General features: G+C 60.9%; 51 protein-coding genes and 7 pseudogenes (1 of these 58 only partly in view). 17 read left to right on the top strand and 41 right to left on the bottom strand.

Annotated elements, in window-relative coordinates:
• Positions 1-127: 127 nt before the first annotated feature.
• The 4 genes and pseudogenes from ATB98_RS27850 to ATB98_RS06405 all read left to right on the top strand — a co-directional run bounded on the left by ATB98_RS27850 (position 128) and on the right by ATB98_RS06405 (position 1,755).
• Positions 128-522 (top strand): annotated as a pseudogene (locus ATB98_RS27850) (YqaA family protein).
• 74 nt (positions 523-596) lie between these two features.
• Positions 597-923: a hypothetical protein gene (locus ATB98_RS06395; RefSeq protein WP_066870744.1), complete on the top strand. Its 327-nt coding sequence runs from the start codon at positions 597-599 to the stop codon at positions 921-923.
• 43 nt (positions 924-966) lie between these two features.
• A complete protein-coding gene (locus ATB98_RS06400) occupies positions 967-1,389 on the top strand; it encodes a DUF305 domain-containing protein (RefSeq protein WP_066870750.1) in 423 nt (140 codons plus the stop codon).
• 30 nt (positions 1,390-1,419) lie between these two features.
• Positions 1,420-1,755, top strand: coding sequence for a four-helix bundle copper-binding protein (locus ATB98_RS06405; protein WP_066870752.1), 336 nt, complete (start codon positions 1,420-1,422; stop codon positions 1,753-1,755).
• On the opposite strand, the gene ATB98_RS06410 is transcribed toward ATB98_RS06405, so the two are convergent.
• The 9 genes and pseudogenes from ATB98_RS06410 to ATB98_RS06450 all read right to left on the bottom strand — a co-directional run bounded on the left by ATB98_RS06410 (position 1,752) and on the right by ATB98_RS06450 (position 8,796).
• Positions 1,752-2,225: a hypothetical protein gene (locus ATB98_RS06410; protein WP_234781873.1), complete on the bottom strand. Its 474-nt coding sequence runs from the start codon at positions 2,223-2,225 to the stop codon at positions 1,752-1,754. The genes ATB98_RS06405 and ATB98_RS06410 overlap by 4 nt on opposite strands.
• On the bottom strand, positions 2,212-2,391 hold the full coding sequence (locus ATB98_RS06415) for a hypothetical protein (protein WP_066870754.1): 180 nt from the start codon (positions 2,389-2,391) through the stop codon (positions 2,212-2,214). The genes ATB98_RS06410 and ATB98_RS06415 overlap by 14 nt, the downstream gene beginning before the upstream one ends.
• Before the next feature lie 651 nt (positions 2,392-3,042).
• Positions 3,043-3,483 (bottom strand): DUF6691 family protein, encoded by a 441-nt coding sequence (locus ATB98_RS06420; RefSeq protein ID WP_066870757.1) that lies wholly within the window; start codon positions 3,481-3,483, stop codon positions 3,043-3,045.
• The gene (locus ATB98_RS06425; RefSeq protein WP_066870760.1) at positions 3,480-3,911 is read right to left on the bottom strand and encodes a YeeE/YedE family protein; all 432 of its coding nucleotides are present in this window, start codon (positions 3,909-3,911) and stop codon (positions 3,480-3,482) included. The genes ATB98_RS06420 and ATB98_RS06425 overlap by 4 nt, the downstream gene beginning before the upstream one ends.
• Positions 3,912-3,963: 52 nt before the next feature.
• Positions 3,964-4,287 (bottom strand): c-type cytochrome, encoded by a 324-nt coding sequence (locus ATB98_RS30435; RefSeq protein ID WP_066870768.1) that lies wholly within the window; start codon positions 4,285-4,287, stop codon positions 3,964-3,966.
• A gap of 72 nt (positions 4,288-4,359) precedes the next feature.
• Entirely contained in the window at positions 4,360-4,650 is a 291-nt protein-coding gene (locus ATB98_RS06435) for a hypothetical protein (RefSeq protein ID WP_066870772.1), read from the bottom strand.
• A 113-nt stretch (positions 4,651-4,763) separates the two neighbouring features.
• Positions 4,764-5,345 (bottom strand): NAD(P)H-dependent oxidoreductase, encoded by a 582-nt coding sequence (locus ATB98_RS06440; protein ID WP_066870952.1) that lies wholly within the window; start codon positions 5,343-5,345, stop codon positions 4,764-4,766.
• Between the two features lie 58 nt (positions 5,346-5,403).
• Positions 5,404-6,440: pseudogene (locus ATB98_RS06445) on the bottom strand (alpha/beta fold hydrolase).
• Positions 6,441-6,552: 112 nt separating this feature from the next.
• Positions 6,553-8,796 (bottom strand): heavy metal translocating P-type ATPase, encoded by a 2,244-nt coding sequence (locus tag ATB98_RS06450; protein WP_066870953.1) that lies wholly within the window; start codon positions 8,794-8,796, stop codon positions 6,553-6,555.
• Between the two features lie 331 nt (positions 8,797-9,127).
• Between ATB98_RS06450 and ATB98_RS06455 the strand changes: the two genes are divergently transcribed.
• Positions 9,128-10,378: an MgtC/SapB family protein gene (locus tag ATB98_RS06455; RefSeq protein ID WP_066870775.1), complete on the top strand. Its 1,251-nt coding sequence runs from the start codon at positions 9,128-9,130 to the stop codon at positions 10,376-10,378.
• A gap of 332 nt (positions 10,379-10,710) precedes the next feature.
• The gene (locus tag ATB98_RS06460) at positions 10,711-12,243 is read left to right on the top strand and encodes a bifunctional aminoglycoside phosphotransferase/ATP-binding protein (protein ID WP_066870778.1); all 1,533 of its coding nucleotides are present in this window, start codon (positions 10,711-10,713) and stop codon (positions 12,241-12,243) included.
• Between the two features lie 2 nt (positions 12,244-12,245).
• Here the strand turns inward: ATB98_RS06460 and ATB98_RS06465 are convergent, their stop codons facing one another.
• From ATB98_RS06465 to ATB98_RS06475, 3 genes and pseudogenes are all read right to left on the bottom strand, one after another.
• A complete protein-coding gene (locus tag ATB98_RS06465; RefSeq protein ID WP_066870782.1) occupies positions 12,246-14,921 on the bottom strand; it encodes a cation-translocating P-type ATPase in 2,676 nt (891 codons plus the stop codon).
• A 71-nt stretch (positions 14,922-14,992) separates the two neighbouring features.
• Complete coding sequence (locus tag ATB98_RS06470; RefSeq protein ID WP_066870785.1) at positions 14,993-15,379, bottom strand: hypothetical protein; 387 nt, start codon at positions 15,377-15,379, stop codon at positions 14,993-14,995.
• A 110-nt stretch (positions 15,380-15,489) separates the two neighbouring features.
• Positions 15,490-16,169 (bottom strand): annotated as a pseudogene (locus ATB98_RS06475) (BON domain-containing protein).
• A 141-nt stretch (positions 16,170-16,310) separates the two neighbouring features.
• On the opposite strand from ATB98_RS06475, the gene ATB98_RS06480 reads away from it, so the two are divergent.
• Positions 16,311-16,766 carry a pyridoxamine 5'-phosphate oxidase family protein gene (locus ATB98_RS06480; RefSeq protein WP_066870787.1) on the top strand — a complete coding sequence of 152 codons (456 nt, stop codon included), beginning with the start codon at positions 16,311-16,313 and terminating at the stop codon, positions 16,764-16,766.
• Positions 16,767-16,826: 60 nt separating this feature from the next.
• Here the strand turns inward: ATB98_RS06480 and ATB98_RS06485 are convergent, their stop codons facing one another.
• From ATB98_RS06485 to ATB98_RS06505, 5 genes are all read right to left on the bottom strand, one after another.
• Positions 16,827-17,660, bottom strand: a complete 834-nt coding sequence (locus ATB98_RS06485; protein ID WP_066870789.1) for a universal stress protein — start codon at positions 17,658-17,660, stop codon at positions 16,827-16,829.
• Between the two features lie 203 nt (positions 17,661-17,863).
• Positions 17,864-18,688 (bottom strand): universal stress protein, encoded by an 825-nt coding sequence (locus ATB98_RS06490; RefSeq protein WP_066870796.1) that lies wholly within the window; start codon positions 18,686-18,688, stop codon positions 17,864-17,866.
• Positions 18,689-18,779: 91 nt separating this feature from the next.
• Positions 18,780-21,464, bottom strand: a complete 2,685-nt coding sequence (locus ATB98_RS06495) for a bifunctional acetate--CoA ligase family protein/GNAT family N-acetyltransferase (protein WP_066870954.1) — start codon at positions 21,462-21,464, stop codon at positions 18,780-18,782.
• A 133-nt stretch (positions 21,465-21,597) separates the two neighbouring features.
• Complete coding sequence (locus ATB98_RS06500; RefSeq protein ID WP_066870798.1) at positions 21,598-23,166, bottom strand: PAS domain S-box protein; 1,569 nt, start codon at positions 23,164-23,166, stop codon at positions 21,598-21,600.
• Between the two features lie 35 nt (positions 23,167-23,201).
• Positions 23,202-23,951: a Crp/Fnr family transcriptional regulator gene (locus tag ATB98_RS06505; protein ID WP_066870800.1), complete on the bottom strand. Its 750-nt coding sequence runs from the start codon at positions 23,949-23,951 to the stop codon at positions 23,202-23,204.
• A 144-nt stretch (positions 23,952-24,095) separates the two neighbouring features.
• On the opposite strand from ATB98_RS06505, the gene ATB98_RS06510 reads away from it, so the two are divergent.
• On the top strand, positions 24,096-24,842 hold the full coding sequence (locus ATB98_RS06510) for a response regulator (RefSeq protein WP_066870803.1): 747 nt from the start codon (positions 24,096-24,098) through the stop codon (positions 24,840-24,842).
• Between the two features lie 55 nt (positions 24,843-24,897).
• Here ATB98_RS06510 and ATB98_RS06515 read toward each other — a convergent pair whose 3' ends face one another.
• On the bottom strand, positions 24,898-25,344 hold the full coding sequence (locus tag ATB98_RS06515; RefSeq protein WP_066870809.1) for a hypothetical protein: 447 nt from the start codon (positions 25,342-25,344) through the stop codon (positions 24,898-24,900).
• 234 nt (positions 25,345-25,578) lie between these two features.
• Between ATB98_RS06515 and ATB98_RS06520 the strand changes: the two genes are divergently transcribed.
• A complete protein-coding gene (locus ATB98_RS06520; protein ID WP_066870811.1) occupies positions 25,579-26,607 on the top strand; it encodes a Rossmann-fold NAD(P)-binding domain-containing protein in 1,029 nt (342 codons plus the stop codon).
• A gap of 119 nt (positions 26,608-26,726) precedes the next feature.
• Here ATB98_RS06520 and ATB98_RS29650 read toward each other — a convergent pair whose 3' ends face one another.
• Positions 26,727-27,467, bottom strand: coding sequence for a DUF6064 family protein (locus tag ATB98_RS29650; protein WP_066870814.1), 741 nt, complete (start codon positions 27,465-27,467; stop codon positions 26,727-26,729).
• A gap of 333 nt (positions 27,468-27,800) precedes the next feature.
• Here ATB98_RS29650 and ATB98_RS06530 point away from each other — a divergent pair, with 333 nt between their 5' ends.
• Both ATB98_RS06530 and ATB98_RS06535 read left to right on the top strand, forming a co-directional pair.
• Complete coding sequence (locus tag ATB98_RS06530) at positions 27,801-29,396, top strand: MBL fold metallo-hydrolase RNA specificity domain-containing protein (protein ID WP_066870956.1); 1,596 nt, start codon at positions 27,801-27,803, stop codon at positions 29,394-29,396.
• 193 nt (positions 29,397-29,589) lie between these two features.
• Positions 29,590-30,915, top strand: coding sequence for a trypsin-like peptidase domain-containing protein (locus ATB98_RS06535; RefSeq protein WP_066870818.1), 1,326 nt, complete (start codon positions 29,590-29,592; stop codon positions 30,913-30,915).
• A gap of 268 nt (positions 30,916-31,183) precedes the next feature.
• Here ATB98_RS06535 and ATB98_RS06540 read toward each other — a convergent pair whose 3' ends face one another.
• From ATB98_RS06540 to ATB98_RS06570, 7 genes are all read right to left on the bottom strand, one after another.
• Entirely contained in the window at positions 31,184-32,383 is a 1,200-nt protein-coding gene (locus tag ATB98_RS06540) for an efflux RND transporter periplasmic adaptor subunit (RefSeq protein ID WP_066870823.1), read from the bottom strand.
• Between the two features lie 2 nt (positions 32,384-32,385).
• A complete protein-coding gene (locus tag ATB98_RS06545; RefSeq protein ID WP_066870963.1) occupies positions 32,386-34,749 on the bottom strand; it encodes an ABC transporter permease in 2,364 nt (787 codons plus the stop codon).
• A gap of 5 nt (positions 34,750-34,754) precedes the next feature.
• Positions 34,755-35,474: an ABC transporter ATP-binding protein gene (locus tag ATB98_RS06550; RefSeq protein WP_066870960.1), complete on the bottom strand. Its 720-nt coding sequence runs from the start codon at positions 35,472-35,474 to the stop codon at positions 34,755-34,757.
• A gap of 262 nt (positions 35,475-35,736) precedes the next feature.
• On the bottom strand, positions 35,737-36,264 hold the full coding sequence (locus ATB98_RS06555) for an Hsp20/alpha crystallin family protein (RefSeq protein ID WP_066870826.1): 528 nt from the start codon (positions 36,262-36,264) through the stop codon (positions 35,737-35,739).
• A gap of 428 nt (positions 36,265-36,692) precedes the next feature.
• On the bottom strand, positions 36,693-37,076 hold the full coding sequence (locus ATB98_RS06560; protein ID WP_234781875.1) for an SRPBCC family protein: 384 nt from the start codon (positions 37,074-37,076) through the stop codon (positions 36,693-36,695).
• A 112-nt stretch (positions 37,077-37,188) separates the two neighbouring features.
• Positions 37,189-37,398 carry a DUF2933 domain-containing protein gene (locus ATB98_RS06565; protein ID WP_066870829.1) on the bottom strand — a complete coding sequence of 70 codons (210 nt, stop codon included), beginning with the start codon at positions 37,396-37,398 and terminating at the stop codon, positions 37,189-37,191.
• Positions 37,395-39,596, bottom strand: coding sequence for a copper-transporting P-type ATPase (locus ATB98_RS06570; RefSeq protein ID WP_066870832.1), 2,202 nt, complete (start codon positions 39,594-39,596; stop codon positions 37,395-37,397). The genes ATB98_RS06565 and ATB98_RS06570 overlap by 4 nt, the downstream gene beginning before the upstream one ends.
• A gap of 101 nt (positions 39,597-39,697) precedes the next feature.
• Between ATB98_RS06570 and ATB98_RS06575 the strand changes: the two genes are divergently transcribed.
• The 5 genes from ATB98_RS06575 (at position 39,698) to ATB98_RS06595 (ending at position 46,091) form a co-directional block, all read left to right on the top strand.
• Positions 39,698-40,354, top strand: a complete 657-nt coding sequence (locus ATB98_RS06575; protein WP_066870835.1) for a CBS domain-containing protein — start codon at positions 39,698-39,700, stop codon at positions 40,352-40,354.
• Positions 40,355-40,536: 182 nt separating this feature from the next.
• Positions 40,537-41,733, top strand: coding sequence for an acetate/propionate family kinase (locus tag ATB98_RS06580; protein ID WP_066870838.1), 1,197 nt, complete (start codon positions 40,537-40,539; stop codon positions 41,731-41,733).
• A complete protein-coding gene (locus ATB98_RS06585; RefSeq protein ID WP_066870846.1) occupies positions 41,730-44,102 on the top strand; it encodes a phosphoketolase family protein in 2,373 nt (790 codons plus the stop codon). The genes ATB98_RS06580 and ATB98_RS06585 overlap by 4 nt, the downstream gene beginning before the upstream one ends.
• 183 nt (positions 44,103-44,285) lie before the next feature.
• Positions 44,286-44,897, top strand: a complete 612-nt coding sequence (locus tag ATB98_RS29910; RefSeq protein ID WP_234781881.1) for a Spy/CpxP family protein refolding chaperone — start codon at positions 44,286-44,288, stop codon at positions 44,895-44,897.
• Positions 44,898-45,020: 123 nt separating this feature from the next.
• Positions 45,021-46,091, top strand: coding sequence for an extracellular catalytic domain type 1 short-chain-length polyhydroxyalkanoate depolymerase (locus tag ATB98_RS06595; RefSeq protein WP_066870849.1), 1,071 nt, complete (start codon positions 45,021-45,023; stop codon positions 46,089-46,091).
• A gap of 151 nt (positions 46,092-46,242) precedes the next feature.
• Here ATB98_RS06595 and ATB98_RS29915 read toward each other — a convergent pair.
• From ATB98_RS29915 to ligD, 8 genes and pseudogenes are all read right to left on the bottom strand, one after another.
• Positions 46,243-46,356 (bottom strand): annotated as a pseudogene (locus ATB98_RS29915) (thermonuclease family protein); the annotation flags it as partial.
• A gap of 50 nt (positions 46,357-46,406) precedes the next feature.
• A pseudogene (locus ATB98_RS06600) lies at positions 46,407-47,028 on the bottom strand (SOS response-associated peptidase).
• A gap of 168 nt (positions 47,029-47,196) precedes the next feature.
• Positions 47,197-47,586: a hypothetical protein gene (locus ATB98_RS06605; RefSeq protein WP_066870852.1), complete on the bottom strand. Its 390-nt coding sequence runs from the start codon at positions 47,584-47,586 to the stop codon at positions 47,197-47,199.
• Entirely contained in the window at positions 47,579-47,749 is a 171-nt protein-coding gene (locus ATB98_RS29445; RefSeq protein WP_167354062.1) for a hypothetical protein, read from the bottom strand. Before ATB98_RS29445 ends, ATB98_RS06605 begins: the two co-directional genes overlap by 8 nt.
• Positions 47,749-47,979: a hypothetical protein gene (locus ATB98_RS06610; protein WP_066870855.1), complete on the bottom strand. Its 231-nt coding sequence runs from the start codon at positions 47,977-47,979 to the stop codon at positions 47,749-47,751. Before ATB98_RS06610 ends, ATB98_RS29445 begins: the two co-directional genes overlap by 1 nt.
• A 185-nt stretch (positions 47,980-48,164) precedes the next feature.
• Positions 48,165-48,980, bottom strand: coding sequence for a non-homologous end joining protein Ku (gene ku, locus ATB98_RS06615; protein ID WP_066870858.1), 816 nt, complete (start codon positions 48,978-48,980; stop codon positions 48,165-48,167).
• Positions 48,981-48,992: 12 nt separating this feature from the next.
• A complete protein-coding gene (ku, locus tag ATB98_RS06620) occupies positions 48,993-49,913 on the bottom strand; it encodes a non-homologous end joining protein Ku (protein ID WP_066870861.1) in 921 nt (306 codons plus the stop codon).
• Positions 49,914-50,017: 104 nt separating this feature from the next.
• The gene (gene ligD, locus ATB98_RS06625; RefSeq protein WP_066870864.1) at positions 50,018-51,847 is read right to left on the bottom strand and encodes a DNA ligase D; all 1,830 of its coding nucleotides are present in this window, start codon (positions 51,845-51,847) and stop codon (positions 50,018-50,020) included.
• 173 nt (positions 51,848-52,020) lie between these two features.
• Here ligD and ATB98_RS27870 point away from each other — a divergent pair, with 173 nt between their 5' ends.
• Positions 52,021-52,203, top strand: coding sequence for a hypothetical protein (locus ATB98_RS27870; RefSeq protein WP_234781877.1), 183 nt, complete (start codon positions 52,021-52,023; stop codon positions 52,201-52,203).
• Positions 52,204-52,274: 71 nt separating this feature from the next.
• Here ATB98_RS27870 and ATB98_RS06630 read toward each other — a convergent pair whose 3' ends face one another.
• From ATB98_RS06630 to aztB, 7 genes and pseudogenes are all read right to left on the bottom strand, one after another.
• A complete protein-coding gene (locus ATB98_RS06630; protein WP_066870870.1) occupies positions 52,275-52,457 on the bottom strand; it encodes a hypothetical protein in 183 nt (60 codons plus the stop codon).
• Between the two features lie 322 nt (positions 52,458-52,779).
• Positions 52,780-53,666, bottom strand: a pseudogene (locus ATB98_RS06635) (NAD(P)/FAD-dependent oxidoreductase).
• Between the two features lie 3 nt (positions 53,667-53,669).
• Positions 53,670-54,113, bottom strand: coding sequence for an RrF2 family transcriptional regulator (locus ATB98_RS06640; protein WP_066870872.1), 444 nt, complete (start codon positions 54,111-54,113; stop codon positions 53,670-53,672).
• A 144-nt stretch (positions 54,114-54,257) separates the two neighbouring features.
• Complete coding sequence (locus ATB98_RS06645; protein WP_066870875.1) at positions 54,258-54,545, bottom strand: hypothetical protein; 288 nt, start codon at positions 54,543-54,545, stop codon at positions 54,258-54,260.
• Positions 54,542-55,612 carry a CobW family GTP-binding protein gene (locus tag ATB98_RS06650; protein WP_066870878.1) on the bottom strand — a complete coding sequence of 357 codons (1,071 nt, stop codon included), beginning with the start codon at positions 55,610-55,612 and terminating at the stop codon, positions 54,542-54,544. Before ATB98_RS06650 ends, ATB98_RS06645 begins: the two co-directional genes overlap by 4 nt.
• Before the next feature lie 132 nt (positions 55,613-55,744).
• Entirely contained in the window at positions 55,745-56,752 is a 1,008-nt protein-coding gene (aztC, locus tag ATB98_RS06655; protein WP_066870965.1) for a zinc ABC transporter substrate-binding protein AztC, read from the bottom strand.
• A gap of 30 nt (positions 56,753-56,782) precedes the next feature.
• Positions 56,783-56,901: pseudogene (gene aztB / locus ATB98_RS06660) on the bottom strand (zinc ABC transporter permease AztB) (its annotated part continues 734 nt past the right edge of the window); the annotation flags it as partial.

Genomic DNA, 56,901 nt, shown 5'->3' on the forward strand with positions numbered 1-56,901 from the left:
ACCCATGACTGCCTCCAAAAGACAGTCTTGAATCTGATTTGCTCAGCCTTGGGAATCCCCAAGAGTCCACACGACCTAGGGGTTACAATCGTGGTAAGGTCAATCGAAGAAATGGACAAGATTAACCTTGCTGCCGTTTCAGTCGGAACCGGTGCTCGTGGGTCTTCTTCTGTCCGGAGAGTTCTCCACCGCTGAACTTGTCGCTGTCGCGAGCGTCGGAATTATTCTCGGCGCTGTTTGCAATTGGGTTCTCGGACTTTTCATCGACCGCTTCCACGACCGGGCTTGGTTCCCGGTCAAAGCTTCCTCCCTTGAAAGGGCCAGCGTATGGTATCGACGCTATGGCCGCTGGTCGCTGCTTCTTTCCTGGATGCCGCTGTTCGGCGACGCCATGACCGTGCTTGCCGGTGTGCTGCGGGAACCGCTGTGGTCCTTTCTCATTCTGGTGACGGTCGCAAAGACGGGACGCTATCTTGTGCTGGCGGCCGCAAACTCGGAACGAAAGCGGCGATTGGATTCTGATCCTGTTTTCGCACAGCCTCTACGGGAACTTTCGTCGACAAGGCGGGTTTGGCCGGTAAAGGGAATCCGGTCCGATGCCCCTCCTGACAACAATAATCCGCTTCATCCGGATCGTCGTCCTATGCTTCGCCATCGTGAACCTCCATGGTTTTGCGGCGGCGGCCAATTTCCAGGCCGACCACCAGTGCCCATCAGTAGCCGCGTCGGATCACGAAGGCTCCCAGAAGGCGGTCCACCCAGGATCCCGTTGTCCAAAGCTTCACTGCTGCCCGATCCTGCAGGTGCCGCCATCGGAAACCATGCACGAAGTTTCGCGGACCTCGCCGCCGTTTCTTGCCATAGAGCAGCCGTTCCTGCTGGTGCGGGCGCTTTATCCTCCGCCCAAACCCCAGTTCTCCTGAGCAGGCACAATAAAATTCAATCGTGACATGACAGGAGAATGAAATGTACAGGATTCTCAGGACCGCGGCTGCGGCTGCGGGCGTAGCGACCGTCAGTCTTACTGCTGCGACGGCGGCTTTCGCCCAGATGACGATGCCGGAGGCGTGCAAATCCGATTCTTCTGCCAGCGGCATGATGCAGATGCCGGGTGGCGGCATGGGCCAAATGGCCGAACACCAGAAAGCAATGATGGAAGGAATGCGGGAGACGGAACCCGCCATGATGCAGGGCATGATGGCGAAGGATCCGGACGTAGCCTTCGTCTGCGGCATGATCGCCCACCACACTGCCGCGATCAACATGTCCGAGGTCGAGTTGACGTATGGCGACGACCAGGAGGCGAAGTTGATGGCCGAGAAGATTATCGCAGCCCAGAAGAAGGAAATCGAAGAGATGACCGACTGGGTCAAGGAACACGCCAAGTGAGCCTTCTGGTTCCTCGAAAGGAGGTTTGCCATGCATCATCATCAATCGCCGGAAATGAAAGCCTGCATTGCCGAGTGCCTGGCCTGCTTTCAGGAATGTCTCTCTACGGCGATGCAGCACTGCCTGGAGACCGGTGGCGAACATACCGATCCCAAGCACTTCAGGTTGATTTCGGCTTGCGCGGAGATCTGCCGGACGGCGGCCCATTTCATGTTGATCGGCTCGGAACATCACAAGCATGTCTGCCGTGAATGTGCCGAAATCTGCACCGAGTGCGCGGCGGACTGCGAGCGGATCGGCGATATGCAGAGCTGCGTCGATACCTGCCGCCGTTGCGCCGAGAGCTGCCGCAAGATGGCGGCCTAGTTCGGATCGACAGCCGAACCGTACCCCGCGTTGCGCCCCGAGCTGAGCTGCACCTCAGACCGGGGGGCGCACCGCCAGGAACATCCGGCAGTGCGCTGCCGGATGCCTTTCGCGGCCGCCCCCGCGACGTAGCATATCAAATCCATCTGTAGCAGCAGCACGACCGCGGTCAGCAGGGTCAGCAGCAATTTCGCGAGCACCCAGTAGTGTCGGAACAGATCCCAAGTGGTGCCGAGCGCCTGCACGAGGCCCGTAAGGAGCGACGCGAAAACCAACGGGACTATGACGAGCCGTGCGAAGGCGTCCATCGCGACATACGGGCTTTGCGCCGTCTCAGCTCCCGTGCTGACCAGCCCGAATAGGCCGAGTGCCAGGAAGCACGCAACCGCACCAAGTGAACTCACCGATGAGATGACATGAAGAACGAGGGTGAATTTGCGAGGGCAACAGGTATTGTCATGGGCGGTCATTCGCGGGCGGCGTTTCGCTTGCGGGAGACATGTGGCGGCCCGGCCCGTGGGGACCGCCGATGTCAAACGCGATGACAATCGCCGCCAGCAATACGAACACAGCGGCAACGACCCCCGAGACTTTCACCCAGCGCGGCATGCCAGGATAGTCGTTTTCGTCGGCCATCTCGCTTTCTCCGTTATTTAAGCTGCCGTCCCGTCTAACACCCGAAATGGACATCGTGTCTGATAACGGTCAGAGTGCATGGTTCGGGAACGGCAGCAACCCAAATGAGCCGATCCTGACAGTCAGCCGCATTTGGCCAGAAAAATGGATCGAGAGAGAATCGATAGCCGTGTTGTCAGAACCAGAAGGTCGCTGCACCGCGCCCGATTTCGCTCATCCTTGAGAAGGGCTATGACGCGGTCAGATCCGCCCGAATCCTGGTCCCGACTGGGTCACGACTTCAGGGTCATCGTTCATGTGGCCATCTGGGAAACGCACGACGCCATGACCATACCCGTGAGCGCGCTGTTCCGACGGGGAGACGACGGGGCCGTTTTCGCGGTGAAGGACGGTCGTGCCCGGACCGCGGTCGTGCGCACCGGGCAGCGGAACAGCAAGCTGGTGGAGGTCTTATCCGGGCTTTCGCCCGGGGGACCGGGTCGTGCTGCATCCGAGCGACCGTGTGGCCGAAGGCACGACAGTGGCAGAGCGGCAAACGCGCTTGACGCCGCAGTACCCTTGACCAGACCACCGCGCCATGGGGACCGTCGGGCGGTCCGCGGCTAAGTCCTTGTCTCGAGATCGCTCGGTCCAGGCGTGAGGAGGTACAGTTCAATTTGCCGAGTAGCCCGGAAGGCGCTGGCGGCGAGACAAGCGGAATAGCGACATGCCGACCAGCATGGCCGCAACGAACAGAACGGCCTCCCACCGCCCCGTCGACAATGCACCAATGGCGGGGCCGGGACAGAACCCCACCAGCCCCCAGCCGAGTCCGAACAAGCCCGAGCCAGTCACCAGTTTCCAATCGATCGATCTGTTCGCCGGCACATAGAAGCGGCTGTCGAGCAAAGGCGCCGAGCGGCGATCGCGGATGATGTAAGCCACGGCAGAAGGGATCAGCGCACCACCCATAACAAAGGCCAGCGACGGGTCCCAGCTACCCGCGACATCGAGGAAGGCCAGCACACGCCCGGGATTGATCATGTCGGAGATTAGCAGACCCGCCCCGAAGATGAGCCCGCAAACGATCGATGCTAATAGCCGGGCCGTCATGGCTGGACTCCAAGGAGATGGCGCGTGACGAAGACCGTCGCGGCCGCAACCGTCATGAAGATTGCTGTGGCGGCCAGCGAACGCGACGAAAGCCGTGCAAGGCCGCAAATGCCGTGGCCACTCGTGCAGCCCGATCCGAGTCGGGTGCCATAGCCGACGATGAGTCCGGCAGCAATCAGAAGTGCTGGCGAAGACGTGATAACGATCTCGGATTGTCGGATGAGGGCCGCCGCCAGCCAAGCGCCTGCGATGATGCCGGCGAGGAAACCCAGTCCCAACTTGCTGTCGCCGTCATCAGCCAAGCCTGCTGCTGCGGCCGCGAGACCGGAAATCCCGGCTATCCTTCCGTTCAGTAGAAGGTAGAGGCCTGCCGACAGGCCGATCAGAAGACCGCCGGTCAGCGGCCAGAGATAACCTAGTTCAGTCATTGCGTTCACACTGCGTTCTCGGTTCGGGCGTCGGTCTCCGCGCACGGATCGTCTAAGGTTGTTTCGACTTTATGTACGCGACGAGATCAGCGATCTCGGTACGTGTGAGGGACAGATTGGGCATCCGGGAGTGGTGAGGTGCAGCCAGGAAGGCCGAAAGGCTCGCCTCGTCAAATCGCTCCGATTCAGCAATCTGAGCGAACGTCGGGACAGTATCAGAGCCGTGCAGTTGTCCAGGTGCAACGACGTGACACTCGCTGCACCAGCGCTGGGCGATGCCGCGGCCGCGGAGTCGATCGGCCGCGGCGCTCTCGCCGATGACCATCAAAGCGAGAGCAATGGTGACAGCGCATTGGAGACCGCATGTTCGCTTCATTGCAGCCGGATCCTATTGGGTTCACCAGCAACCCGCGCTCGTGTCACCGGCTAGGGTTGCAATCGATACGTCTCAAGCCGCGTCGGGGCGATGAGCTTTCCAAGCAGACACATCAGTGGAGGTTACTGCCACGCGACCATCGGACGTGAGCTCCTTGCCATCGAATTTGTGGGACGCGATGTCGCTGAAGACTGAGACATATTCCTGCAGGCGGCACTCGTTGCAAAGCGGCGGATCGGCGATGTCGAGCAGAGCCTCCTTCGTAACGAGAACGATTTCGTCGCCCCCGACGTCTCTTTCCATAATCAGAAGCGTCTCGTTACCCGATGCCTTCATCATTCCACTGACCAACTTCAAGGGCATTTTCATCCTCCCGGCAATTCGAGCCACCAAAGAGTGTTCACTCAAGCATTATGCTTCGCGCGCATGGAAACGCCTTGATCGAGCTCAAAGTCGCAATCCGTTGGAGGTTAAAATCAGCGGGCCCGTCTGCCGTAATCGCGCATCTCATCGATCCAGCGACGGCGCTTCTTCTCGTCGGCAAACGAGAGGCCGTAGAAGCTCTCGCGGATAGGCTTGATTCCGGCGAAGCCCAACATGCTGCGCTCGAAGCTGCGCACGCCGTATGCGCCGAAATACCATCGGTAGAGAAGCACCGGCATTCCCATGGTGACGATTATGCGGGCGGAGCGCCCGGCAAGCAGCCGCTTCGGAAAGCCGCCCTTCTTGTATTCCATCGCAAAGCCTGGCCTGAAGATGTGCTCGAGAAAGCCCTTGAGCAGGGCCGGCATCGTTCCATGCCAAAGAGGGAACAGAAAGACCCAGTGCTCTGCCCAGCGCATGTCCTCCCGCGACTGCTCCAGCCCCGGTGGTAATGCCCCAGTCTCGAAATCCTCCTGGGTTCGCAACAGCGGGTACTCGAGCTTCGCCACCTCTATGCGGCGCACCTGGTGTCCCGCTGCCGTGGCGGCATCGGCATAAGCGTCGGCCATGGCGTGCAGGAGGTGCTGCCCGGCTGGGTCCGGATGGCCCTGGACAATTGTGATGCGCCTGGTCATATGCTGCGCTCCGTAAAATCTTAAGGCATGCCATTGCATGCCTTGTTAGCTGTTTCCCTCATGACCGCGTCGACGACGGTGCCGGCGAATTTGGCCAAACAACGGCCCGCCACGGGATCCGGAAGGTTGCTTTGTGCCTGTCTGAGCAAGGAAATCGCCGACCGCCTTCTTAACGTCCTCCCCATGGCCAACGAGCAGATGCCCGCCGGTGTCGTAGACGACCAACTTCGCGCCCGGAATGCTTTCGGCTGCGAACTTGGCTGCGGGGAGCGTGTTGAACAGATCATCCTCGGCCGAGACGACCAGGGTGGGAGCGGCGATCTTCTCGAGCGGCAGCCGGTGGAGATCGGGCGCACTGTCGATGTTTATGCCGGGGAAGCGCCGCGAAAGCGGTTCGACGCTGCGGATAATGGCCATCACGTGATTTCGGTCCTTTTCCGGGGCCGCTTCAACAACTTCAGGGGGCACCCCGAGGAAGCGGATGAGAATCGACGGAGCAATCTTTTCGGTCGCCCACCAGGCGAAGTCGGCGCCCGTATTGACCAGCCAGAAGACGAACGCGCTGCCACGACTCCCCTCAACCATCACAGGGCTCTCGGGTGCGTAGGTTCCAGGAACAATCAGAATGAGCGCAGTGACCTTATCCGGATGGCGAAGCGCCAGCTCGATTGCCGAGCGCGCGCCAGCCGAGACACCGACGACGACGGCCGCTTCGATCTGAAGCTCGGAGAGCAGCGCCACATGGGCATCGGCCTGGGCGGCGGGTGACGTATCGGCCGGAATCGGTGTCTCCAGATACCCGAAGCGCGACGGAGCGATGACGCGAAAGCCGTTTCCGACGAGATCGGCAACGTTGGTCAGACCCTGATCCCATCCGCCACCTGCACCATGGATGGACAGGAGCGGAATGCCGTCGCCTCTCTCGGCATACTCAATGGGACCCGCGGCCGTATTGGCAATTCGCGCGCCACTGGCGACCGCGGAACGCGCTCGGTCGATGCCATTGCTGTAGGACAGGAAAACCAGCCCGCCTGCGACTACGACAGCGATAGAGACCGCTGATAACACCCACCCGATCCGACCCATGGCCGCCATCCTTGGAGTTCAAACCTTGCGGATCCTAGTCGGGATGAGCCCGGAGGACTTTGATGTCCCTCAAACGGAGCGATGAGATGCACAGCGATCGGCCGATTTCGATCCGCTCTTTCTACTGCTCGTCCTCGAGCAAGCGATAGATTTCCAGCTCCTGGGCAAAGTGCAGGCGGGTGATCGCTTCGAGCCCGTGGAGCAGCCGCTGGATCTCGTAGCGCTGCGCCGGGCTCGGCCCGTGCGCGCCGAGGGCCTTTCGAAGGGAAGTCAGGCTGTGGACCTGACGCTGAATCTCCATGTGAGCTCTACTCATGCCGGCAAAGGCATCCGGCGTGGCCGCCCGACTGCGCAGTCTCGGATAGAGTTCCTCATCGTCCTGCCGCTCGTGCGGTAGAAGACGTCGACGGAGCAGGGCGTCCAGGTGCGCAAGCTGATTGCGGACTTCCTCTTCCGGGAGGTGCTGGATGCGCGCGCTTGTATGGCGTATCTCGTCCACAACGTCCATCAGTGCACGATGCTCCGCTTCGAGCTTCAGGAGCTCCGCGTGCGGCAAATGTGTTGGTTTCCGCCAGCCGCGGTTAGGGTTTCCAAGAGCGCGCAGCGCGTTCAAGATGGCAACGACGTCGATCGCTTCTTGCAGCAGTGCACCCTGAACCGGTGTCAGGTGGCCGAAGGCAGCGGCAAACATGCCAGCCATGGACAGGCCCATGCCCACATAGACGCTCTGGAGGGCTATGCTGCGCGACCGGTGTGCGATGCGGATGGCGCTGACGAGCCGATCGAGCCGGTCCATCAGGATCACCACGTCCGCCGCTTCCGAGGAGGCGGCAGCCCCGCGCGCGCCCATGGCGACGCCAACGTCGGCGGCTGCGAGCGCCGGTGCGTCGTTGACGCCATCGCCGACCATCATGACCGGTCCTGCCGATCTTTCCGCTTCGACAATCCTGGTTTTATCTTCCGGCTTCAATTCGGCGGCAACATTGTCCAACCCCAGGAAGGACTGGAGGCTCTCCGCGAGCTCGGTGCGATCGCCGGTCGCAAGCACGATCCGCTCGACGCCGGCCTCCCGCAATTGGCTGAGCACGTGGCCGACCTCCGGCCTGACCTCGTCGGCCAGGAGAAACGCGCCCGCCAGAACTCCGTCCATGGCAGCGAGCACCGAGACGACGCCATCCCTCCGGATCCACTCCCGTATGTCTCGCGAGAAGGCGGTCTCATCGATCCTTTCGCTGATGAAGTCCCAGCCGCCCACCGCTATTTCGTGGCCATCGATGTTGCCGCTCACGCCGGAACCCGCCGCTTCACGGAGCTCGGATGGTGCAGCAAGTTCCAAGCCCCGCTCTCTTGCGGCTGCGACTAGCGCACGGGCGATCACGTGATGTGAGCCCTGGTCGAGCGATGCCGCGAGACGTAGCACTTCGAGAGGGTCGAGATCGGTGCGGGACTTGACCTCGATCAGACGTGCCCGGCCGTCGGTAATCGTCCCGGTCTTGTCAAGGATCACCGTCTTCATGCGCGCCAGCATCTCGAGTGCGCCGCCGCCCTTCACGAGCACGCCTTTGCCGGCGCAGCGGGAGACGCCGGCGATGATTGCAACCGGGACCGCGAGAATGAGCGGGCAGGGGGTCGCAATGACCAGCACGGCGAGCGCGCGGACCGGCTCCCCGCTTGTGGCCCAGGCGCCGCCGGCGAGGAGCAGCGTGACTGCAAGAAACACCAGCGCATAACGGTCGGCAAGCCGAACGATAGGCGCCTTAGCAGCTTTTGTTGCCGCCACCAGCCTGACGATTGCCGCATAGGTGCTGTCGCTCGCCGCGCTTGAGGCGACCATTTCGAAGGCGTCCCCGGCGTTCGTCGTTCCGCTCGTCACGGGCTCGCCGGAGCGGCGCCGGACGGGCAGAGCTTCCCCCGTGAGGGCCGACTCGTCCAGCACCGCGATGCCATCCATCACGATTCCGTCGACGGGCACCACCTCGCCACGGCGTATCAGGATGCGGTCGCCGGGGTTCAGCTCTTCGATGGAAACCTCCTGCAACTGCCCATCCGCGTAGCGAGCGGCGGTGCGTGGTACGCGATTGAGCAGCGCTGTCAGTTCCCGGCGTGCGCGCCTTTGAGCGAAGTCCTCGAGCGCCTCGCCACCAGTGTACATCAGTGCGACGATGCTGCCGGTCAGGTATTCGCCGAGGAAAAGGGCGCCAGCCATAGCGAGCGCCGCGATAAGATCCAGCCCGAATTCCTTCCTTCCGAGACTGATCGCGATCTCAATAAGAAGGCTCGCAAGGATTATCGCGGTGCCGGCAGCCCAGGACGCGGCGCTGAGGTCGGGCTGGCCCGCGAGCCAGGCGACTGTGCCAGCGAGCAAGGCGAGAGCGATGAGGGCAAGGAGAAGGCGTTTGCCCAGGTCCCCTCCTTGCCAAAATCCATCGAAAACTCGGTTCTTGGTCAAGGTGTCCTCCGACAGATCTCGCGAAGATATTAGATAACAGGATCGTTGCCTTGATTCCGCGCAAATGCCTTGCGGGAACGCCGCCAGCGGCCGAGGTGAAGAGTGCATGACACGAGGAAACGGCGCCTTTCTGTGCCTATCGCACATTTGCAACAGGGGGCGGCGTTGCTTTGCTGGGGCCAGGCGTGTCACGATTTAAGCTTTGATCAGTCGCGGACCTCGTGCACGGGGAGGACGACGAAAGCGAATGGAATCTCTTATTCTCCGTCTTGGGCTGGCCCTTGCCATAGGCCTGCTCGTGGGGCTTGAGCGTGGGTGGCGGGAAAGGGAAGCGCCGGCAGGCAGCCGTACGGCAGGCATCCGCACCTACGGTATTTCCGGTCTGCTTGGAGGGACATTGGCGGCACTGTCCGATGCACAGCGGAGTGACCTTATCTTTGCCGCCGGCTTTATGAGCTTCGCGCTGAGTTTCACCTGGTTCAAGCTGCGCGAGGCGCGGCACGATGAGGATTTCAGCGTCACCGGCGTCATTGCCGGATTGGCGGTTTTTGCGCTCGGCGGATTGGCGGTGACTGGCGATTACAGGGTGGCGGCGGCGGGCGCGGCTGCACTCGCTGGCGTGCTCGCCAGCCGCGAGCTAATGCACAATCTTCTCAAGAAGCTGTCATGGATCGAGCTGCGTTCGGCTCTCGTGCTGGCGGCGATGACCGCCATCGGGCTGCCTCTTCTTCCAAACCATGCCATTGATCCGTGGGGCGGTTTCAATCCACGTGAAATCTGGCTCTTCACGGTCCTGAGCGCCACCATTTCGTTTGTCGGCTACGTCGCGGTTCGTTTGCTTGGCTCGTCACGAGGACTGTTGGTGGGCGGCCTCGTCGGCGCCGTCGTTTCATCGACTGCCGTGACAGCCAGTTTTGGCCAGAAGGCGCGCTCTGGCGAGGAGCCAGGCCTGCTGGCGGGAGCGGCAAGCATCGCCGCCGTCGTCTCGCTACTGCGAGTGCTGACGGTAATTCTTTTCGTCTCCCCGCCGGTCTTCCCCGAAGTTGTCCTGCCAATCATCGCGGCAGCGTTGGTATTTGCCGCCGTCGGTGCCGCTTTGATGACTAAAACTACACCTCCCGCCGCCGTAACGATCACTGCACGGAATCCGTTTGAACTCTTATCGCTTCTTGTTTTTGCGGGTCTGTTTGCCTTGACTGCCACGACTGGAGCAGCCTTGATGACCGTCCTGGGCAACAGCGGCCTGATTGGCATCTCGGCCTTGTCAGGATTATTCGACGTCGACGTTGCGGTACTGACGGCGCTGCGCGCTGGAGGCGGAGCCGCACCGCTGCAGATCGTCGGGGCCGCAGTGCTGGTCGCGGTACTCGCAAACGCAGGCGGGCGGGTGTTGGTGGCGATGGCGTCTGGAACAATACGCTATTGGGCATCGCTCTCCGTTGTGTCGCTTCTTGCCGCAGGGACCGGAGTCGCGGTCTACTTCCTCATTGTCCGTTAACGAGTGCCCAGTCCTCACCGCCGCCGTCGCCGTGAGCGAGATCGGAAGGTCCGGGGTCTCACTCATTTTCGGTGTCTCCAGCTTCTATACAGTCGCTGCGGCCGCAGGGTATTCGCCACGTCGCACAACACCGCCGCAGCTCATTGGCGAGGGTCAATATCGGTCTGGTGGGGTTGTGCTTACCGCCATCGCTTCATGGTTCCTTGACACTGATCAATGAGGCGTATGCTTGTAGTGTTGATCATGATTTCGTGCCGTGGCGCGCCACGAGAGTTCGCGCTCGGTGAACTGCGGATCGACGAGATAGTCCCAGCCGGACAGAAAGGCATTTTATGATTGCCCAGGATCAGGCGGAGGTCGTCGCCTTTTTGAGCGCGCCCCACGCGCGTGGCGCGGATAAGGTCGAGATCATCGAGACCCACATCTCCTGCATCTTCCTTTCCGGCGAACGCGCTTACAAGATGAAGCGAGCGGTGAAGCTGCCGTATGTGGATTTCTCGACGGCGGAACTGAGGCTTGCCGCTTGTGAAAAGGAGGTGGCGCTGAACAGCGCCACTGCACCGGGCCTGTACGTCGGCGTACGACGGATCATGCGCGGCCGCGATGGCCGCCTTGTTTATGATCAGGGCGAGGAGCTTGTCGATGCGGTCATCGAAATGATCCGGTTCGACCAGGAGGCGTTGTTCGATCGCATGGCCGTTGGAGGCAAGCTCGATGCCGAACTGATGGCGCGGACAGCACACATGATCGCCCGCTTTCACGAGGGCGCCCAGCTCGTTCATCAGGGACCCGGCTCCGCCAACATCGCGGCCGTGCTGCGTGTCAATGTGGCCGGTTTTGCCACGAGCACGCTCTTCGACTCCGTCAAGCTTGCCGACTTCGAACACGCTTTCGAGCGCAATCTGGCGGCTTATGCACCGCTGCTCGATGCACGTGAAGTCGCCGGCAAGGTCAGGCGATGCCACGGTGACCTGCATCTGCGCAATATCTGCCTGTTGCAAGGCGAACCGCGGCTGTTCGACTGCATTGAGTTCAACGACCAGATTGCGACTATCGATACGCTCTACGATCTCGCGTTTCTGCTCATGGATCTTTGGCATCGCGGCTTTCCGCAATTTGCCAACCTGGTCATGAACCGGTATCTCGACGAATCGGACGACGAGGATGGTTTTGTTTTGCTGCCTTACTTCATGGCGATCCGGGCTGCCGTGAGGGCGCACGTCACAGCTACACAGATCGAAGAGAGTGGCGAGCGGTCGGACGCGCTCGCGGCCGAGGCTCGATCCTATTTCGACCTGGCTCTATACCTCCTTCAAGCGAGGCCACCCCGATTGATCGTGATTGGCGGATTGAGTGGTTCCGGCAAATCGACCGTGTCAGAAATTCTGGCTGCGCAGTTCGGTTCGCCTCCGGGCGCGAGAATCATTGAAAGCGATCGGGTCCGCAAGGCGATGTACGGCGTTGCAGCGGATACGCGACTTCCGGCGGACGCCTATCGTTCGGAAATTTCTGAGAAGGTCTACGACGAGATGGCCTGCCGCTCATTTTCCATACTGCGTGCGGGAGGGTCCGTGGTCGTGGAAGCCGTCTTCGACAAGGTCGCCAACCGTCAGCGCATCGAGGCGGCCGCGCGCGAGGCGCATGTGCCATATGCGGCCTTCTGGCTGGACGCGAGCCCGTCGGTCCTTCGCGGCCGTGTTGCCGAAAGGACGGTAGGGCCCTCAGATGCGGATCTCAATGTCCTTTCGCGGCAACTGACTTACGATCTCGGGGGCATCGATTGGCAGCGAATGGATGCCGATCGTCCAGCGAATGACATCGCCGCGGACATCCTGAAGCATAGCCGTGATTCACGACGGTGCTGAACTCACAGTGCGCGAAGGTCGATCGGCTTGCTGCGGACCCGCCATTTGTCGATTTCCACGACCAGGAGGGCAGAAGACGCTGTAACGAGCAGGAGCGCCCACTCGGAAAATGATATCGGGGAAACTTGTAGCGTCTCCCTCAGGATCGGAATGTACATGGCAGCGATATGAAGGCCCTGAGCCGCAGCGATGGAGAGTAGCAGCAGCGGGTTGGCGAGAAAGCCGAGCTGGAAGAGGGATTTGCGCTCGGAGCGGCTCGCCAAGGTCTGGAAGTTCTCGAAAAGCACGAACAACAGCAGCAGCAGATTGCGGGCTTCGCTCTCGCCATAGCCCTGTTCGAGCAGAACGTAGAACATCGCGAAGCCTCCGGCTCCCATGACGAGCGTGGACTGCCATATGCGCCGGATCATAAGCCGGTCGAAGATCGGTTCGGACGGTCTGCGTGGCGCGCGGCTAAGTTCGTCGCCTTCCGGACTTTCGCCGGCAAGGGCAATGTCCTGAATGCCATTGGTCACGAGGTTGAGCCAAAGCAACTGCACGGGAAGAAGAGGCATTGGCAAGCCGAGGGGGACTGCCAGTAGAAAGAGCAGCAATTCCGCGGCCCCTGTCGACATCAGCATGAAAATGACCTTGCGGATATTCGCATAGGCGACCCGGCCCTCCCGAATTCCGCTGACGATCGAAGCGAAGTTGTCATCGGTGATGACGATGTCGGCGCTTTCCTTGGCCACCTCCGTCCCCTTGCGCCCCATCGCCACGCCGATATGCGCGTGCTTCAGCGCCGGCGCATCGTTGACGCCGTCGCCTGTGACGGCGACGAAGTGGCCGTTGCGCGCTAGCGAGAGGACAAGTGCCAGTTTCTGCGAAGGAGCCACACGCGCGTAGACGCGGCCATTGCGAGTCAGTCTGTCGAGACTTTCCTGTCCATCTTCCTCAGCCCTGCGCACATCTTCGCCGGTGACTACCTGATCTTCGGTGAAGATCAGCCCGGCCGCGGAGCCGATGGCCGCTGCGGTCTTAGGATCGTCGCCAGTGACCATCGCCACGTCCAGGCCTGCAGAGTGGCAATCGCGAATTGCTTGCGGTACCTCAGGCCGTACCGGATCCTGCATTCCTGCAAGCCCTAGAAAGACGAGGTCGACCAGGAGATGCCGCCCAAAGCCGCCATCTGTTTCGATTGCCGTCTCGCCCTCCGCAAAGGCAAGGACTCGTAGCCCACACGCGGCCATCTCTTCCTTCTGATGGAGGAGGATATCCCGATCGATCGGCTCGCCGCGACCGGCCACGTCCATGCGGTCGGCCATGTCGATCAGGGTTTCCGCGGCGCCCTTGACGAAGATGCGAACGCTGTCGCCGTGGCGGTGAAACGAGGCCGCGTATTTGAGGTCCGGCTCGTAGGGGATTCGGGCGACAAGCGGATAGTCGTTCTCGATAGCCTCCCGCGGCAAGCCCGCCTTGTGGGCGGCCGCGAGCAATGCAATGTCGACCGTATCGCCGACGGCGGTCCAGCCATGCGCTTCCTTGACCAGGGATCCTTCGTTGGGCAGCGACGCGGCCTTGAACAAGGCAAGGGCACGTTCCCGTGCCTCCGCGGGAGGAGTTCCATCGCCCCGCATGGTGCAGGCGTCGAGATCAACACCCGTATCGCAAACGATTTCGGTGCCGTCCGGCAGGCGGATATCCGTCACAGTCAACTCGTTGAGCGTCAATGTGCCGGTCTTGTCGGTGGCGATCATCGTGCAGGAGCCAAGCGCTTCCACGGCCGGCATCCGCCGCACAATGACGTGCGCTTTCGCCATACGGCGCATGCTGATTGCCAGCGCGACCGAGATCGCTATCGGCAGGCCTTCAGGGATCGCGCTCACCGCGAGGCCGACGGACATCATGAACAATTCGTTGAGCGTCATCGCGCGGGCGACGCCGACGAGAATGAGGAGAGCCACGGCAGCCGCAACAACCAAGGCAATGAGTTGTGAGAAGCGTTCAAGTCTGATGAGCAATGGAGGCTTGGTGAGGGAAGCCTTGCCGATTTCGGCGGCGATTTTGCCGATTTCGGTCGCGCCTCCCGTCGCTGCGACTACGCCCCGTCCGCGGCCGCGTGTGACAAGTGTCCCGGCGAAAGCCATCGTGTGGGCCTCCTCCCGCGGACCTGCCGCGGCGGACAGGCCAGCCTTGTGAACTGGTGCAGATTCTCCCGTCAGCAGGGATTCGTCGCAGAGAAGATCGTTCGCGCATGTCAGCCGGACGTCAGCGGGCACGCGTCCTCCCGCCTCTAGCGTGACCAGATCGCCTGGCACCAATCGCCTTGCGTCGATCTCCTGCAAGCGCCCGTCGCGGATGACGTTCGCCTTCGGTTGTTCGAGCTTGCGCAACGCGAGTGCCGCCTTGCCGGCGGAGTGCTCCTGCACAGAGCCGACGATACCGTTTACGACGAGGACAATGCCGATGAAAAGAGCGTCCCTCACGTCGCCAAGCGCGAACGATACAAGCGTCGCGGCCAACAGGATGTAGATGAGCGGACTGCGGAACTGGCGCAAGAAGGTTGCAAGCAACGAGGGCGTTCGCGGTTCAGGAAGGGAATTCGGTCCGATTTGCGTCAGCCGCGCGTCTGCCTCTTCTTGCTTCAGTCCCGTTGGCGAGTCATCGTTTCTCTCGCGAGAAGCGGCTTCATTTAGCATTGCTGATATCACCAATTGCGCCTCTGTTGCGTGAGCCGTCAGCTCGCAGCACCTCGCGGACCGAGCAACGGCTACATGGCTGTTTGCGCCGCCAGGTCCTCGACCACCAGCTTTTCCCCTTGGCGGACGCGTTTCGCCGCCTTGGCCGCAACACTCGAGCCGAGTTCGGCCATACGGGCCACTTCCTCAGAATAGTCGAGGACTGCATTTTGCCAGAAGTTGCAGCACAAATCGAAGGCGTCGGTCACGTGTCCGGGCGACGAGATATTCTCTAGCAAGCGAAGGTTCTGTTCGCAGCGGTTCTTTCCGAATCTCAATATCTCGATCTGGTAGCGAAGAGCTGCCTTGAGCGCCTCGGCTTGAAGACGTCCGAGCGAGAATAGGGCGCTCGGACCATCAATGCGCGTCGAGTTGGGCCAGAAAAACTGCGTCATCGGATTCATACTGGTTTCCAGCATAGATCAAACTCCTTGAGGCGAGGCTTAAGTTCAGGCCAGTCGGCACAAGACTTGTTCGCGCCGACGCGGGCTAGTCGAGCATGTGGCAAAGACACTCTCGGGCGCTGCCCTCAGAGAGCAAGGCGGTGGCCTTGAGCGTCCTGGATCGTCAAGAGGTCCTCAACAGCAGTCACGCCTCGAGCCGACCAGGCCGCTCGCTCGGCCACGGCTCTCTCGCGCCGGCTTTGAACCTTCCCACGCAAGGTGACATGACTGCCGGATACTTCTACGTCGATGTTTTCGGCTTCTATCTCAGCATTGCGTTTCAGCGCCTCTCTGATGCCATGCCTGATGTCGAGCACATCCATCATGGGACGAATCCTCAGTCGGTTGTCGACACCCGTGATGCCCGTCAAGCGACGCACCAAGCTCTCTGCCGCATTACGCTGAAAATAGAAATCGACCGTTCCCTCCAGGGTCACGTAACCGTTTTCAACCTTGACCTGGATGTCCTTGAGCTCGGCAATTGCGGCTCCCCAGGTGAGAATTTTTACCACGCGGCTGGCGATTTCGTCATCGGCGGTCTTCTTGTTCTCCGGTAGCCGCACTTCGATTTCTCGGCGATTGCGCGCACGCCCTTCACCCGTTGCGCAACCCGTTCCGCAGTGTGTTTTTCCGCAAAGCTGTGAACATGGCCCGTTAAAGTGACAACGCCATCCTCGACCGTTACTCCGATGTTCGCGGCGTCTATGCTGGGTTCATATTCGAGCTCAGCCAGGATGTCCTGGCGCAGGCGAATGTCGCTCACGATCGTCTCCTTCCTCAAAACCGGCAAACACTGACTCAAGTATTGGCCATTCCCGGCTATCGGTCTTTGAGGGACATCAAAGCGCAACCGCCCTCTGGAGATTTAACTTAAACTTGGAGGTCAACCTCTTAAGGAGGGAAGATTATGCTCATCAAGGAATTGTCCCGTCGCGAATGCAGCAGCGTCATTCAGGCCGGTCATTTGGCTCGTCTTGCCTGCTGTAACGAAGGCCGGCCGTATGTCGTGCCCATCACCTATGCTTTTACGGGCAACTGCATCTACTGCTTTTCGATGCCCGGTCAGAAGATCGACTGGCTGCGCGCCAACCCGAATGTGTGCCTTCAAGTCGATGAGTTTTCAAGCGAGCGCCAGTGGAAAAGCGTGCTTGTATTCGGCCGCTATCAGGAACTGTCGCCGGAAGGGCAATGGCGGAGAGAATGCATGCATGCCTGGTCGCTTCTCGAAGCGCGGCCAAACTGGTGGGAGCCGGGCGGGCTGAAGCCCGCACCACAAGGGGTCGCCGCCTCTTCGCCGCATGTCTTCTTCTGTGTCGATATCGAAGGCATGACCGGCCGCGCCGCATACGAGGGTGAGGCATGAGGACAAATGACAAAGGCGCCGTTCGATGCGGCGCCTTTCTTCGACGTGATAGGGAAATGTTCAGTGCACCATCAACACCGGAACAACAGGTGCTTCAATCATCGCCTTGGTAACACCGCCGAATATTCTTTCGCGAAGACGAGTATGTCCGTACGCCCCCATCACGATCAGATCGGCGGAGGTATCGATGGCATGCTGGATTAGAACCTCCTCGACGCGGCGACCGGCGCTCGGAAGCCGATCGATGGTCACCATGATGCCGTGGCGAGCGAGGTAGGTGGCAACATCAGCACCCGGTTCTTCACCGTTTTTGGTCGAAGCTGCGTCCGGATCAATCAGCACGACATTCACTTCCTCGGCGCTCTCCATCAATTCCAAGGCTTCGCGGGCCGCTCGCGCCGATTCCATTGTCGAATTCCATGCGAGAAGAATCTTCTTGGGCCGCAAGGTGACGGATTGGCGATTGGTTGCGAGCAGAACCGGTCGCGCCGAATAGAAGAGCGCGCCGTCAATGGCTCGCGCGCGCAACGGAGAATCGGTCCTCAGGCCCGTGCCGATCAACGTGATGTCGGCATAGCGTGCGCGGCTGCCGACATCGTTGTCGGCCCATGCGATCTCGCAGTAGATGCCATTTGCATCGAATGAGATCTCCAGGCCCTTCAGCGTCGCCCTGGCCCTCTCCACAGCCTCGTCCAGTTGCTGTATATCCTCGGCCCGTTCGTCCAGCCAGGCGACCGACATGGCCGCATATTCTCCAAGCGGAGGCGGAGCGGCGAGCTTGACCAGGAGAACCGAAAGATGGGCATTTGCGGCCGCGCAGAGATCTGCTGCCGCTGTCAGATCATTTTCGTGCTCGTTGGCATCGGTCACCAAAAGAATTGTCTTGTAGGTCATTGCTTTCTCCTCCGATATCGATTGGCTGCTTCTTAAGCAATGTATCTCCCCGCAGCGTGGCCACATTGATCGCTGTCAAGAAGCTTCCACGGTGCGAGTCTTACGTTCCTTGGGGCTGAATTGGCCGAGCGCGGCGCGATCGCATACCCGAACTGAGCGCCGAAAAAGCGGCGCCCCATGTTTTCCGTCTGGCCTGAGTGATGTCAGCGGACCATCAACACTGGCACGATCGGGGCCTCGATCATGGCCTTCGTGACACCGCCGAAAATCATCTCGCGAAGACGTGTATGTCCGTATGCGCCGATTACGATCAGGTCGGCGGTAGTATCAATTGCATGCTCGTTGAGGACATCGTCGACCGGGCGTCCGGCGCTGGGAAGCCGATCGACAGTCACCTTAACGCCGTGGCGGGCAAGATAAGCCGCGACATCTGCGCCAGGTTCATGGCCGTTCCAGCGAGAGGCCACAGGGTCGACCAACACCACGTTTACGCCTTCGGCATTTTTCATCATGTCGAGCGCTTCGCGAGCCGCCCTTGTGGATTCGAGGCTTGAATTCCACGCCAGGAGAACCCTTTTCGGAAGCAAGGTTACCGATTGGCGACGGGGCGCAAGCAGGACCGGGCGCGCCGAATAGAAAAGGGCGCCTTCGATGGCGCGCGCCCGAAACGAGGGGTCCATGCTGGTCCCGATCAATGCAACGTCAGCGTAGCGCGCCCTCTCCCCGACCAGGTCGTCGACCCGTGCAGGCTCGGTGTATTCGCCGGCGACGTCGAACGATAATCCCACGTCCTTGAGCGTCGTTCGCACCGCCTCGACGGCCTTTTCGAGCTGTTCGAACTCCGCCGCCTGTATGTCGAGCCATGCGGCCGAGGGGCCCGCATAGTTCCCGAACCGGGGTGGAGCCGCGACCTTCACCAGCAAGACCGAGAGATGGGCATTGGCGGCGTCGCAGAGATCTGCCGCCGCTGTGAGGTCCGCTTCATATTGGCTTGCATCGAGTACGAGAAGAACTGTCTTGTAGGTCATGGCTCCGGTCTCCCCAAGCGGGTTGCATTCTGAAAAGCCAATCTACGCCAGATGGGAGCCGCGACATTGATCTTCGTCAAGAAGCCCCCGCCTAAGGCTGCAGCGGCAGTGCCGCAATCCTCAGGGTTGAATCTGTCGGATGCGGCGAAATCCCAAATCCAAACTCGCGGCACATTCTGAGCATTTTCGAATTGCCACTCAGAACGAGGCCTTCGATGCGCTGCAGACCATCGGCCGCAGCATAGTCCCTGAGATGGGTGAGGAGAGCCCAGCCAAGACCATGTCCCTGCAGGTCGGTTCTGACCAGCAAGCCAAATTCCGCGACCTCGTGATCGGGATCCGCGTAGAGCCTTGCGATGCCGGCAAGCGCGCCGCTTTCATTGTCGAGAGCGACGAAGGCCATCTCGCGTTCATAGTCGACCTGCGTGAGCCTCACCAGCATCTGGTCCCGGAAGTGCTTGCGCGATGACAGGAACCGAAATCGGATGTCCGTCGAGGACGTCTTTGCCAAAAAATCAGGGTAGAGTGCCGCGTCTGCCGGTCTGATCGGCCGCAGATGGTAAAGCCGGCCGGCGAGCGCGATTTGCTTCTCCCAATCGCTCGGATAGGGGCGGATCGCGAGATCGCGATTAGGGCCGGGGAGGTCGACGGCATGTAGGTCGATTTCGATGCGCGCGTCGAGCGCGATGACGCCCTCGGCGCTGGCGACCAGCGGATTGATATCCATCGAGAGCACGCAGGGGAAATCGACGATCATCTGGGAGAGAGCCGCGAGCGCTTTGCGGACCGCCTCTCTATCTGCGGCCGGCTGGTTGCGGAAGCCAGCGAGGAGCTTTCCGACCCGCGTCTGGTCAATCAGGTCGCCTGCGAGCACGGCGTCAAGCGGGGGAAGCGCCACCGCTGTGTCTGCGACCACTTCCACGGAAACACCGCCCGAGCCGAATAGAACGACCGGTCCGAAGATCGGATCTCGGGTGAGGCCCAGAAGCAGTTCCCACGCATGTTTTCGTTCGATCATCGGTTGCACGGCAAAACCGTCGACAGCTGCAGTCGGGTCATGCGCCTTCAGCCGCGCGACTATCGCCTCGGCAGCTTCACGAGCGGCGACGGGGGTCAGGATGTCGAGAACGACACCGCCCACATCGGATTTGTGCGTAACCGACTTCGAGATCAATTTGACCACTACCTTCGCCGCGCCTGCAAGAAGCGATCCGGCCACCGCTTCCGCCTCCTTCGGCGACGTTGCAATCACCGTTTGAGGGACGGGGATGCCGTAGGCTGCGATCACCGCCTTTGCTTCCGGTTCGTTCAGCATCCGGCGGCCTTCGGCCGCCACTTTCCGGAAAATAGATTGCACCAAGCCCCGCTCACGAGGCACTTGGCCGCTTTCGCTCGGTGGTACACGGACCAGCGTCCGCTGAGCCTTCGACCATCTGGCGAGATAGGAAGCCGCCAGGGCCACATCAAAGGGCGTATCGTAGCTCGCCAGCCCCGCCTGCTGCAACACATCGCGACCATCTCGAGCGGTTCGACCGCCCAACCAGCATGTCAGGACGGGCTTGCCAGAGATCGTCCCCGACCGCGCAAGGGAGGCGACCGCATGGGCGGCATCAAGGGGTGAGGCGAGGCCAGTCGGGCAATTCATGACGATCAGGATGTCCACGCCCGCGTCCTGAGCGACGATCTCGACCGTCGTCCTGTAGCGATCGGGCGGAGCGTCTCCGACGATATCGACGGGATTGGCGCGCGACCAATTGGTTGGCAAAATCCGATCGAGTGCGCGATCGGTTTCGGGAGAAAACTCCGCGAGCTCGCACCCGAAGTCGATCAGTCGGTCCACTGCGAGCACTCCGGCGCCGCCGCCATTGGTGACGATTGCGACACGGCTGCGCTCAAGAGGCGGAAAACGCGCGATGGTCTCGGTCGCGTCAAACAGTTCGCTGAGGCCGTCAATTCTCAAGATACCGGCACGACGAAGAGCGGCGTCGACCACCCGATCGGCCCCTGAAAGCGCGCCAGTATGCGTGGCGGCCGCCTTGGCTCCCTCAACATGCCGACCCGCCTTGATTGCGATGATCGGCTTTACCCGCGCCGCTGCTCGCGCTGCCGAGAGGAATTTCCGGGGATTGGGAATCGTCTCGAGATACATGACGATCGCCCGCGTTTCGGAATCTCCGGCAAGCAGGTCGAGAAAATCGCCAGCGTCGGCGTCGGCCATGTCACCGAGAGAGATAATCTTCGAGAAGCCCACATTGTTCTCTGCCGCCCAGTCGATCAACGAAGTCGCGATCGCGCCGGATTGCGAAAGCAGTGCTATCCCGCCTGGCTGAGGTTGCAAATGCGCGAAACTCGCATTCAGCTTCGCGGAAGGAACGATGAGGCCTACTGTGTTTGGCCCGATGATGCGAAAGAGAAAGGGTTTCGCGGCATCGAGCATCGCCTGTCTCAATCCTTGACCAGCGTTGAGACCCGCCGTGATGACCACCGCGGCGCGCGTTCCCTTAGTGCCCAGTTCATGGATCAGAGCCGGTACAGTCTGTGGTGGAGTGACAATGATGGCTAGATCTGGAACACCCGGAACGTCTGCGACTCGGCGATAGCAGTAAAGGCCCGCCACCTGGTCATGTTTCGGATTTACCGGCCAGATTTCACCCTCAAATCCAGCCGCGAGCACGTTTTCGATGATCACCCGGCCAAGCGATCCCGCGCGATTTGAGGCACCGACGATAACAACCGACTTCGGATCGATAGCGTGATGAAGGTTGCGAATGCTCATGATCTCGAGCTCCAATCTTCGTTGATCGAAGATTTCGACGCATTCCGGCCGCGCGTTGATCGCGCTCAAACAAAAAGTCCCGTTCGGGCAAGGAGCTATTCCGTGCAGCTATCTCGCCATGACATCTGGCACATCAATCCAGCAGGTCTCGGAGCCGCAACGCCAAGTCTCTGGCGGTGTAGGGTTTTTGCAGCCAGCTTCCTGCCGCCCGGCCGGCCGCACCCGGCTCGGCGTAGCCCGACGTGAACAGCATCTTTACGTCGGGTCTGAGTGCGCGAACATGCTCGGCCAATTCGCCGCCATCCATTCCGCCCGGCATTATCATGTCCGTGAAGACGAGGGAGATTTCTGGACGTTCTGAAAGCAGTTGAAGGGCCTGCGTGCCGGCCTCTGCTTCGATGACGGAATATCCAGCGTCGCGCAGTCGCGAGACCACGACGCGGCGCACCCGTGCGTCGTCCTCCACGACGAGAATCGTTTCATGACCTCTTGGCATAGGCTCAAGGGCCGCTTCTTCTCCTACGCCCGCCTCGGCAAGTTGGCTTTCTCCTTGCGCCGAAGGCAGGAAGAGACGCACGCTCGTTCCCCGATCGGGTTCACTATAAAGCTGAATATGTCCGCCGGATTGCTTGACAAAGCCGTAGACCATGCTGAGACCGAGGCCGGTCCCCGCACCGGTGCCCTTCGTTGTGTAAAACGGCTCAAAGGCATGACGCTTGACCTCTTCGGTCATCCCTACGCCCGTATCCGTGACGGCGACCAGAACGTAGTATCCCATTCGGACTTCGGGGTACATCAGGGCGTAATCGCGGTCGAGAACCGTCGTCGAAATCTCGATTGTCAGGTGGCCACCGTTCGGCATTGCGTCGCGTGCGTTCAGCCCCAAGTTCAGGAGAGTGTTCTGAAGCTGCGAGATGTCGATCAAGGCGAGGTTCGCGCTGCCGTTTACGACGGTGGACAGTTCTATGGTCTCGCCCAGGGTTCTGGTGAGCAGCTTCGAAAAATTCGAGACGAGTTCGCCAACATCCACCAGCTTCGGATTGAGCGGCTGCCGCCGACCGAATGCGAGCAATTGTGCCGTAAGCTTTGCCCCGTCGTCGGCAGCGGCCTGGGCTTCTCGCAAGAGAGCCCTCAGCTTCTTGTCCTCGAGCCGAGCTTCGATCATTTCCAGATTGCCGGCAATCACCGTCAGCAGATTGTTGAAATCATGCGCCAACCCGCCGGTGAGTTGCCCGACCGCTTCCATCTTCTGCGCTTGCCTGAGTTCTTCCTCAACACGCTGGCGGCTGGTCAAATCCCGAATGAAGCCGGTGAATATCCGCCGACCATCCGACGTCGCTTCTCCGACCGAAAGCTCCATAGGAAATGTTGTGCCGTCCTTTCGTTGGCCCGTAACGACCCGTCCAATTCCGATAATGCGCCGTTCGCCGGTGCGCAGATAGTTGTCCAGATACCGGTCATGCGCCTCTCGGTGGGGAGAGGGCATCAAGATCTTGACGTTGGATCCAACGACCTCGCTTTCAGCATATCCGAACAGGCGTTCTGCGGCTGCGCTGAAAGAGGAGATCACGCCTCTTTCATCGATCACCACCATTGCTTCGGGAACCGTATCGAGAATCGAGCGAAGATGTGCCTCGCGCGCCGCCAGATCGGCCTTAGCGCGTCTAAGATTGGTGATGTCGCTGTCGGTCTGATCGACCATATAGCGGTTCCTCTCTCCATTCGGCTCGGCGGGCTTCAAGCACTGGCGGCTGCATAACGCGCGGGCGCTATACGCGAGGGCACCCATTGCCCGCTTTCGTCGCCGTCCGCGAGTGATCGAAGGGTCTCCATCTTCAATACCGTGATCGAGCGCCGTTCCGGTGCCGCGATGACGCCGCTTGTTGCAAACTTCGTTATAGTGCGGGATACCGTTTCGATTGTCATGCCGAGATAATCGGCGATGTCGAGTCGCGTCATGGGAAGGTCGACGACCGAAGTCCGCTGGGAATTCTCAGTCCGCCTCATCATCAGGAAGAAGTTTGCAAGCTTTTCCTCGGCGCTCCGGCGGGAAAGAAGGACGGCCTGATCCTGCGCGGCAGTCATTTCGTCACGCAATCTTGCGAAGAGTTGCTGCTGCAAGTTTGAATGCCGCGCCACTTCGTCTTCGAAACGGCGGCGAGGGAAGCGGCGAAGCTGCACTAGGGAGATCGCCTCGACCGTGTAGAGATAACGCTCCTTAAGCGACACCCCGAGCAGATCTCCGGGGCGCAAGAAGCCTACGATAATTCGCCGACCGTCGCCGAGCAGCCGCAACGCGCGCAGCATTCCATCCGCGACCTCGAAGACATCAGCGGCCTCATCGCCCTCCCAGAAGATGGCCCGACCGGGCTCAAACCTTTCGATTGGCTGCCGATGAAATAGGGAAGATAGGTCCGTTACTGGCACTGTCAGGCCGCATATCGCTGCAGTGCGATGATCCTGCATTGCGACGACTTGAACGCTCATGACCTCTCTCCTCATCCTTTCGTGATGGGAAGAGTCTGAAGGTCAAGCCGTAATCTCATGACGACACGCGTGCAAAAATCGGTGCGATAATGTAACAAAGTGTAACGGCGCATGGAGGGAAACGGCGCGGTTCGGAGTTGATGAATGGCGAACGCACGGACCTTGCCCGAGCACATTCTCGTGGTCGATGACGACGCGAGAATCCGGCAGATGCTCGCGCGGTACTTCGAAGAGGAAGGATACCGCGTCAGCCTGGCCGGCGACGGTTTCGAGATGCGCGAGTGCCTCGACAAAGAGACAATCGACATCATTCTGCTCGACCTTGTGCTGCCTGGCGAGGATGGATTGGCACTTGCGCGCGGCATACGCGCGCGCTCGGACGTGCCTTTGATAATGTTGACTGGTCGCAATGACGTTGTCGACCGGGTGGTCGGGCTGGAGGTGGGTGCCGACGACTACATTGCCAAACCCTTCCACCTGCGGGAGGTATTGGCACGCATCCGGGGCGTCCTTCGTCGCCGCCAGCCGCAGCAATCGCAGAGCGTTCGCGAAACGCCGTCAGCGGAAGTGTACTGTTTCGAAGGACTGCGCCTTGACATTGATCGACGCCAATTGGTCGCCGCCGACGACGGGAGGGAAGTCCCTCTGACGACCGGTGAGTTCGACATGCTATGCGTACTTGTGAAGCATGCGGGCCGCGTGCTGCAACGCGAATTGTTGATGGATTTAACGAGAGGTCGAAACTTTGAGGCTTTCGATCGTACCATCGACGCGCAGATTGCTCGCCTAAGGCGCAAAATTGAGCGTGATGCTACCCGCCCCGCTCTCATCAAGTCGGTTAGGGGCGTTGGATACGTCTTTAGCGCGAGGGTGACTCGCCATCGCTCCTAGCTCCCCCGGTTCGCAGTGGCACACGGACGAGCTCGGGTCTCAGCCTAAGTCAGGACTATTGAACAGGTATGAGGATGCCGCGGCCCTCTCGGCGCGAGGTGGCGATGGAACTTGGCCAGTCTGTTGGGTCGAGTGCAGCAACGCGAATGAACCCGCAATTGTATTTGCGGGCGACCACTGTGAAATACGCGAGAAGCGCGTTGGCCACGCCACGCGTGTCCGCCGCGCTTGTAATGATAAAGACCGGCACGTCGAGCATTCTCCCGTATGTTTCGTTCTGCACTGGGCGCATGATGCAGATCCCGGCGATATAACCAAGCGGGTTCTCTGCGGTCACTATTCCTTCTGGTGAGCACACTCGGGTGACGGTGGCTGCGCAGAATTCGCGCCATCCCTGCAAGTCGAAGTGACAGCCGGCTGCGTCGACCAGCCGGTACGCTTTGTCGAATTGATGCCGTTTGATCGGACCCACGGCGTAGGTAACAGCCATGTTGCTCTCCATCAGAAATGCATCTCAGCGAAAAACCGTCGCCCCATTAGAGGACAGGCTCCGCCGCCGGCCACGCGTAACTGTCGCAAACCTGCGATCGTCGCATTGAGAGGCATTTTCCGGGAGCCGAGGTGGGCCGTCATTGATGCTCATCAAAGCCGGCGCGTCGTATTTGTCGTTCAATTCCTAACGCACTGCTGCGCAAAGGTCGCAGTTCCTGCGCAACTCAAAGTGACGGGGCATGCCATGTCCACCAGTCTCCGGGGCCGCAGCGTCCTGACGCTCGACGAATTCACTTCAAGGGAGATCGGGTTCCTGTTGCAACTCGCCGCCGAGTTGAAGGCCGACAAGCGAAGTGGCATTGAAATCCCACGGCTCAATGGCAAGAATATCGCGCTTGTCAGCGAGGACGATTCTATCGGGACTCTCCTCGGATCAGAAATTGCAGCCTATGATCAAGGCGCGCGCGTCGTCAGTCTCACGCTCCCCGCGAGCCATCCGGGGCGTTGCGGATCGATCAAGGACACGGCCCGCGTGCTCGGCAGGATCTATGACGCTATCGAATATTGCGGCCACGCTCGGACCCTGAAGGAGCTGGCGGCACATGCCCACGTGCCTGTCTGCAATGGCTTTACCGATGAATCCCTGCCAATACAGGCATTGGCAGATTTGCTGACGATGCAGGAAGTGGCGGACAAGGCGCTGCCGGAAGTCACGACCGCATTCCTGGGCGACGGCCGCTGTGCTATTGCCGGGTCACTGGCCATCGGAGCGGCCAAGCTCGGCATGGACTTCCGCATTGTCTCGCCGCCAATCTTCTGGCCCGCTTCGTCCTTCATCGACGAACTGGCGTCGGAAGCGCACAAGAACGGCGGCAAGTTCACGGTCCTGGAACACGTCGGCGCCGGAGTGTTGGGCGCCGATTTCGTCTACACGGCTTCGTGGCTGGGAGAGCAGGAGGCGGGTTGGGCCGAGCGCATCAGGCTGCTGGCGCCTTTCGGCGTCAAGGCCAATGTCATGGATGCGACCGACAATCCAAATTGCAAGTTCATGCATTGCTTGCCTGCCTTCCACGATAGCAGCTCGAAGGCCGGCGCCCGTGTTGCGAAGCAGTTCGGCCTCGACTGCATGGAAGTCTCGGATGCGATCTTTGAATCGAAAGCGTCCGTGGTGTTCGACCAAGCGGAAAACCGGATGCATACGGTCAAGGCCATTTTTGTCGCGACCATTGGGGGCCCGAGACCAGTGGGCGAGATAGAGGCCGACGACGACTAGCCGAGACGATCCCTTAGTTTGCGGCTAAGGGCCCGTTGAGGGCCTCTAACCAGTGTTGCGGATCCATAGGCTTGAAGCCAACGAGCGGCTTGACGAGAGGCAGGCACTTCTCACAGATATCAGCGTAGGTTGCTACGGGCGCAAGTTCGGTTTGACCACTGGCGCGCGATACCCTCGTGGAACCAGTTTACCGCCCCGAAGGCGAGGACCACGAGGAATGCGGCCACCAGGCCGTAGTCCTGCGGCACGCCGAGCAGAAGCGCAGCGCTGCCGCCGATGATTGCCCAAAGCGCAGGGATCAAGAGGAGCCATCGCGCGACGCGCCAAGATCCCAGCAGCAGGATTCCGATCGTGAAGATCGTGGTCGGGCAGGGTGCGACGCCGAACACAGGCACCGCTGGGTAGATGTGGCCGAATAGCCACCCGAGAGCCTGATAGAGCAGGATCGCGTAAGCGGCGAGTGCAAGTCCGGCGACCGTGCGAACATCATTCGAGGGCGCCAATCGGAAAATGGGCGAGACAAGTGGAGCGGCAGCGAGGAGCAGCGCTTGGAGGACGAACACCGCGCCGAAGAGCCGAGCAGCGGGATTGATGCTGGTGAAGAATGACCAATGGTAGCCCACGCCGTTGACAAGCCACATAAGCGCCAGGATCGCCATAATCAGCACGGTGGAGGTCCGGGACCGCCAGAATAGGAGACCGAGCGCTGTAAGGCCGAGAACGTAAGCGACCGCGGGCAGCGGTGAGATCGCGGCATTATAGGCGGCGAAGACCTGGAAGAACTGCTCCTCAGTGAACGGCATGGCATGCCCTCCGATGCGGAAACACCTCAGCATCGCCCACATTGCGGTCACCAACATTGAGCCAGGTCATGTGAATGGAGAAGTTTTCCTGAAGCAAGTCGCGTCCACTCCTCAGCGCAGATCGGGGCGACTTTCCGCAAAACGCAGATCGGCGGCAAGAAGCTAAAGGCCTGCACGACGTGGCGGCCTACTCGGTGCATGGCGAAATCGAACGTCAAAGGCCCGACGAAGCGACCAAGAGATTGTCCGACCGAGCCGAAAGGCGGTTGACCAACATTAGAAGTTGGGAGGTTCTAGCCGCGTCGACGTATCTTTGATCCGCATCAAGTCGCCCGCCTGCGCAAATGTGCATGCTTAGCCATGCCATCTTTTCAAATCAGGTCTGTGACCATGGCGATTGAACCGACCATCCGCTTTCATGGGGCAGCCGGGACCGTTACGGGTTCCTGCCAACTCGTCGAATTCGGTGCGACGAAGATCCTGGTCGACTGCGGCCTGTTTCAAGGGTCAAAGACGGAGAAGGAACTGAACTACCGTCCCTTTCCCTTCAACCCTAAGGCGATCGACGCCGTCATCCTGACGCATGCGCATATCGACCATTCCGGCCTGCTGCCGAAGCTTGTCAGGCTTGGCTACGACGGCCCGATCTTCGCGACGCCCGCGACCACCGACCTATGCTCCGTCATGCTGGCGGACTCCGCCCACATTCAGGAGAGCGAAGTCGATCAGCTTAATCGCCGCAATTTGCGCCGCGGCCGGGATCCTGTGACGCCGATTTACATCGCGCGCGACGCCGCTGCCGCGATCACACTATTTCGGCAGGTGCGTCTTGGCTCTTGGGAGAAGGCTGGCGAGGGAGTTCGCTTCCGTTTCTGGAATGCCGGCCACCTGCTCGGATCTGCCTCGGTCGAGATGGAGATCGGTACCGGGCCGTCGCCGTTGCGCCTGCTGTTTTCCGGCGACATCGGGCCGCGGCACAAGCTCCTGCAGTTTGATGCGAAAGCACCTAGCGGCTGGGACTATGTCATCTGCGAGAGCACCTATGGCAATGTCGAGCGCGAGGAAGCGGACGATGCCGCTCGACGTCACATCCTGCGTTCCGAGGTGTTGACTGCAGTGCATCCGAATGGCGCTCTTCTCATCCCCTCTTTCGCCGTGGAACGGACGCAGGAACTGCTAACCGATCTCGTCTATCTAATGGAGACGGGTGCCGTCCCGAAATGCCCAATCATCATTGACTCTCCGCTCGCGACCCGTGCGAGCGAGATATTCCACAGACACGCCCGCGAGCTTGAGAACGGGGATGCTCTAATTCGGGGATTAGAGTCGAAGAACGTTCGCTTTACCGAAACGGCGGAGCAATCCAAGGCGGTCGACCTCATCAGGGGCTTCCATATTATCATCGCTGCGAGCGGAATGTGCGAGGCCGGGCGCATTCGGCATCGCTTGAAAAATTGGCTCTGGAGAGATGAGGCGACCGTCCTGTTGGTCGGGTACCAGGCGAACGGCACCCTGGGGCGCCTCCTTGAAGACGGTGCCTCGGTCGTGCGCATTCAGGGGGAAGATATCAGCGTCCGAGCTCGGATCAGGAAGCTCGACATCTATAGTGGCCATGCCGACGGCGCAGAGCTTGCCGACTGGGTAGGGGCGCGGCAGCCGATCAGCGCTGGTGTCTTTCTCGTCCACGGAGAAGACGAGGCACTTCAAGGCCTCAGGGAACGTCTGTCCACCTCCCTACCAGAAGATCGCCTGATCCGGCCTAGATTGGACAGCGCATTCCGTCTTGGCTGGCAGGGCGCAGTTGAGATTTCCGGAGCGGTCGCCCCGCCTCGCATCGATCCCGTACGGGCAGGAAGGACGGATTGGCACAACGATTTCCAGAAGCTCGTCCTCGATCTTCAGGACGAATTGGCCAAAGCCGCGGACGATAAGGCACGCGGTGTCGTGATCCGACGGTTGCGCCGTGCCCTGCAGGAAGAAGCATGAGACGCCGAGCCGGACTATAAGCCGAGAGCAGGGGAGCACGGGTTTGGCATCATGCCGGCCTGACGAGTGCTCCACGATCCTGATCCGCGTCGATCGACTGACAGGCAGTCATGAATGCCGCGAATTGATGCGCGTCAATGCATCGGCGGGCAAAACCGGCTGAAGTTCCGCCATCAACCCATGGAGCGCGACGATGCTCAAGATCTCGAGCCTGCTGGTTCTAGCTGCTCTTTTCGATGCCTTCGGAGGGACCGCCGAAGCGACTGGCATCGGCGCGGATGTGTCCGAGATATTAGAGCGGGTGCGACCGGCGGTCGTCAGCATCCGAACCGTCAGCAGTGGGATCTTCAGAAGCGAGCTGCTCGAAGATCCGAATGTACGGAAGGTCCTCGGTCTTCCCGATGAGGTATTCATCGTTCAAACTGGGGCGATCGCGACAGGGTCCGGCGTGATTATCGATCCGGGCGGCTACATCGTTACCAGCCGCCACCTGGTTGCCGATGCCGATGATGTGTCCGTGACGCTCGCGGATGGACGGATTTTCCAGGCCGATAGGGTAGGGGAGGATGCGCCGACCGACCTCGCCGTGGTTAAGATCGATGCCTCAAAACTCGCTGCGCTCAAGTGGGGAAATTCATCCGAACTAAAGGTCGGTGATTTTGTGGTCGCGGTAGGCAGTCCTTTCGGGCTGACGCAGACGGCGACCTTCGGCATCGTGAGCGGCTTGGGCCGCTCGGGGCTGGGTGCCGATGAATACCAGGATTACATCCAGACCGACGCGGCCATCAATCCGGGGAATTCCGGCGGAGCGCTCGTCAATGTCTCTGGCGAGTTGATCGGCATCGCCCGCGGGGTCGCCGCTCCAGATCAAGCGAGCACCGGCATCGGCTTTGCAATTCCGTCGAATATCGTGGCGCAGATCGTCCGCGAGCTGATCGCCTACGGAGAATACAAGCGTGGCTGGCTCGGCCTTTCGGTAACGGCCGCCCCGGATGCGCAAGACGGGAGTGCCACTCAGCCGCAAGGGCTTATCGTGACCGAGCTCGCCTGCAATTCGCCGGCGGAGCGGCAAGGCGTACGCCTTGGAGATGTGATCATGGCCCTGGACGACCGGGCATTGCCGACGGAGTCAGCCTTCAGGAATGCGATCAGCCTGCTTCCAGCGAACGCCCGCATCACACTCGATATCCGTCGGGGAGAAGCGTCGCAGAAGCTGAGCGTGACGCTCTCTGATCCGGCCGCTGATCGCGACGCCTCTGACCAAGGCTCAGTCGTCGTTGAGTTTCCATACGCGAGCGGCTCAACGGCTTGTGCGCCGTCGGGACCGGTCCTCGTCGATGTTGCGCCCGGCAGCACCGCCTATTCGGTCGGGCTGAGGACCGGCGACTACCTGACGGCCATCAACGGCAAACCGCCCGTGTCAGCCGATCAAATCGGAAGCGTCCTGGAGGGCACGGAAGGCGGTGCTTCCATCGACATCCTGCGCGCAGGAACCGCATACCGCGTCGATGTTCAATAGCGGCAAGCAGGCCGTTCACATCCGGCAAGTTGCCTTTGCCCGGAGCTAGGGGAATGCCAGGAATGATCGCTGATAGTTGGAACAATTGCCGGCGAATTCCGGCATACACATGACGTTTGTCTGCTGCTCGTCTGGATCTGGTTCACGGATCACCGATCAATAGAGCGTCCGCACCTCGGGAAGGTGATGGCCTCTACGCCGCGCGGCGATCGAGACTGGGACCACGCAGCTGAGACAGCCATTGAAAGCGACGCTGCAGCACCAGCGGCTAGCGCTCGGTGATAGCGACCCCATCCTTAATCCGATCGCTCGGGTAAAGAATGACGCGATCTCCAGGTAAAAGACCTTCTCGGATTTCGACTGCGAGGCTGTTCCTCTGACCGACGCCGACGGGGCGCAGTTGCGCGCGTCCCTCTGCGGCGACGAAGACGGCCCAATCTTCGCGTTGCCGGAACAAGGCGCCAAGCGGCAGCCTGAGGACTTCGCCTTCGAACAGGATGACCCGCACGTCGACGCGATAACCGTGCCCGAGCGAACGCCATCGTTCCGGTGGATCGGCAAAATCCAGGACGACATCGACCCGCTGCTCCTCGATGCCGAGGGCCGATATCTTGGTTTGACCGAAAGGCTCGATGCGTTGCACGACAGCCTTGAGATCTTCTCCGCCCCAGCCGGTGACAAGCGCTTGCTGGCGTGGCTTGATCCGGACCGCATCCTCCGAGAGGAGATTGGCCACGATTTCCAGATCCGTAGGATCACCGATGTCGAGCAATGGCGTTCCTGCCTCAACGACGCCTTCGCTGCGGCGCATGACATGCAGGACGACGCCGCTGACCGGCGCCGTCACGGCGACGCATTCGCACGCACCGCTGCGACTCCTGATCTCCTGGCGCGACAAGAGCCGCGACCGGGCTTGATGAAGCTCGTGCTCGCGCACTTTCAGACCAGCTTCGGCCGTAGCGAGATTAGCTTGTGCGACGCTATAGGCACGCTCCGCATCTTCCAGGGAGCGCTGCGAGATCGTCCTGCGCTCGATCAGCATGCGGGCGCGCGCGCGCTCTCCCTCGGCAAAGGTCAGGTCGGCCTTGGCCTTGTTGAGTTCGGCGGCGGCGAGATTATGCGCGGCCCGAGCTGCCTCGACCGCCGCCTGCAGCTCCGCCTCCGTGCGCGCGTCGAGAAACGCGGGCGCAGCGGGCTCGATCTGCGCGAGCAAGGTTTCGCCGGCCTTGATGACGTCGCCGGGCTCGGCGGTGATGCGTTGCAACTGACCACGCAACGGCGCGTGAAGTGTGTAGACGTCGCGCACCCGCGTCTCGCCCTCCTCGTCGATCGTCACGCGCAACGTTCCGGTCTCAGCAACGGCGAGGTCGACCTGAAAAGGCTGCGGGCGCAGCGCATAGGCGACGCCGACCACGAGCAGGATCAGTAAGCTGCCCCAGATGGCCAATCTGCGCTTCGCGACGCTCACGGCTACTCCCTTGTCTTCAGCACGGCGATCAGATCCAGGCGATCGAGCCGCCGGCGCACGACTGCAGCGCAAATCAGCGTGGCCGTCAGCGCGATCAGGCCTGCCTCGCCGTAGGTCGCATCCCGCAGCACCAGCGGCACGCGGTAGAGTTCCGTCTCGAAGGCACTCGTCATGTACCACGCGAGGCCGTAGCCGATCGCCGCGCCAAGCGGAATCGCAATCCAGGTGAGAATGCCGACTTCTCCGAGGAGAATGTAGGAGATCTCCCAGCGGCTGAAGCCGAGGACACGCAGTGTCGCGAGTTCGCGGGCCCGTTCAGAAAGCGCAATGCGGATCGAGTTATAAGTGACGCCGACGGAGAGCGTCACCGAGAAGGCGACGAAGAAACCGATGAAAATGAAGATCGTCTCGCCCATGGTCTTGTAGAAGGTGTCGATTGCAGCCTGGCGGAAAAGAACGGAGGCGATGTTCGGGATGTCCTTCAGTCTCTTCAGTAGGTTCTCGCGGCTTCGGGCATCGACACGGATGTGCAGGCCGCTCACGACGCGGCCATCGTCGGCGATGCGATTGAGCGCGGCCATGTCCATGTAGGCCGGCGTGCCGAGATAGGTTTCGAAAATCTGCGTCACCGGCAGGCTTACTCGGGCCTGGCGGTCTTCCAGGAGTTCGACGGCGACGGTGTCGCCGGCCCTGACGTTCAGAAGTTCGGCGAGCTTGCGCGAGATCATGACCCCGCCCGGAGGAACCTCAACGCGGCCGCGCTCGACGTCGAAGACGGGACTGAGGACGGCGCCGGCCGGAACGCCGATGATTCCCTGACGCTCGACGATATGCCCGTGGCTGATGCGCGCCGATGCATGGCGATAAGGTTCCGCCGACAGGACGCCAGGCAGATTCTCGAAGTCTGTCACTGTGTCGACGGGCTGCAGGTCGTTGAAGGCAATAGTAGCGTCCTGGTGCTGCCCACGCTCGAAAGCCGTTTCGGCGAGGGAGTCGATAGCGTCTACCCATTGCAGTGCCATGATCAAGACAGCCATAGACATTGCAAGTCCCAGGCTGGCGAGGAAAGCCCTGACTGGCCACCTGATGATGCGCCGTAAGATCATGCGCGACGGTTCGTCGAGCGCGCCGGCAAGAGCCGTTCGTGAAGCCCAGCTACGGCGATAGATCGGCGGGGAAGGTGGGAGCATTGCTTCCGCAGGCGGAAGGCTGACAGCGCGATGCACGGCGGCGAGGCTGCCGGCAAGCGCCGCACCGAGGCTGATCGCACCGGCGATGACGAAGCCGGCAGGCCCTGGACGATAGAGCAGAAACGGAAAGCGATAGAACTTGGTGTAGAGTTCCGTATTCCAGTGGCCGAGCCAGGCACCGAGCAACGATCCGATCAGGACGCCAATCGTGCCGATGACGAGCACCATCTTGGCGTAATGCCAGCCGATTGCCAGATTGCCGTAGCCAAAAGCCTTCAGGAGCCCGATCTCGCGGCGCTCCGTCTCGATCAGCCGTGCCATCACCATGTTGGTCAGGAACGCCGCGACTGCCAGGAAGATCGTCGGCATGATCCGGGACATATTCTTCTGCTGGGCGATTTCGCTTTCCAGAAACCAGTTCGAGGTCTGGTCGGCGCGATCATAGGCACCGATGCCGCCGAATGGAGCCAGGATGCCGTCGAGCCGCTGAATGACGTCCTTTTCGTCTGTGCCGGGCAGGAGGCTGAGGCTCACGCTGTTGAATGAGGCTTTAAGGTCGAATGCGGCGGCCAGCGCATCATGGCCCATCCACAGGATCCCGAAACGCTCGTCGTCCGGCATCAAGCCGCCGGGAGCGATCGCATAGACGAATTCAGGGCTAAGGGCGGTACCGACGACGTGCAACGTGCGTTTGCGCCCCCTCAAGACTGCTTCGAACGTGTCGCCGGGCTTCAAGCGGTGGGCTTCCGCGAAGGGCTCGCTTACGACCACCTCGTTCGGGCGCGTCGGGTCAATCAGGCGACCTCTCCGGATTACCAGCGCGTTCAGTAGCTCAGGGCCCCGCTCGGGCAGCGACAGCAATTGGGCAACGACCGGCTCGGCAAAGCCCGGCATGTCGAGAATAGCGCCTTCGACGATGCGCGTTTCGGCGAGGCGCACACCTGGGATTTCCGCGATGTCGCGGCCAAGATGTTCGGGCACACGCTTTGCCTGAGCAAACACATCAGCAAAGCGCGTCCTCTCGTAGTAGGCGGCGGTCGTTTCCTCGAGCGCCTCGATTGTCGTCAGCGCCATGATGAGCAGGGCGGTGCCGGAGGCGATCACCAGCGCGATGGCAAGAACCTGGGCCTTCAGCCTCCAGAGTTCACGAAGCAGCTTTCGATCGAGACTGCTCATCATGCTCACCAGGCGAGTTCGCCGGGGGCGCGCTGGACGGCGTTCTGCCGCATTTCGACGATGCGCCCATCGGCAAAGTAGAGCACGCGATTGGCGATCTCGGCAATAACGGCGTTGTGGGTGATGAGCGCCGTGGTTGTGCCAAGCTCGCGATTGATCTTGAGGATTGCCTCGAGCACCAGGATTCCCGTCTTGCTGTCGAGTGCGCCCGTTGGCTCGTCGCAGAGAAGCAGATCGGGGCGCTTGGCGATGGCGCGGGCGATGGCGACGCGCTGCTGTTCGCCACCGGAAAGTTGCGCCGGGAAATGATCGAGCCTGTCGCCGAGGCCGACGATCGAAAGTGCTTCAACCGGTGACATCGGATTTCTAGCGATCTCCGTCACCAGGGAGACGTTTTCGCGCGCGGTCAAGCTGGGGATCAGATTGTAGAATTGGAAAACGAAGCCAACATGATCTCGGCGGTAGAGGTTGAGGGCGCGTTCACTATCCATCCTGAGGGGCTGGCCGCGAAACATGACGGTGCCCCGCGTGGGTGTATCGAGTCCGCCCAATATATTGAGCAATGTCGATTTGCCGCTGCCGGATGGCCCCAGAAGAACCACCAGTTCGCTCTCACGAAACTCCACGTCCACCCCGCGCAGGGCGTGAACTTCTACCGCACCCATCCGATAAATCTTGGTGAGCTCGTGTGCCTCAAGGGCAATGGCCGATGCCTCGTTCTCCACGACAAGCTCCTCGGAATGCCGACCCGCCGTTGTGCCGTTGTGTTGCTGTTCCTCGCTCAATCCAGTGGATTCCGAAATGCACCGCGAGATCTCAGGAGCGTGAACTTTAACAGATCCTTTGCCATTCGGGGGTGACGTGGGCGCGCTGCGGCCGAGCTGCCTGGGAAACAGCCTCCGGTGCGCATCTCTAGTCAATCGCTGTGAGAAGCCTCCCGCCCGCAAAACGAGTCAAAACTATTGCGAACGGGGAAGGCGGGGATGGTCAAGCGGACTTGATCTGGATCTTGCGCTCGTTCTGCTGCGCTTCCTGGGTCTTCGGCAGGGTTACCGACAGAACGCCCTTCGAGAAATTTGCAACAATCTTTTCTGCATCGACTCCATCTGGCATCCGGAACGTCCGCTGGAACGAGCCATAGCGGCGCTCAGAGTGGACATATTCCTTCTTCTTCTCCTCTTTCTCCTCCTGTTTCTCGCCTCGGATGGTCAGGATCCCGTTGGAGATGGTGACCTCTATGTCCTTTTCTTCCATCCCCGGCAGTTCACAGGTGATCTCGTAGCTATTTTCTGTCTCCGCCAGATCAACGGCCGGCGCCACGTCCAGGTCTGACAGCCGCGGCACCCGACGCATGAGAGCGGAAGCCAACGGGCGATGCCACAGGTTTGGAGCGAAGTCGTCGAACAGCCGGTCGATTTCGGATCTGAGGCTCTCGAAGGGGGGCCACGACTCCGCACGACGCTCGACGCCTTTTTCTTCCGACTTGATGGGCAGTTTGGTTGCAGGTTCAGCCATGGCTGGTTTCCTCCTTCAAAGCGGTGGCTCCAGGCTCGTCTCACCGCTGGTTGCTCGATGGGCGCGGCCGCAAGCCAGTCTGGCCGACTTCTCCCGGCGCTTCTCCGCCGGTCGCCACCCCAGATGAGATCATTAAACCGCTGTGCTGCGGCAGCCTCATTGATCGGCGTCAAAGACCGGGGTGATCTGTAGAAGCCGGAAGCACCGAGGTTTCCGGCCTTCCTCATTCTTTCCCAGTCAGCACAACACTCGAAAGCCGCCTCGGCCCTATCTGGATGGGTGATTTGCCGGGCCCATGTTGACGTCATTCCTTAAAACCTGATCGTGGGGCATCGCCAAATCCGTGTCGACGATCTGCTGAATGTCGGTAGTCCAACCAGAGGAGAGCCGCGACATCAGGCATGTTGTGGCTCATACGCGCTGTCGATCTATGAGCGCACGCTGCCTGCAAAAGCGTCCGCTGCGTCCTTGGCCATCCGGTTTACGCTCCAGCGTGCGTATATCGAGCCAAGCAGCGGGCCGAGAAACTTTGCCGCAAACGTCGCCGGATAATCATAGTCGATGAACACCCGGAGCCGCGAGGCTTTGCCCAGAGTGCTGATCTCGAATCCCATCCGGTAGGCACCGATGACGCGGAGGTTCGGGCGGCCCCGCGTCTCCCATACCTTGCGACGGGGTGGCTGCCGCTCGATTATCACTTCTTCGATCGAAAGCACGAGACCAAGTATGGTGCCCCGCATCTTGATAACGGAGCCGACAGCATGGCCTTTGCCGTCGTCGAACTCGTACGAGATGCTCCCGCCGAGCATCATTATCGAAGGCTTCTGCATGTGCGAGCCGAGACTCGCCGGGTCATCGAGATGGTCAAAAGGACTTCCGCGGGCGTCCCGACATCGACAATGGCCTGTGCCGCGTATCCGTAAGTCATGTGAGACCGCCCGTCTTCGCCCCGTGTTCCCCAGCGCCATGGCGATGTCCGCCGTGGCCATGGAAGAGGTGCATCAGCGGGCAGGCAAGCAGCAGCAGGTAGGGTGCGAGGCCCAATGCGTGTTGCCAGTGCTCGCGAAGAACGAAGAATGCGGCGATCACAGCGAGCGAGGCGGCGAACAGTATCCATCTGCGGTCTAAGGTCATATCCGAGCACTCCTCAATCTGAGCGAATTGCCGATCACGCTGACCGACGAGAGCGCCATGGCGGCGGCTGCGATGATCGGCGACAGCAGAAGGCCGAGGGCGGGGTAGAGCACGCCAGCCGCAACCGGGACGCCAGCGGCGTTGTAGATGAAGGCGAAGAACAGGTTCTGCCGGATGTTCCGCATCGTCGCGTGGCTGAGCTGCCGCGCCCGTACAATGCCTTGCAGGTCCCCCTTGAGCAGCGTCACACCCGCGCTCTCGATGGCCACATCCGTCCCAGTTCCCATCGCAATGCCGACGTCGGCGGCGGCGAGCGCCGGGGCATCGTTGACACCGTCGCCCGCCATGGCGACGATCCTGCCTTCGTTACGCAGACGGGCGACGATCTCGCTTTTATGCTCTGGCAGGATTTCCGCCTCGACCTCAGTGATGCCAAGCTTGCGAGCGACGGCATTGGCTGTGGTCTTGTTATCCCCGGTGAGCATCACAACGCGCACGCCGTCCTTAAGCAGTGCCTCGACGGCGGCGGGTGTCGTCCCCTTGATCGGGTCGGAGATCGCAAACAATCCGCTTAAACGACCATCAATGGCGGCGAAGATGACGGTCGCTCCTTCGCCGCGCAGCTCCTCCGCCTTTTGCGAAAGGGCAGAGACGTCCACCCCTTCCTCGGACATGATCCGGTGGCTGCCGATAATCAGCCTGCGGCCTTCCACATTACCCGTCACCCCCTTGCCAACCGGGCTGTCGAAGTCTTCCGCCTTTCCGAGTGCCATCCCGCGCTCGTTGGCGGCCTCGACGGTTGCCGCCGCAAGTGGATGCTCGCTCGACCGCTCCAGCGTGGCTGCTAGTCGCAGCAGCTCATCCTCGGATATCCCGCTTACGGCCACGACTGATGTAACCTTCGGTCTGCCCTCGGTCAGGGTGCCCGTCTTGTCGACGACGAGCGTGTCGACCTTTTCGAAGCGTTCGAGCGCCTCGGCGTTCTTGATCAACACACCGACACTTGCACCCTTGCCGACGCCGACCATGATCGACATCGGCGTGGCGAGGCCGAGCGCACAGGGGCAGGCGATGATCAGCACCGCCACTGCGGCGACCAGCCCATGGGTGAAGCGGGGTTCCGGCCCGACAGCCATCCAGGTGGCGAAGGCGATAATAGCGATCAGAATGACAGCAGGAACGAACCAGCCAGAGACTTCGTCGGCCAGGCGTTGGATGGGAGCGCGAGACCGTTGGGCCTCGGCGACCATGCGGACGATCTGCGACAGCATGGTGTCGCGGCCGACCTTGCCCGCTTCCATGACGAAGCCGCCCGTCTTGTTCATCGTGCCACCGATCAGCTTCGCGCCAACCTCCTTGGTGACCGGCATCGACTCTCCGGTGATCATCGATTCATCGACCGAACTGCGGCCCTCCAGGAGTGCCCCGTCAACGGGGACCTTCTCACCGGGACGGACGCGCAGCCGGTCACCGACCACGACGGCTTCGAGCGGCACGTCCTCGTCGCTGCCATCGCCGCGGATGCGGCGGGCGGTTTTTGGCGCAAGGTCGAGCAGTGCGCGGATCGCGCCGCCCGTTTGCTCACGCGCCTGCAGCTCCAGAACCTGTCCGAGCAGGACGAGAACGGTGATGACGGCGGCCGCCTCGAAGTAGATCGCAACCGAACCTTCCTCGGCACGGAACGTCGCCGGAAACAGACCGGGGAAGACGGTGGCGACCACGCTGTAAACCCAGGCCACGCCCGTGCCCATGGCGATCAGGGTGAACATGTTCAGGTGTCGGGTGACGAGGGACCGCCAAGCCCGCTCGAAGAAGGGAGCACCTCCCCAAAGCACGACAGGCGTTGCAAAGACGAGTTGCAGCCAGTTCGAAGTCTGGGGGCTGACCATCATATGCAGATCGAAAAGGTGGCCTCCCATTTCCAGGATCAGGACGGGAATGGTGAGCGTCAGTCCGATCCAGAACCGCCGCCGCATTTCGACAAGTTCCGGACTGGGACCCGTTTCGGCGGTGACTACTTCGGGTTCGAGGGCCATACCGCAGATTGGGCAGTTGCCGGGACCGATCTGACGCACCTGGGGATGCATCGGGCAGGTGTAGATCACGCCTTCCGTCAGCGCGACACGCGAACCCTCCGCTTGAGCGGTCGGGACGTGCTCATTTGTCCGACTGTGACGATGGCTCGGATCAATACCCATCCCGGCATGGTATTCATTTCAGCAGTCAATTGTTTGACCAACATCAATCTCCTGCTCCACGGTTCCGCGTATGCTGCGGGCTCTAATCGGAGGGCAGTAGGATGCTGGCCAGAGATGCTATGAACAGAAAGGTGCTGTCGATCAGCCCCGATCACAGCGTAAGTCACGCAGCGCGCACGATGCTCGAGGCCGGAATAAGCGGCCTGCCTGTATGCGACGACCAGGGTAGGCTCATTGGCATATTGTCGGAGGGCGACTTGTTGCGGCGTGCGGAGCTGGGGCTGGTTGCGTGGGACGGCACTGGGCGCGCCGGAGCGAAGCCGGAAGCGTTCATCAAGGGGCATAGCTGGCGTGTGGGCGACGTGATGACGCAGCCTGTTGTCACGGTTGATGAAGATGTGCCCCTCGGCCGCGTCGCTGAACTCATGGCTGCCAAAAGGATCAAGCGAATTCCGGTCATGCGAGGGGAAGAGATGGTGGGCATCATCACGCGCCGCGATGTCCTTCGCACCATTGCCGCCTCTGGGCCTGATGTTATCGCTGTCGGTAATGAGGCGGTGCGGCGGGCGGTCCTGTCGCGGCTTTGTTCCGACCTCGGCCTCGACAGGGGGGCGATAGACGTGACGATCGAGAACGGAAACGTCAGTTTGTGGGGAGTGGTCGAAAGCGAGGTATTGCGGGAAGCGGCCCGCGTCGCTGCCGAAACGATCAGCGGTGCCGGCGGCGTGCGGAACAGGCTGCGAATTGTTGCGAACTGAGCGCCCTTCCATGCGATGCCGGGTCCCGAATTAGATTATGTCCGAGGGCACTTCTGTCGAGTCTGCACGATATCGCTGAAGCGGACCGTTGCACTCCGCCCGTACATTGTCGGGGATCATATTCGATCGCCGCCCGTTGTGCTTCCGGATGTCTCCATCGTCTGGACGAAGGACGGAAGGAAATGCAGAACGGTCGTCTCATTCTGATTTTGAACGGCGGCTCCTCCAGCCTGAAGTTTGCCGTTTGCGAAAGTGCGGGTTGTGGATCTTGGATCTTGCGCGGCCGGTTCGAGCGCATAGGCACGTCAGGCACGCTCTTCGTCGTGACGGAAGGCCGGACGGAGACTTGCCACGACGCCGGATCGATCAATCATGGTACCGCTACAAGCTTCCTGCTTGGCTGGCTGGAGAAACGTCTTGGGCTCCTATCGATTGCGGCGGTGGGCCACCGCGTTGTGCATGGCGGGATGAAATATCAGGCACCTGACGAGATCGATGATGCCATGATCGCCGAACTTCGTCGGCTGCGGCCTTTTGCACCCGAACATCTACCGACGGAACTCGACATCATCTCCGCATGTACCGAGCGCCTTGAGGGCGTTCTCCAGGTCGCCTGTTTCGATACCGCCTTCCACCGGGACATGCCGGCCGTCGCGCGAATGCTTCCAATTCCAAGACGGTTCAATGCGGAAGGGGTAGTGCGATACGGCTTCCACGGCATCTCCTACACACACATTCTGGAAAGTGTACGCCGTGACGCCCCGGAACGGGCGACAACGGGCCGCTTGATTTTCGCCCATCTCGGAAACGGGGCGAGCCTCGCCGCGGTCAAGGACGGCAAAAGCATCGATACGACGATGGGGTTCACGCCGGCGGCGGGCATTCCGATGAGCACGCGGTCCGGCGATCTTGACCCCGGCATCTTTCTCTACCTCGTCAGGAACTCAGGCGTCGACGCGGATAGTTTCGACCGAATGATGAATCATCGGGCGGGACTTCTTGGCGTCTCGGAAACCAGTGGCGACCTGCGCGATCTTCTCGACCGCGAGGAAAGCGATGGCAGGGCAGCCGAGGCAGTGGGCCTCTTTTGCTACAGCGTCAAGAAGCAGATTGGCGCCTATGCGGCTGCGTTGGGAGGACTCGATGTCCTGGTTTTCACCGGAGGTATCGGACAGCATTCCCCAGTGATCCGCCAACGGATCTGCGACGGCCTTGGGTTTCTAGGCATCGAGCTCGACCCGACACGCAATGCCTCCGCCAAGCCCGTCATTTCTGCTGCCGGCGCAGACGTCGAGGTTCGCGTGATCGCCGCCGACGAGGAAGCCGTCATTGCAGCAGCAGTCAAAGATATCCTCACCAGAAAGGAGCCTTCCCGATGACCGCCCCCCTGTCGAACGACCTTCTGGAGCGGATGGATGCCTATTGGCGAGCCGCCAACTACCTTTCCGTCGGCCAAATCTATCTTCGTGACAATCCGCTCCTGAAGCAGAAGCTGACGCTGGCACATGTAAAGCCGCGCTTGCTCGGCCACTGGGGCACCACGCCAGGCTTGAATTTTCTCTATGTCCACCTGAACCGGCTGATCCAGGCACATGACCTGAACATGATCTATGTCACAGGGCCGGGTCACGGCGGCCCCAGTCTTGTTGCGAATACCTATCTTGAAGGAACCTATTCCGAGATTTATCCCGAGGTCGGCCAGGATGAAGCGGGCCTCATGAAACTCTTTACGCAGTTCTCCTATCCGGGGGGCGTCCCGAGCCACGTGGCGGCAGAAGTGCCGGGATCGATCAATGAAGGCGGCGAGCTTGGCTACTGCCTGATGCATGCCTATGGCGCCGTCTTCGACAATCCTGACCTGATCGCCGCCTGCGTCGTCGGCGATGGAGAGGCAGAGACGGGAGCGCTCGCGACGAGCTGGCATTCCAACAAGTTCCTCAACCCGGCTCGAGACGGCGCGGTTCTGCCGATCCTGCATCTCAACGGCTACAAGATCGCCAATCCCACCGTTCTTGCCCGCATCAGCCATGAAGAGCTGGAGGCTCTGTTCCGCGGCTATGGCTACGGGCCGCTGTTCGTCGAGGGATCCGATCCGCGGCAAATGCACCAGCTTATGGCGGCAGCGCTCGACGAGGCCCATGGGCGGATCGTCGAAATCCAGCGCCAGGCGCGCAACGCGGGATTCTCCGGTCGCCCTGCCTGGCCGATGATCGTCTTCCGCTCGCCGAAGGGCTGGACGGGGCCGCGGGAAGTCGACGGCAAGCAGACCGAGGGCTCCTGGCGCTCGCATCAGGTGCCGCTTGCGAAAATTGCGGAAGTGCCGGAACACCTCGGGCTTCTCGAAGACTGGCTCAAGAGCTATCGCCCCTGGGAACTGTTTGACGAGAGCGGCCGACTGCGCGCCGATTTGAGGAGCCTCGCGCCGCAGGGCGAGCGTCGAATGGGAGCAAATCCCCATGCCAACGGCGGTGTTCTTCTAAGAGATCTCAACTTGCCGGATTTCCGCCACTACGCGGTGGAGGTCAATAATCCGGGTTCCCAGACAGCGGAATCAACCCGCGTCGCGGGTCTTTATCTTCGTGACGTCATAAAGCTCAATGTGGAAGAGCGGAATTTCCGGATCTTCGGGCCGGACGAAACGGAGTCAAACCGCCTGTCGCCGGTTTTCGAGGTAACAAGTCGCGCCTTCACCGGCGAGATTTTGGAGACCGATACTCAGCTATCTCCTAACGGCAGGGTGATGGAAGTGCTGAGCGAACATCTCTGCCAGGGTTGGCTGGAAGGCTATCTGCTGACAGGCCGGCACGGCTTTTTCTCATGCTACGAAGCCTTTATCCACATCGTCGACTCAATGTTCAATCAGCACGCAAAATGGTTGAAGGTGTGCCAAGACATTCCCTGGCGGAGGCCGATCGCGTCTCTCACCTACCTGCTGACCTCCCATGTCTGGCGTCAGGACCATAACGGCTTTTCGCATCAGGATCCCGGTTTCATCGACCATGTTGCGAACAAGAAAGCCGACATCATCCGCGTCTACCTTCCGCCGGATGCGAACTCGCTTCTATCGGTCGTCGACCATTGCCTGAGGAGCCGCGACTACATCAACGTGATCGTCGCCGGCAAACAACCTCAGTTGCAGTGGATGGACATGGGCTCGGCCGTGGCGCACTGCCGAACCGGTCTCGGCATCTGGGAATGGGCGTCCAATGACGATGGCGATCCGGATGCGGTCGTCGCCTGCGCCGGCGACGTGCCGACAATGGAGTCGCTCGCCGCCGTCATGGTCCTGCGGGAGGCGTTTCCGGCGCTCAGGCTGCGGGTCGTCAACGTCGTCGACATCATGGCGCTGCAGGCCCCCAGCCAGCATCCGCACGGCGTAGCCGATGATCTTTTCGACCGGATGTTCACGACCGACAGGCCGGTGATCTTCGCCTATCACGGCTATCCCGCTCTTATTCACCGGCTGACCTACCGCCGCGCCAACCATGCCAACTTCCATGTCCATGGCTACCAGGAGGAAGGGACGACGACGACGCCATTCGACATGACCGTTCTCAACGGACTTGACCGTTTCCATCTCGCCAGGGCGGTGGTCGATCGGGTCCCCTCGCTAGCCGCGTCGCGCGAGGAGTTCGCGCGTTTCGTCGAAGACAAGCTCGCTGAACACGACGCCTACATCCGCGAGAATGGAGAGGACTTGCCGGAGATCCGGAACTGGCGATGGCTTATTCGGGAGGTTGATGCATAGGGCGACGTCTGCCTTAGCCAGCAGCTTCCAGCTGCCAACCCGAGCGCCACGATGCCGAGCGGCATGATGTGCGGTGACATGATGGGCGGCATGATCCGCATGATGACCGGCGGACAAAATCCCATGGGCATGATGGCCGGTCAGGCACCTGTGGGGCAGACCGGCATGAGCGCGATGGCGCAGATGACGGCCCCTGAACACATCGAGGGGCGTATCGCCTTCCTGAAAACGGAGCTCAAGATAACCTCTGAGCAGGAGGCCTTGTGGAGCGCCTTCGCTGAGGTGCTGCGATCGAACGCTCGCGGCGCACAGGATGGGATGATGCAGATGCCTGGCGGAATGGAAGGGGCGAGCCGAGCCGTTGAAAGCCCATTGCAGCTTATTGAACAGCGGCACCTTAGCCAACAGGCTCGAAAGCATACGCAAGTTGAAAGGCGCCCTCGCTCCTCTCTATCAGTCGCTCAACAAAGCGCAGAACCAGATGGCCGACAGGCTGCTTGTGCCTCCAATGATGGGATTTATGTAAGATTTTGCGCAAGCGGCTGCTCTCGGGCAGTCTGCGAGCGTTGCGGGCGCTATCGGCGAGCGGCAGCTTCGGGTCGAACTTTGCCATTCCTCATCGTCGCGAATGGGTCCACTACGCCGAAAGCGCGAGCAAACCCCAGTGGCCGAGTGTCGCCTACCTCCACAAACCGTTGGGCGCGCGGTGCGCAATGGAGGCGTTCTCGTTCTGTGCTTCGAAAAAATCGCATAATGGGGCAGAGGACTGCAATGAGGTCCCGCGCGATCCTTTGATCGAGCACGCGGATGAAGTGATCATCACGGATATTTCATTGTGCGGTGCAGCAACAAATCTGGTCCAGCCACGTTGTTACCCGGTCGCGCCACCCCGCCGCTGACGCAAGGAGATATCCACTCATGAGAACCCTATCCGATACACTTGCAAGGATCACCCGGCTGAGGACAGGCAAAGCCGAGCATCTGCACGCCCGCAACAGGCTTTCCACGCTGACGAATTTCGGTCCGAACCCAGGTGCATTGAAGGCCAAATATTATCTGCCGAAGAACCTGGCGAAGAGACCGGCCCTTGTCGTGGTCCTGCACGGATGCACGCAGATGCCGACCGACTATGATGCCTGCTCGGGCTGGTCGAAACTGGCCGACAAACACGGTTTCGCACTGCTCTACCCGCAACAGGTACGCGACAATAACGGCAATCTCTGCTTCAACTGGTTCTTGCCCGACGATATCAGGCGCGAAGAGGGCGAGGCTCTTTCCATTCGGCAAATGATCCAGACAATGTGCTCGAGGCACAAGGTCTCCAGTGAAAGGATATACGTCACGGGACTGTCCGCCGGCGGCGCAATGGCGAATGTCTTGCTTTCGACCTATCCCGAGGTCTTTGCCGGCGGGGCGATCATCGCCGGCCTCCCATACGCAACCGCGCGGACGGTTTCGGAGGCGTTCGAACGCATGCGGGGGCAGGGCGTCCCGAAACCGCGAGAACTGCGCGCCAAAGTGCGGGCGGCATCCGGCCATTCGGGACCATGGCCGACAATCTCCGTCTGGCACGGAACAAGGGACAGCACGGTTGCCGAAGTGAACGCGCGCGCAATCGTCGAACAGTGGCGCGGAGTGCATGACTTGGGCGCGGCGCCGACGGTCACCGAAACGATCGACGGGCAGATGCGTAAGGTCTGGAAGGACAATGACGGACGGGAGCTCGTCAGCTTCTACAGCATCGAAGGCATGGGGCACGGGCTGCCGCTCGACGTGGCGAGTGGCTATGGAAAGAGCGGTCCCTACATGCTCGACGTTGGTATATCGTCGACCGCCCATATTGCCCATTCATGGGGACTGACGCGAAAACGGGACAAAGCGAAGCCGCCTTCCGCATCCTCTTCAAATGCGGATCGTTCATGCTCGGCTCAGAACAAAGTCCGGAACGTCATCGAGAATGCACTTCGATCGGCCGGACTGATGCGCTGAGGGGGCTTCGCTCGAGGCGACAGGAACGGCCTTAATCCCCGTATTTAAGCCTGACGACGGGACGCTTCCAAGAAGGACGATCATCGCTATCCGTTCAAATCGGACAAAGACAACTACCCGTCGAGGTGTCGCCATCCTCACACTTCTATCAGCTCTCTGGCGGGTCGACACCGTGGAGGTGGATTCGCTTTCCCTGGATTTCCAGGGTGTCGCCGTCGATGACGGACGCGCGCCCGGTTATCGGATCGGCGGCAGCGACAGGCATGCATAATGAAGCGCCGAGCGCGAAAGCGACGGCTAGCAACGGGAAAAGCTTCATAGAACAGGTTCGGTCGGATCAAGAATGTCGGCGGTGTCGTTCCTTGGCGAGCCGACCTTGCGGTCGATTGGCCACATGGTCATCAACTCGGCTGGGAACGGCCGCATCAGATTGTGCGGGTCCGGCTCGGGCGACAGCCAGCGCTCATAGTCCTCCCGGTGCAGGATGCCCGGCATACGGTCATGGATCGTCGCCATCATCTCGTTCGGCGGGCAGGTGATGACGCAGAAGGTGCAAATATCTTCGCCGGTCTCCGGATTGCGCCAGCTCTCCCAGATGCCGGCGAGCGCGAACGGCTCGCCCGACTTCATGGCGATCGCATAGGGCTGCTTGTTCTTTCCCGTCCCGAAGATGTCCTTCCACTCGAAAAAGCCGTCGGCCGGGCTTCTGCTCCTTGATCCAGCCTGGGATCAAGCCCCAGCGGGCACTGACGAAGGTGGGGCCGAAGACGTCCGGGTCGCGGACCACGTCGCGGATGATGATGGGGTAATAGAGCGACGGCGCGCCGTTATAGCGCGGGAACTGGTTCGCCAGCCCCTCGACACGTTCGCGCTGCGCGAAAGAGAAGTTGCGCAGCAGCTCGCCAAGCGTGCTCTTGATGTAGATGCGTCCGCACATCGGCTTTCCTCTCCAGACCGCAAGGGTATCGTGGCTGCCTGCTGCGTCAACTCGCAGATCAGCGCGTAACCTTTCCGACCTTGATCACATTGCCATTCCTGTTCCTGCACTTCGAGCAGCGCAGCTTCCGCGCCAACGGCAGGATTGGTTGCTTCGCCCCGAATTTCTTTACCAAGGCGCACCGATCCAATCTGCTTTCGCGGCCGCACGCGCGGCACTCGCAAAAGAGCTCGTACCACCGTAGATTTGCGAAGGTGATTTCTTCTGGAGAGCCGGCCGGCGCCGCCGCACCGTCGCCCGGCTCGATCGAGAGAGCAATCCCTCCTTGGCAAGCATGGTGCTTCCGTAATTCAACTTGCAGCGGTCGTAGAACTTGTTCGTCGTCCTCTTACAGCCGTTCGCCAGTGCAAGTTCCGTCAGCAAGCCCGGCATGCTTCGCTCACCGATCCGCTCCAGCATTGTCTTTGAATCGTAGATTCTGCTGATACCGCCTTCGCATTCAATCCGGATCTTTTCACCGGTGAATTCCGAAAGCCACCAGGATCCCGATCTAGGCATGGCGCGGCTTCCATTCCGGCCGGTGCTCGAAGCAGAACCAGGTCGGCGCGGACTTGCCGACGGCAAAGCCGAAGCCACCCCATTTCTCACAGCCGGGGTGTTCACAATAGTGCTCGTAGAGTGCGGTGTCGTTGCGCCGATCTGCGGCACTTTCGTCGCTCATCATGAGCTCCTTGCCGTCTCTCTGTCGTGTGCCGGTTTCCAGCCACGGGTGAAACCCAGACTCATCGCTATTTCGGCGAGCGCGAGTTGTTCGCGGAGGTACTTGCAGTCGGCGAGGAGAGTGCGGATCGTCGCCTCCGCATCGCCGCCATGCCAAGCCAGCGCGGCGGCGACATCATCCAGCCAATCGTCGTACTTCTCGATGTCGGATCGACCCTTTACGGCAGACATGGCTTTTCCTCCCCCGCGGACACGAGGTTGTGGCTCTTTAAAAATTGTCAGATGGCGGCGCCAGCGCCGACGGAATGTTCCTATTATGTTCTAATTCCGGCGGGAGTCAATGCGGCTTCTGCGGCATTGAAATTACGAGGAGCTGCCTAGGGCGGAGCGGGGAGGGAGGCGTACGGAGTTCGCCTCTATGACTTCTTGCGGCTCGACTTTTTCTCCAGACTCTCCTTGAGAGCCGACATAAGATCGATGACGTTGCCAGTGTAGGTCGGCTCGTCGCCCTTGCCTATCGGCTTGGCCCCCTTCTTTGCCGACTTGCGCTTGCTCTCGATGATTTCCTTGAGCTTTTCCTGCACCGGGTCGCGCACCATGTTCGGATTCCACGGTTTGCTGCGCTCCTCGATCAGCGTGGTGACGAGGCTCATCAGTTTGGGATCGTTGTCCCCATCGCCGATTTCGTCGAAGTAGTGCTCCGGCTTTCTGACCTCGTCGCCATAGCGCAGCGTCCAGACGACGATCCCCTTTCCGCACGGCTCCAGCATAACGGCGCGCTCTCGGCGGCCGATCACGAGCCTCGATATGCCGGCGACCTTCTCGGCCTCCATGGCGTCGCGGATGACGCTGAACGCTTCATGCCCGACCTCGTCCGACGGCGACAGATAGTGCGGCTTCTCGAGCCAGACCCACTCGATCGTGTTACGCGGCACGAACATTTCGATGTCGATGGTCCTCGCACTTTCGAGGGCGACGCTCTCCAGTTCCTCGTCCTCGATCACGAGGAAGTCGTTTTCGCCGCGCTCATAGCCCTTCGCCTCGTCTTCTTCCCTGACTTCCTTGCCAGTCTCCGCGTCGACATATCTCGAGACGACGCGATTGTTCGTCTTGCGGTTCAGGGTATGGAAGCGGACCTTCTCCGATTCGCTGGTCGCCGGCATCATCGAAACAGGGCAGGTGACGAGCGAGAGCTTGAGGTAGCCTTTCCAGTATGGACGTGGGGGCGCCATCGTTCACCTCCCTTAGCTTGCTCGACGCCGCTGGGCGGGCGCGCTCTTTGCGGTTGCCTTCGACTTGGCCTTCGCAGCGGTCGAGCGTGTCGCCTTCTCCCTGCCTTTAGCCGAGCTTGCCTTGCTTTCGCGCTTCTTCGACGGTGCAGGGGGCTTCATGCCGGAGGCGCTCTGACGGAGAGCCTCAAGCAGTTCGTTGCCTTTCGAGACCTTCGGAGGAGCGCGCTTCGGAAGGGATTTGCCTTCGAGTTTGGCTTTGATCAATTCGGCGAGCGCCGCTTCATACCGATCGTCGAACTCCTCAGCCGAGAAGGTTCCCTTCTTCATGCCGATGATATGCTTGGCGAGGTCGAGCATCTCGCCCTTGATCTTGATGTCGGGGATTTCCTTGAAGGCTTCCTTGGCGCTCCGGACCTCATAATCGAAGTTGAGCGTGGTGGCGATCAGCCCCTTGTCGTGCGTGCGGAGCAAGACGGTGCGCATCCGCCGGAAGAGGACCGTCTGGGCGACGGCGGCGACCTCCTTCTTGCGCATGCCGTCGCGCAGCAGCGCATAGGCCTCCGCGCCCATCTTGTCCGGTGTCAGATAATAGGGCCGGTCGAAATAGACCTTGTCGATGTCGTCGCAGGAAATGAAGGCCTGGACATGCAGGGTCTTGTCGCTCTCCGGTACCGCGGAGGCAACTTCCTCCGGCTCGAGAACGACGTATCTGTCGTTGTCGAGCTCGTAGCCCTTGACCTGGTCTTCCTTCTCCACCGGCTTGCCGGTAACGCCATCGACGAATTCACGGCGCACCCGGTTTCCGGTTTTTCGGTTGACGGTGTGGAAGGAGATCCGTTCGGAAGTCGACGTGGCGGTGTAAAGCGCCACCGGTGCGGTCACCTCGCCGAATCGAATATATCCCTTCCATTGGGCTCGTGCCGCGACTGCCATTGTCTCGCTCCTGCCGCAGTATGCGGGCTCGCGAGTCAACCGAATCGCTTTCTTATTTGTTCCGGCTCAAAAACAGATCTTTTCAAGGATTTTCGAATTGAAGCTCACACACCGCGACGTCGTCTTGGCGGACGGCTCATTGTGAATGCATCCGGTTTTATCCTGCGCTCGATTTCTTTCCAGGTGACGGGTGCCGCGACGGGAAAGCCGGAGCGAGCTCTGGGCGAATAGGTGCCGACGGCGGTGGTGCCGCGGCCATTCCTGAGGTAATCGAGGAAAAGTCTGCCGGGCCGGTGCGAAAGCTGCGCGGACGTAACATAGCGATCGGGATCGCTGCTGGCGAACTGCTGCGCCAGGCGTTTCGCATAAGCGTGCACCGCATTGTGGGTCATCTTCTGCGGCAGAGGGGCCATGAGATGAACGCCCTTGCCGCCGGTCAGTTTCGGCCAGGTCTTGAAGCCCTCGGCGTCGAGCAGGTCCCGCAGCCGAAAAGCAGTGTCGACGACGAACTCCCACTCGATGCCTTCGCCGGGATCCAGGTCGAATATCAGTGTATCGGCGTGTTCGATATCGTCGACGGTCGCCGCCCAAGGATGCAGTTCAACGACACCAATTTCGACAAGGCCCAGCAAGCCGGCGAGATCATCGACCCATAATCGGACTCCTTCGCCGCCCTCGCGCTTCTCGATACGGAGCTGATGAACCTCCGGTGGGATCGGTGGCAACGGACCCTTGTGGTAAAAGGTGGTGCCGTTGACGTGCCGGACCAACTTCAGAGGCCGGCCGCCGAGGAAGTGCAGCGCGCGGTCGGAAGCACGCGTCCAATATGAGACGAGTTCCTCTTTCGATGGCACGACCGCATCCGGCAGGAGCTGCAAGATGTTCTCGCGGGGAACCTGGCTGGACGCCGGCGCGGCTGCCGTGGACTTCGCTGGCATTGAACTGGGTTCTTTCTGCAGGCCTTTGAAAACCGGCTCGCGCAACAGGCCGTCATCGGTCACGCCGCCGTAAGCGACCTCAGCGCAGACTTGCGGTTCGACCCAGGTCGCCTTCGGCTTTTTGATCGGGTGGGAGAGGGGACTCGTGCCGATGATCAGCGGATCGAGCCGCTGCCGTACCGCGCGCGCGGCCGCGAGGGTGTAGCCCGTTTGCGCCTTGCCGGCATAGACAAGGCGGTCGCCCTCCCAGCGTCCGAGATAGAGCGAGGCAATTCTCCGCGGCTGCGCGCCGAGCTTTTCCACGAAGGCGATGATGGGAAACGCCGCGCGCTTTGTGCACTTCGTCTTCGTCCAGATCTCCTGCCGTCCCGATCGGTATGGCGCATCCTTGCGCTTGGACACGATCCCTTCCAGGCCCATCATGCAGGCCTGCTCATAGACCTCATCTCCTTCATGGATGTCGAGATGGTCGACATAGGCGACGGCGCCGGGGCGGTCGCCGATGAGCTCCCGCAGCACACGCTTGCGCTCGATGAGGGGCATACGGCGGAGATCGTATCCGTCCAAATAGAGCAGGTCGAAGGCCTGAAACGTCAGGCGCGGCGATGCGCTCTTCGCGAGCTCGCGCCGGAGTGCTTGGAAATCGGGAAGGCCGGTCTTGCCGAAGACGGTGGCCTCGCCGTCCATCACCAGGTCATGGTCGGCGAACTCCTCCGCAGCCATCGCGATTGAATTGAACTCCTTGGTCCAGTCGAGACCGCTTCGTGAGTAGACGGTGGCCTTGGCGTCGTGCAGATGGAGTTGCGCGCGGTAGCCATCGAACTTGATCTCATGCAGCCAGCCCGGACCGTCCGGCGGCCGCCTCTTTAGGGTTGGGTGACAGGGTTCAATAAAGGTTGGGAATGCGGCTTTCTTTGCACCGATATTGGCCAGACGACGGAAAGGGGCTGCTTGGCTGCCACCTTGCGGCTGCGCGGTTTTGGCACGCCGATCCAAGACATGCCTCCATGTTCTGAACTGAGCGATTCAATCCTCACAGCCGGGAATCGTTCCCGACATTTCTTCGAATCGAAGGGATGCAACGGATTCGCACTTGAGCGAGTTTAGTCCCGGGGCATCGCGTTGTTTGGCGGCGCTGGCGGCGAGGGTCGCCCCAACGGAGCGTCTACATGGCACAGAGCATCAACCGAAAGCTGATGAAGGTCAGGGCAGACCTGTCGCCAGCTGAATACGAAAGGGCGGGGCGAGAGCTCGATAAGATCGAGGAGACCTATGGCGAACGTGATTTCCTGAAATCGGAGATCGTTCGTTACCTGCGCTCGGTACGTCGATGTCGGTGCGGACGGGTCTGAGTAGGGCAATGCCAGCAGAAGGCCCCGCTCTGGGGCACCGGAAAGCGCGCTAACGCGCCTCTCGACTCCGGCTACACCGCCCCACCGGTAACTGGATTCACCTCAGGTTTCTCACTCGTGTCCTTGGCGCCAGGAGCCTGCACCGTCGGCGGTGCGATGGATTCCTCGTCTCGGTGCTTTTTCCGAGCTGCGGGCTGGTGCACGTCTTTGGGCTTTCCCTGCTCTGGCTTAGCGTTGGTGTCTTTGGTGGTCATTTGCCGTTCTCCTTTGGAGAGGAGAACGGGACAGGCGGTGAGGGGTTCCTTGCGGCCCTATGGCGTCAGCGACGTCTACTTCTGCCATCGGCGCCACATGACGAGAAGCGAGACGGCGATATGGTCAACTTGGGCGAGCGAAACGTGCGCTTCAGACCAAGACCTGTCGGAGCCCCCAGCCAACTGAGCTTCCGCGACCGGTCGATCCTTCCGGTTCCCATCCGTCGCGAGAGGGTGGTGAGCGGTCATCCGAGGCTGGCAGGCGGAACGGTCGAATTGTGGACCAAGCGGTCATTCGCTTTTCCCGCCTCTGTCCGCCGCATCAGCTTTCGGGCCAGACAAGCGACCGGTGCAGTTGCGCCCCGGCCCATGCGCCATCGCCGACCGCAAGGGAGACCGAATGCGGCACGCGCGCGACATCGCCGCAGGCGAAAACACCGGGAATGCTGCTCTCCTTTGCCTCGTTCGTGCGAATCTGGATCCCCATCGGGGTCTCCATCAACGCGCAGCCCATCTGTTCGGCGACCGGGGTCGCGGCGCGCAGCGCGAGGCGATGAACAGCCCGGCAAAAGGCAGCCGCCGACCATCGGCCAAACGCACGTCGGCATCGTCTTCGATTCGTTCGACGGGCGTTTCCTCGATCGCGACACCGCGCCGCGCCAGATTCTGTCTCGCCTCAGCTTCAAGCGACACGGCATCGTTGGTCAGAAAGGTCACCGCGCCCCACTCGGGCAAGAGCTGCGCCTGATGGATTGACATCGGCCCGGCCGCAATCACCCCGATGCGGCCTCGGTCAAGCTCGTAGCCGTGGCAATAGGGGCAATGGAATACGGTCCTGCCCCATCGCTCGGCCAAGCCGGGCACCGCAGGAAGCCGATCCGAAACGCCGGTTGCAAACAGCAGCCGCCGGGCGGCATGCACCTCGCCATTCTCCATGGCAACGCTGAAATCGTCCTTGCTGCCCGAAGCCGTAGCGACTCCCCCGTCGGCCCATGTCAATGTCGGATAGGCCTCCAGTTGTCGGCGCGCGATGGCCGCGATCTTGGCGGGGTCAACGCCGTCCTGCCCCAGGAAGCCATGTGAGTGGCTAGCAAAGCGGTTGCGCCGCTGTCCCGCATCGATCACCAGCACGGTCCTGCGCGCACGCAGAAGCTGCAGGGCGGCTGCCATCCCGGCATAGCCGCCCCCGACAACGATCACATCATGCATGTCTTAGTCCTTCTGTTTCCGCCTGTCTGCGTGTCGCCGCGCGAAATCGGCGGCCAGATCGGCGATGGTGACGTGGGCGAAACGCTCGAGCAGCAAGGCCTCGGCCTCGGCGAAGGCATCGTCCAGCGCGGCATTCACCGACTGCTCCACCAGGCATTCCGGGGTCTCGTTTCGGTTGCCAATGGCGAAGATCGCCGGTTCGCCAAGTGCCTCGTGCAACTGCCGCAGGGTGACGGCCGAAAGGTCGACAGCGATGCGCCAGCCGCCAGCATGCCCGCGATCGGAGGAGACCAGCCGCGCCTTGCGCAAGAGTCCCATCGTCCGCCGCACGACGACCGGATTGGTGCCGAGGCATTTGCCCAATGCTTCTGAAGTCATCGGGCCGTGATGTTCGGCCATGTGCAGCAGAGCATGCAGGACAGAGGAGAGGCGACTGTCGTGTTTCATGTAACTTACATTGTTACATTTCTCGCAAGAGTCAAGCGCGAAGCTCACCTTAGGCTCCTGGACAAACATCCCCGGCTCCAGTGGGCTGATCGTGGCCGACGCATGTTCCGGCCGCGGTGTCTTCTTGGGCTGGTCTGAACCTTCTCAATCTGGTCTCTCTGCCACACTCGCGAACGCAAGTGCGATGTCGTCCTGTGTGAGATCCTGCATTGCTTTGTGGATCGACACATGCGTCGTTCGTGCCCCCTGCATCACAAGCACCACCGTCTCCTTCGGCGGGCAGCCAGGCACATGACAAGCGAGCTCGTTGACGGAGACGACCGCATCGTCGGGCAGCGTGAGCACCTCGCGCGTCCATTGTTTGATGGCGCGTGCCCGGCCCACGACGGCGGGCGCACCCCGCGCCAGGGGGTTGATGAAGGCGTTGTTCATGCAAGTCTCCGCTGTTTTCTTGCCGAACGCGGCGCTACGACGTCGAAAAGGTCGCGGATCGGCTTTGCGGGCATATCCTGTCCGATCAAAACGACGCGGGTGCGACGATCGTCGTTTGGCCAAGCTTCGAGACGCTGGAGGGGATAGAGCCGGTGTTGCACCGCGTGCGCGACCAACGGGCAATCCGGATCGTCGGCAAGTGCGAATATGCCCTTTAGCCGCAGCAGGCCGGATTCGATATTGCTCGTCACGATGTGGAGGAAGGTTTCGACCGCATGCCGCTCGAGCGGAAGATCATTGGTGAGGCTGAACGCCTGGATTTCGTCCCCGTGGCGGTTCGGATCATGCTTATGGTCGGGGTGAGATGCGAGGGCCTCCATCGCAAGCCAGCCATCCACGTCTTCGCCCTTGCCGTTGAGCGAATAAGCACGTTTGCCGAACAGAGCGGCTAGATCGAAACCCGGCCCATGTCGGTCATGATATTGGGCGGCCGGGTTCAACGCGCCGAGTTCCGCGGCCCAATCGCGACCGTCGCCAATGACATCGGTTTTCGTGAGAATGACATGATCGGCGAAGGCAAGCTGCTTCCAGCCCTCGAGGAAACTATCGAGGGTCGCGCGACCGTTCAGGACGTCGAAAGCCGTGATAACCTCAGCGAGGTAGAAGTGAGCCGCGACGACATGGTCCCTCAGTCCCATGGCAGGCGCGCCTCCGGGAATGAGGCTGTTGACGATCGGAGCGGGATCGGCAAGTCCGGTGGTCTCGACGACTACGTGCGAAACCGGAGGAATCTCGCCTCGAAGCCGTGCCTCGTGCAGTTCGTGCAAGGATATGCGGATGTCGCTGGTCGCCGTGCAGCAGATACAGCCGCTCGTGGTGCGGAAATAGGTTTCAGAACCGCTGCGGACCAGGTGGTGATCGATGGGGACCGTGCCGAACTCATTGATGAGAACCGCGGCGGCGGCCATCCGGGGATGGGCAAGAATCTCGTTCAGGAATGTCGTCTTACCGGAGCCGAGAAAGCCCGTCAGTAATGTCACAGGCACCGGGTCGTAGATTGGCTTCATCCCATCCTCCGTTGTGCCCCGCGCTGGTTGTGCCGCTTGAACAGTCCGCCAATCACGTCGCGATCGCCTCTCACATTGGTTCACACGGGTGGTTCGCACGGCTTGCCCGGCCCTGCCGGGCAAGCCGCTCGATCAGCTTCCGAGAATGGCAGCCTTGATGGTGTTTACGTTGTAGCGGAACATGTCGATGTAGGTGGATGCCGGACCGTCTTCGCCGGACAGCGCATCGGAATAGAGCGTGCCGCCGACCTTCAGACCGGTTTCGCCGGCAATCTGCTCGACAAGGCGCGGATTGGTGATGTTCTCGACAAAGATTGCAGAGGCCTTTTCTTCCTTTACTTGGTCGACGAGCCTGGCGACGTCGGCGGCGGAAGCCTCCGCTTCCGTCGATAGGCCCTCGGCCGCGATGAACTTCAAACCGTATTCGTGCGCGAAATAACCGAACGCATCATGCGACGTGATGATGGTGCGCTTGTCCTGTGGGATGACGTTGATTGCCGCCTTTATCTCCGTCTCCAGTTCGCCGAGTTTGGCGAGATAAGCTTCAGAGTTGGCAGTGTATGTCGCGCAACCAGCCTTGTCGGCCTCGCAGAAGGCGTCGGCAATGTTCTTCACGTAGATTTCGGCGTTGTGGATCGACTGCCAGGCGTGCGGATCGAACTCGCCATGATGGTGATGACCTTCATGGCCATGGTCGTCGCCGGCATCGGCATGTTCCTCGGCTTTATGGTCTTGATCGAGCCCGGCCTTCGCATGCTCCTCGCCTTCGTGATGAGCATGCTCTTCCTCGGCAGCCTTCAGCGGTTCGATGCCCTTGCTTACCTCGATGACGGGAGCCGTGGTACCGCTCGTCTCGATCAGGCGCGACATGAAGCCTTCGAACTGAAGACCGTTGACCAGAACAACGTCCGCCTGCTCCAGGGCAGCCGCATCGGCCGGGCGCGGCTCGTAGACGTGGGTATCGCCATCGACCGGTACGAGCGTCGAGATTTCAACCCGATCGCCGCCGACGTTCTTCGCGAAATCGGCAATGATGGAGAAGCTTGCGACCGCTTTTAGCTCGGCAGCAGACGCGCTGGAAGCGAGGCCGCCAAGCGTCAGCAGGCCGGCATAGGTTGCGAGGTGTAGTGTCCTGAACATCGAAATCTCCTTTTGTTGATCAGGCGGATTATGGCGGCGCGACGGGAGCGCGCTCGCAAGCACGCCTCTTCGACCAAAAAATGCGGACAGGATGTAAGCGACCCCGGCGAGCATGATGATGAGGTCCGGACGGCATCGATGCGTGATAG

The organism is Sinorhizobium saheli (genome assembly GCF_001651875.1).
Taxonomy (GTDB): domain Bacteria; phylum Pseudomonadota; class Alphaproteobacteria; order Rhizobiales; family Rhizobiaceae; genus Sinorhizobium; species Sinorhizobium saheli.

Coding starts and splice junctions, on each gene's coding strand:
- ATB98_RS06400 (WP_066870750.1), top strand. CDS start 967: ATGTACAGGATTCTCAGGACCGCGGCTGCGGCTGCGGGCGTAGCGACC.
- ATB98_RS06455 (WP_066870775.1), top strand. CDS start 9,128: ATGGAATCTCTTATTCTCCGTCTTGGGCTGGCCCTTGCCATAGGCCTG.
- ATB98_RS29445 (WP_167354062.1), bottom strand. CDS start 47,749: ATGAGCGACGAAAGTGCCGCAGATCGGCGCAACGACACCGCACTCTAC.
- ATB98_RS06640 (WP_066870872.1), bottom strand. CDS start 54,113: ATGAAACACGACAGTCGCCTCTCCTCTGTCCTGCATGCTCTGCTGCAC.
- ATB98_RS06395 (WP_066870744.1), top strand. CDS start 597: ATGCCCCTCCTGACAACAATAATCCGCTTCATCCGGATCGTCGTCCTA.
- ATB98_RS06470 (WP_066870785.1), bottom strand. CDS start 15,379: ATGCTGGAAACCAGTATGAATCCGATGACGCAGTTTTTCTGGCCCAAC.
- ATB98_RS06650 (WP_066870878.1), bottom strand. CDS start 55,612: ATGAAGCCAATCTACGACCCGGTGCCTGTGACATTACTGACGGGCTTT.
- ATB98_RS06485 (WP_066870789.1), bottom strand. CDS start 17,660: ATGACCTACAAGACAATTCTTTTGGTGACCGATGCCAACGAGCACGAA.
- ATB98_RS27870 (WP_234781877.1), top strand. CDS start 52,021: ATGGCACAGAGCATCAACCGAAAGCTGATGAAGGTCAGGGCAGACCTG.
- ATB98_RS06585 (WP_066870846.1), top strand. CDS start 41,730: ATGACCGCCCCCCTGTCGAACGACCTTCTGGAGCGGATGGATGCCTAT.
- ATB98_RS29650 (WP_066870814.1), bottom strand. CDS start 27,467: ATGTTGGTGACCGCAATGTGGGCGATGCTGAGGTGTTTCCGCATCGGA.
- aztC (WP_066870965.1), bottom strand. CDS start 56,752: ATGTTCAGGACACTACACCTCGCAACCTATGCCGGCCTGCTGACGCTT.
- ATB98_RS06560 (WP_234781875.1), bottom strand. CDS start 37,076: ATGATGCTCGGCGGGAGCATCTCGTACGAGTTCGACGACGGCAAAGGC.
- ATB98_RS06570 (WP_066870832.1), bottom strand. CDS start 39,596: ATGGGTATTGATCCGAGCCATCGTCACAGTCGGACAAATGAGCACGTC.
- ATB98_RS06410 (WP_234781873.1), bottom strand. CDS start 2,225: ATGACCGCCCATGACAATACCTGTTGCCCTCGCAAATTCACCCTCGTT.
- ATB98_RS06460 (WP_066870778.1), top strand. CDS start 10,711: ATGATTGCCCAGGATCAGGCGGAGGTCGTCGCCTTTTTGAGCGCGCCC.
- ATB98_RS06480 (WP_066870787.1), top strand. CDS start 16,311: ATGCTCATCAAGGAATTGTCCCGTCGCGAATGCAGCAGCGTCATTCAG.
- ATB98_RS06500 (WP_066870798.1), bottom strand. CDS start 23,166: ATGGTCGATCAGACCGACAGCGACATCACCAATCTTAGACGCGCTAAG.
- ATB98_RS06495 (WP_066870954.1), bottom strand. CDS start 21,464: ATGAGCATTCGCAACCTTCATCACGCTATCGATCCGAAGTCGGTTGTT.
- ATB98_RS06405 (WP_066870752.1), top strand. CDS start 1,420: ATGCATCATCATCAATCGCCGGAAATGAAAGCCTGCATTGCCGAGTGC.
- ATB98_RS06575 (WP_066870835.1), top strand. CDS start 39,698: ATGCTGGCCAGAGATGCTATGAACAGAAAGGTGCTGTCGATCAGCCCC.
- ATB98_RS06555 (WP_066870826.1), bottom strand. CDS start 36,264: ATGGCTGAACCTGCAACCAAACTGCCCATCAAGTCGGAAGAAAAAGGC.
- ATB98_RS06505 (WP_066870800.1), bottom strand. CDS start 23,951: ATGAGCGTTCAAGTCGTCGCAATGCAGGATCATCGCACTGCAGCGATA.
- ATB98_RS06565 (WP_066870829.1), bottom strand. CDS start 37,398: ATGACCTTAGACCGCAGATGGATACTGTTCGCCGCCTCGCTCGCTGTG.
- ATB98_RS06420 (WP_066870757.1), bottom strand. CDS start 3,483: ATGACGGCCCGGCTATTAGCATCGATCGTTTGCGGGCTCATCTTCGGG.
- ATB98_RS06435 (WP_066870772.1), bottom strand. CDS start 4,650: ATGCCCTTGAAGTTGGTCAGTGGAATGATGAAGGCATCGGGTAACGAG.
- ku (WP_066870861.1), bottom strand. CDS start 49,913: ATGGCAGTCGCGGCACGAGCCCAATGGAAGGGATATATTCGATTCGGC.
- ATB98_RS06530 (WP_066870956.1), top strand. CDS start 27,801: ATGGCGATTGAACCGACCATCCGCTTTCATGGGGCAGCCGGGACCGTT.
- ATB98_RS06440 (WP_066870952.1), bottom strand. CDS start 5,345: ATGACCAGGCGCATCACAATTGTCCAGGGCCATCCGGACCCAGCCGGG.
- ATB98_RS06580 (WP_066870838.1), top strand. CDS start 40,537: ATGCAGAACGGTCGTCTCATTCTGATTTTGAACGGCGGCTCCTCCAGC.
- ATB98_RS06520 (WP_066870811.1), top strand. CDS start 25,579: ATGTCCACCAGTCTCCGGGGCCGCAGCGTCCTGACGCTCGACGAATTC.
- ATB98_RS06515 (WP_066870809.1), bottom strand. CDS start 25,344: ATGGAGAGCAACATGGCTGTTACCTACGCCGTGGGTCCGATCAAACGG.
- ATB98_RS06465 (WP_066870782.1), bottom strand. CDS start 14,921: ATGCTAAATGAAGCCGCTTCTCGCGAGAGAAACGATGACTCGCCAACG.
- ATB98_RS06595 (WP_066870849.1), top strand. CDS start 45,021: ATGAGAACCCTATCCGATACACTTGCAAGGATCACCCGGCTGAGGACA.
- ku (WP_066870858.1), bottom strand. CDS start 48,980: ATGGCGCCCCCACGTCCATACTGGAAAGGCTACCTCAAGCTCTCGCTC.
- ATB98_RS06490 (WP_066870796.1), bottom strand. CDS start 18,688: ATGACCTACAAGACAGTTCTTCTCGTACTCGATGCAAGCCAATATGAA.
- ATB98_RS06645 (WP_066870875.1), bottom strand. CDS start 54,545: ATGAACAACGCCTTCATCAACCCCCTGGCGCGGGGTGCGCCCGCCGTC.
- ATB98_RS06610 (WP_066870855.1), bottom strand. CDS start 47,979: ATGTCTGCCGTAAAGGGTCGATCCGACATCGAGAAGTACGACGATTGG.
- ATB98_RS06545 (WP_066870963.1), bottom strand. CDS start 34,749: ATGAGCAGTCTCGATCGAAAGCTGCTTCGTGAACTCTGGAGGCTGAAG.
- ATB98_RS30435 (WP_066870768.1), bottom strand. CDS start 4,287: ATGAAGCGAACATGCGGTCTCCAATGCGCTGTCACCATTGCTCTCGCT.
- ATB98_RS29910 (WP_234781881.1), top strand. CDS start 44,286: ATGACGGCCCCTGAACACATCGAGGGGCGTATCGCCTTCCTGAAAACG.
- ATB98_RS06425 (WP_066870760.1), bottom strand. CDS start 3,911: ATGACTGAACTAGGTTATCTCTGGCCGCTGACCGGCGGTCTTCTGATC.
- ATB98_RS06630 (WP_066870870.1), bottom strand. CDS start 52,457: ATGACCACCAAAGACACCAACGCTAAGCCAGAGCAGGGAAAGCCCAAA.
- ATB98_RS06605 (WP_066870852.1), bottom strand. CDS start 47,586: ATGCCTAGATCGGGATCCTGGTGGCTTTCGGAATTCACCGGTGAAAAG.
- ATB98_RS06510 (WP_066870803.1), top strand. CDS start 24,096: ATGGCGAACGCACGGACCTTGCCCGAGCACATTCTCGTGGTCGATGAC.
- ATB98_RS06535 (WP_066870818.1), top strand. CDS start 29,590: ATGCTCAAGATCTCGAGCCTGCTGGTTCTAGCTGCTCTTTTCGATGCC.
- ATB98_RS06415 (WP_066870754.1), bottom strand. CDS start 2,391: ATGGCCGACGAAAACGACTATCCTGGCATGCCGCGCTGGGTGAAAGTC.